Genomic DNA, 57,671 nt, shown 5'->3' with positions numbered 1-57,671 from the left:
TGAATTTTCTGTAAACTGTTCTGCAAATTCTGCTGCAGAAATTCTTTTTACTTCATCGGTTTCCTGTCCTCCGTTTTTCCAGGCTTCAAAACCGCCTTTTAAATATCCTAAAACATGATCAAAACCAACTCTGCTTAATCTTGTGATGGCTTCTTCTTCTGTTCCTTCATCAACAATTAATAATAACGGATGCTTTACATCAACGATTAAAGTCCCAACCCAAGGAGCAAAATCACCTTTTAGACCAATATTTACAGAATTCGGAACAAATCCTTTGTAAAATTCTCCCGGACTTCTTGTGTCTAAAATCAATGCACCTGTTTCTTCTGCATAAGCTTCAAAATCTTCAACAGAAATTGGTGTTAAACCTTTATTCATAACTGTGTCAAGACTTTCGTAGCCACCTTTGTTCATGGCTACATTCATCCCGAAATATTTTGGGGGAGCTGTCAATCCGTCCAGAACTTCTCTTATAAACGATTCTTTATCCGGTTGATTCAGTGCGTAATTTGTTTTCTTTTGATTTCCTAAAATATCAACCGTCTCTTTCTGCATATTTTTTCCGCAAGCCGAGCCTGCACCATGAGCTGGATAAACTGTAATGCTGTCATCCAACGGTAAGATTTTCGTGTGTAAACTATCATAAAGAATTCCAGCGAGATCTTCCTGAGTGATACTTCCTGCTTTTTGAGCAAGATCGGGTCTTCCCACATCTCCTAAAAATAAAGTGTCACCTGTGAAAATTGCAGTTTCAACCCCGTTTTCATCGATCAAAAGATAAGTTGTGCTTTCCATGGTATGACCGGGGGTGTGCAGAGCTTTTATTTTTACCCTTCCGATTTCGAAAATCTGATTGTCTTCTGCAATGATAGCTTCAAATTCCGGTTGTGCAGTTGGTCCGTAAACAATGGGTGCGCCTGTTTTTTTGCTTAGATCCAGATGTCCTGAGACGAAATCTGCGTGGAAGTGTGTTTCAAAAATATATTTTAGAGCTACATTGTCCTTTTCCAAACGATCCAGATAAGGTTTTACTTCTCTGAGAGGATCGATAATCGCTGCTTCATTTTCCGATACGATGTAATACGCACCCTGAGCCAGACATCCTGTATATATTTGTTCGACTTTCATTATGTGATTGTAACCGTTTTAATGTTTTAATTGAAATACAAAAATCGGCTTTATTTTTTTAAATCAAAGAAAAATTAAGAATCTATACTGATAGAATAAATCTATAAAGATTTTATTTGTTCTAATTTAGATCAGTAATCTTCGGAAATTCAAAAATTTCAGGTACTAAATAGGTGTTTTTTATATTTTGTGTAGAAATTAAATCATGATTAATCTTCAATACTTCAATATTCCTTCAAAAAATTTTATATTTATCAGTTAAAAAATATCAAATGGCAGACAAGGCACAATTTATCGAAGAACTTAATGCAAGGTATATTCCGAAAGGAGAACATATTATATTAGGAAAAGGAATGTTGGATGGGGAGGTTGTTCCTGAAATCAATGTTACCATTCCTTTAAAGACAATTAACCGACACGGACTTATTTCAGGGGCGACGGGAACAGGAAAAACGAAAACATTACAGGTTTTTGCAGAACAGCTTTCTCATCAGGGAATTCCGTCTTTAGTTTTGGATATTAAAGGAGATTTTTCAGGAATTGCAGAAGCAGGAACAAAAAATCCGGCAATCGAAGAACGATATGTAAAAACGCAGCTTCCTTACAATCCGCAATCATTTCCCGTAGAATTGATGACAATTTCCGGAGAGAGGGGGGTGAAATTAAGAGCTACAGTTACGGAATTCGGACCTGTTTTATTAAGTAAAATTTTAGAATTAAATGATACTCAGCAAAGTATCATGTCAATTGTTTTTAAATATTGTGATGATAAAGGTTTGCCTTTAATTGATCTGAATGACCTGAAAAAAGTTCTTCAATATGTCACAGAAAATCCAGAGGGAAAAGCAGAGCTTTCTTCTAATTACGGTTCTATTGCTTCGGCTTCTTTGGGGGCTATTTTAAGATCGATCGTTGCTTTGGAACAGCAGGGAGCTTCAAGTTTCTTTGGAGAACTGAGTTTTGATGTTCATGATTTGCTTGAAACAAGAGACGGAAAAGGGGTTGTAAATATTTTACGAGTTGCTGATATTCAAAGTAAACCACAGCTGTTCTCAACTTTTATGCTTTCACTTTTTGCGGAAATTTACATGACTTTTCCGGAAGAAGGAGACAGCGGAAAACCGAAACTGGTTTTATTTATCGATGAAGCACACTTGATTTTTGATGAATCTTCAAAAGCTTTGGTATCCCAAATCGAAACAATGGTAAAGTTGATCCGTTCAAAGGGTGTCGGGATTTATTTTATTACACAAATTCCGGGTGATGTGCCGGAAGCGGTACTTTCCCAATTAGGACTAAAAATCCAGCATGCATTAAGAGGTTTCACTGCAAAGGATAAGAAAGAAATTTCTAAAGCTGTAGAAAATTATCCTACAACAGAATTTTATGATGCTTCCACTTTAATTCAAAATTTAGGAATAGGAGAAGCGTTTGTGACGGCTTTAGATGAAAAGGGAATTCCGACGCCGTTGGTTCATACCTATTTAATTTCTCCGGAATCAAGAATGGATGTTCTAAACGATGCAGAAATTTCAGATTTGACAAATAAATCGGCTTTAGTTGCTAAATATGAGAAAGTTATAGACAACGAATCTGCCTACGAAATACTGGTAAAAAGAATGGAAGAGGCTGCACAGACAGCTTCGCCAAATCAAAAAACCAAACCGGTAAAAGAAGAACCGGGAGTGTTTGAACAGGTGTTGCAAAGCAAGGCAGGGCGAACTTTTACAAGTACTTTGATGCGTGAAGGAGCGAAAGCAATTCTGGGAATGCTTGGTTTAGGAGGAAGGAGACGATAGGATTTATATAAAAATTTATTATTTTAGCAGGATTGGCTAAATTCAGGAGAATGTATTGGCATAAGTTATGTACTAAGTTTACAAATTAAGCTTATGCCTTTTAAAGAAGCAATAGTATAATCTAAAAGAAATTTGTATAAAAATTAATGTATTCAATAATTGACATAGAGAGTAATGGTGCAGGTTACAGAAAAGAATGCATTATTGATATTGCTATTTACAGGTATGACGGTCAGAAGATTGTTGACCAGTTTATTTCTTTAGTGAATCCCGAAAGTGATATTACCCCTTTTGTACAGAAACTGACCAATATTACACCAAAAATGGTGAAAACAGCACCAAAATTTCACGAAATAGCCAAAAGAATTGTTGAAATTACAGCAAATACAACATTGGTTGGGCATAATATTGATTTTGATTACAGAATGCTGCGTCAGTCTTTTCAAAGGCTTGGTTATGATTTTAAAATCAATTCTTTAGATACGATTCCATTGGCGAAAAAACTGATTCCGGATGAAGTAAGCTATTCTCTTGGAAAATTGGTGAAATCGCTCGGAATTCCCTTGACAAATCATCACAGAGCGGAAGGAGACGCTCGTGCAACGTTGGAGCTCTTCAAGCTTTTAGTGTCAAAAGATACCGAAAATGAGATTATTCAAAAGCAGCATGATGAAACGAATTCAAAGACTTACATCAATAAAATCAAAGTTTTAACGCAGGATCTGCCAAACGAAAAAGGATTTGTTTATTTTCAGAATGAGGCAGGGAAAATTATTTTTTCCGATCATGTTCAGGATATTAATAAGTTTTCAAAGAAAATTTTTAACTCTAAATCTAAAAAATGGGAAGCCATTCAGCAGGATGTTGAACAGATCAATTACGAACCTACAGGAACGGATATTATTGCTAAATTGATCTTAAATTCGAAAGGAATCAGAAAAAGAGATACTCTTGCTTTTGGTCTTTATCACAGGAATAATAAATATATCGTTGAAAAAAACAAACTGAATAAAGTTGACAAGCCTATCCTTAAATTCAGGTCTTTCACACAGGGTTCAAAAGCGGTTGAGTTCATTGGAAAACTTGAAGAATATAATGATATTGAAGTTTTCAAAAATAAAATTGAATTCAAAAAACGGAGTGAGCTTTGGTTGGGACAAGGAAGAAAATTAGGCGAAAAATTATTCCTGATTATAGAAAACGGAAGGGTAATTTCGTATGGTTTCTATGAGCTTTTCACTCAGATTCAGACATTAAGTAAGCTTTCAAAATTAAAAATAGATCTTCAATATCAATCAACAGACCTGAATAACGATTTGCAATTGGCTTTGCTGCGCGGTGATTTTGAAACGCTGCCCCTGCCAAAATAACCCGATATACAATAAATTTTGACCATGGATAATTTCAATAAAAAATCTTCTCCCTGGAAATTGGGTATTTTCTATTATAATAAGGACGACAAAAGATTATTTCCACCAAAAAGATTAGGATTGGGCTGGACGGTTAACTTCGCAAATCCGCTGTCTGTCATTGCATTTTTGCTAATCTTAGTTATAATTATTTCAATCGGGAACTGGTTGAAAAAGTAAGATAAAATACTTTCTAAATTTTTCAAAAAAGTTTTTTATTCTGTAAAAACGGATTTATAAGAATAACGTTCTATGTGATTGATTTTAAAATATAAACAATTTCTCACTACATTTGCACTTTCTTAATAATAATAAAAAGAAGTTTTACTTAATTAATTATGAATTCAAAAGAATTACTAAAGATTGCCAATGAGTTTGGCACACCGGTGTATGTTTACGATGCTGAATCCATCAAAACTCAATATGAAAAACTTACATCTTCTTTTTTAAAACACACAAAGTTCTTCTATGCAGCGAAGGCGTTGACAAACATCAACATCCTTAAGTATGTCAAGAACCTGGGTGCTTCTTTGGATTGTGTATCGATTAATGAGGTGAAACTTGGATTAAAAGCTGGATTTCCTAAAGAAAAAATATTGTTTACTCCCAATTGTGTAGACTTGGCTGAAATCGAGGAAGCAATGACGTTCGGAGTGCATATTAATATTGACAACATCTCTATTCTTGAGCAATTCGGGAATAAATACGGAAATACATATCCAATTTTAGTAAGAATCAACCCGCATATTTTTGCAGGTGGAAACTATAAAATTTCCACAGGTCATATCGACAGCAAATTCGGCATTTCCATTCATCAGGTTCGTCACATTGAAAGAGTGATGAAAAGTACCAACCTTAATGTGGAAGGTCTTCACATGCACACCGGAAGCGAAATCAAAGATCCTGAAGTTTTCTTGCAGGCTTTGGATATCATGCTTGAACTTTCTGAGCATTTCCCGAATCTGAAATATCTGGATATGGGAAGCGGCTTCAAAATTCCTTATCAGGATACGGAAGAAGAAACAGACGTAAGAACGCTGGGTAAAAAAGTAGAAAGAGTAATTTCTGAATTTTCAAAATCTACTGGTAAAAAATTCGAACTTTGGTTTGAGCCGGGGAAATTTTTGGTTGGGAAAAGCGGTTATTTATTGGTTAAAGCTAATGTAATCAAGCAAACTACAGCTACGGTTTTCGTTGGAGTAAACTCAGGATTCAATCACTTGATTCGCCCAATGTTCTATGATTCTTACCACGTTATCGAAAATTTATCTAATCCAAAAGGAGCAGAAAGAATTTATACCGTAGTCGGAAATATTTGTGAAACAGATACTTTCGCATGGGACAGAAAACTGAATGAAGTAAGAGAAGGTGATATTTTGGCGTTCCATAATGCAGGAGCTTACGGTTTTGAAATGAGTTCAAATTTTAATTCAAGATTAAAACCTGCTGAAGTTCTTTTCTTAGACGGAAAAGCTCATTTGATCAGAAAAAGAGATGAATTTGAAGATCTTTTGAGAAATCAGATTGAAGTATTGTAGATTTATTCTTATGATAACAGAGTGAATTTTGCTTCATCTAAAAGATAATTAATTTTTAATAAAATAATAAGAGACTTTGCAATCCTGCAGAGTCTTTTTTTTGATTATAAGTAAATTTTAATATTCAGGAATCTTTAAAATATTTATTATTCCCTAAATTTGATAGAGACATATTTCTAAATAAGAAAAAGCCTCTGATCGATATTCCACAATCTTTTTTAAATAACCAACAAAATATTAATTATGGCTAAAAACGTAGCTGAGCAAATCGTTGAAATGCTCGAAAATGCAAATGTAAAAAGAATTTATGCAGTAACGGGCGACAGCCTTAATCATTTAAATATTGCTGTTAAAAAAAGCAGCATCGAATGGATTCACGTAAGACACGAAGAAGTCGGAGCATATGCTGCTGCTGCAGAAGCGGAACTTGACGGTTTTGCCGTTTGTGCAGGAAGTTGCGGTCCGGGACACGTTCATTTGATTAACGGAGTTTACGAGGCGCATCGTTCTCACGTTCCGATGTTGGTGATTGCTTCTACGATTCCCAGTGAAGAAATGGGAATGGATTATTTCCAGGAAACCAATACGATAAAATTATTTGACGATTGCAGTCATTACAATCAAATGATTACAAGACCGGAACAGGTTCAAAGAACTTTGCAGGCGGCAATTCAGCATGCGATTTCTAAAAAAGGAGTTGCTGTAATTGGTCTTCCGGGTGATGTTTCAGAATTGGATGCGGAAGAAGCAGCAACTTCCAATAAAATATTTAAAACCAATCCGATTATTCGCCCGTCTGATGAGGAGTTGAATCAATTGGCAGGTTTAATTAATGAAAGTAAAAAAGTGACGATCTACTGTGGGATTGGTGCAGAAAAAGCCAATGCTGAGGTTGTAGAATTATCAAACTATTTAAAATCTCCTGTTGGATATTCTTTCCGAGGGAAAATGGCGATTCAGCCAAATAATCCGAATGAAGTGGGTTTAACCGGACTTTTGGGACTTCCTTCCGCTTATCACGCGATGCACGAGGCGGATTTGTTGATTCTTCTGGGGACAGATTTTCCTTATCAGAAATTCATGCCTGTTAAAAATAAAATCGTTCAGATTGATGAAAGTCCCGAAAGATTGGGTAGAAGAGCCAAGGTAGAATTAGGTTTAGCGGGCGATGTGAAAGAAACCATTAAAGCTTTATTACCTTTATTAAAAGAAAAAACGGATGTTCATTTCCTCAATCAGCAATTGGAATTTTACGAAAAAGTAAAAGAAACACAATTGACTTATGTGAAAGATTTCGGTACAGAAAATGCTATTCAGCCAGAGTTTGTGGCGCATACTTTAGATAAATTAGCTAAAAAAGACGCGATTTTCACTGTGGATACGGGAATGTGCTGTGTTTGGGGAGCAAGATATATTACCGGAACCGGCGAACGAAAAATGTTAGGTTCATTTAACCATGGTTCGATGGCAAATGCAATGCCAATGGCGATTGGGGCTTCTCTTGCGCATCCCGATAAACAAGTCATTGCGATGTGTGGAGACGGAGGTTTATCGATGTTATTGGGAGATATGGCTACCATTTTTCAATATAAATTACCTGTAAAACTGATTGTCTTTAACAACAGAGCCTTGGGAATGGTAAAACTGGAAATGGAAGTCGGCGGAATGCCCGATAATGAAACCGATATGATTAACCCTGATTTTGGAATGATTGCTCAGGCAATGGGCTATCCGGGAAAGAATGTTCATAAACCCGAAGAAGTTGAAGCTGCAATTAAAGGATGTCTGGATTATGATGGGCCTTATTTACTCAATATTTTCACGAATCCAAATGCATTGGCTTTACCTCCAAAAATTGAATTTGACCAAGTGATAGGAATGACAAAATCTATGGCGCAACTCATGCTTGGCGGAAAAATGGAAGAAGCTTTAGATACCGTAAAAACAAACTATAAACATATCAAAGGATTGCTATAATGAATGCTTCTATGAAGAAATAATTTTCGGATAAAAATATATAAGAAACTTTGCTGTGAGGTGAGGTTTCTTTGTTTTTTTGGTTGTAATTTTGCTGTATCAACTTCAAATAATTTCGCTTATGAAAACATTCGCATTGTTTATGGGACTTCTGTTATCAAATTTTGCCTCTGCACAAGTCGATGTTGAAGAAAGAGATGATAATTTCATTACAGAAAACAATAAAAATATTTTAAAGATAGACATCAAAGAACCTTTGCTTCAGGTTGCTGTAAAAAACTGTAATGATTTTAAAACAGCAAGTTTTGAGGGTGGTATTCCGGCTTACAAAGAAACATTGAGAAAATATATGTATGATTATCTGAATACAGAATTTTATGTTCTTAATGGAGATTTTACATTTACTCTTACGATAGATCAAAATGGAAAAGTTACCAATATTGAAGGTACTCCGAAAGTTTCAAACAGTCAGGTTTTCTTTGATGATATGAAGTATGTGGTAAGAAGAATTAAGAAAGGCTGGATTCCTGCAACTTGTAACGGACAACCTGTAACATCACAAGTGAAAATCAAAATGAATTTATCTTCAATTGCTACAGACGTATAAAAAACGACTTTTATTAACCATGAAAAAATATCTTTTAATTCTCTCTTTATTGCTGTCAGGTAGTAAAGTATTTTCGCAGGAAACCACAATTCAGACTCAGCAAACATCAACAAATTATCAAAAAGCAGAATTTCCGGGTGGCGATAAAGCTTTCCAAAAAGAATTCATGAATATGGTTCATGCCTACATTGATATTGCTTTATATGCAATTCAAGGCAAGGTTACCTTTATTTTTAATATTGATACGAAAGGAAAGATCAACAGAATTGATGTTCTTCCAAAGTTCAAAGACAATGAAATGTTCATTGATGATATGAAATACGCAGTGAAAAAAGTAAAAGGAAAATGGAGTCCTGCGATACAAAACGGAGTTCCAGTGGATTCTAAGTTTGTGATGAAAGTTAATTTTAGTCATGATGTGTATGATGTTGATTAGAAGGTTTTTATTTTGCTTTTCGTTGATTGCTTTTTCTTTTATTAAGGCACAGGTTTTGGACGAATATCCTAAAAACCAGGAATTTTATGAAGGTGGGCTTATCAATTTCTATAAAGAAGCTCATGATTATCTAATTAATAATAATCTTAAAGAATGTGATGCGAAAGAAATCTATCAGCCAAGATTTTTAGTTACAAAAGATGCGCTTATAAAGTTGGTGAAGGATTCTGATACAGCAAACATTTCAAAAAATAAATGTGCTTATAATATTTCTTTGGAGATTTTTAAAAATCTTAAAAACTGGAAGCCGGCAGAGGTAAAAGGAGGAAAATTAGGAGCATTGGCTGAAGTTATTATTTACCCAAAAGATATAATGAGTAATTATAAAGAAAGTTATAATGCAAATAATTTTATAAAATCGGCTCAGTATCCAAAAGGATATGAATATTTCACAAAAGATTTTCATGATGAGTTTATGAGTCTTTTTTCTGATTATCATATTAATGGAAGCATCAATTTAGAATTTTATGTTGATAAAGATGGTCATGCTTTAAATCCTAGAATTTATCCCGAAATTAGAGATCAGAAATTTAATATAGATTTTTTTAGAACCTTTTCAAGATTAAAAAAAACTTGGAAACCTGCATTATATTTGAATATACCAATTAAAGAAAAGATTGTCTATCCTATGAATTTTTCTACAAATTTCTATGAAAGATAATCCTGCCATTCTGTCACAAGATTTTGTATCTTTGCAAATTAATTCAAAAGTTCAAAGTTTAAAAAATCAAAGTCGGAAAACCTTGAGCTTTAAATTTTAAACCTTAAACAGACCATTGTGCAAGAAAAATATATAGACGAAACAAAGCAGGGAGAAGCTTTTGCGATTGCAGAAAGAGACGGTAACTCAAAGAAATTATTCTTGGAGAGTTATGGCTGTCAGATGAATTTTTCTGATTCTGAGATTGTTGCATCAATTCTTAATGAACAAGGTTATAACACGACCTTGAAGGTAGAAGAAGCAGATCTTATTCTTTTAAATACATGTTCAATCCGTGAAAAAGCTGAGCAAACGGTAAGAATGCGCCTTGCACAGTTTAAAAATCTTAAAAAAGAAAGACCAAGCATGACGGTTGGTGTTCTTGGATGTATGGCAGAAAGATTGAAAACCAAATTCTTGGAAGAAGAACAATTGGTTGATCTTGTCGTTGGTCCCGATGCATACAGAGATTTACCAAACCTTTTAAAAGAAACCGAAGACGGGAGAGACGCCATCAACGTAATCCTTTCAAAAGAGGAAACGTACGCAGATATTAATCCGGTTCGTTTAGGTGGAAATGGTGTTACGGCTTTTGTTACCATTACCAGAGGCTGTGATAATATGTGTACTTTTTGTGTAGTTCCGTTTACGAGAGGTAGAGAAAGAAGCCGAGATCCGCATTCTATTTTAGAAGAATGTAAAAGCCTTTGGGAAAATGGTTACAAAGAAATTACCTTGTTAGGACAAAATGTTGATTCTTACCTTTGGTACGGAGGCGGTCCTAAAAAAGATTTTGCGAAAGCTTCAGAAATGCAGAAAGCAACAGCAGTTAATTTTGCACAATTGCTTGATTCGGTGGCTAAAGCTCTTCCTGAAATGAGAATCAGATTCTCAACGTCCAATCCTCAGGATATGAGTCTGGATGTGTTTAGAATGATCGCTAAACATGATAATATCTGCAAATATGTTCATCTACCTGTTCAAAGTGGAAGCAATAAGATGCTGGAGGCAATGAACAGACAGCATACGCGTGAAGAATATTTAGATTTAATTAAAAAAGCAAAAGAAATCGTCCCGGATATTTCTTTTTCACAGGATATGATTATCGGTTTTTGTAATGAAACTGAAGAAGATCACCAAGATACGTTGAGTTTAATGAGAGAAGTAGAATTTGACTACGGTTATATGTTTGCTTATTCAGAAAGACCAGGAACTCCTGCTCACAAAAAAATGGAAGACAACATTCCTGCTGATGTCAAACAAAGACGTTTGGCGGAAGTAATTGCTTTACAGGGCGAACTTTCAAGGAAAAGAATGGCGGGTTATGTCGGAAGGGTACACGAAGTTTTAATTGAAGGAATTTCCAAGAAGAATAAAAACCAGTGGAAAGGAAGAAACTCTCAAAACGCAGTTTGTGTATTTGATATGCAGGAAGGTCAGAAAATGGGTGACATTGTGAACGTTTTTGTTTTCGACAACACGCAGGGCACACTTTTAGGGGAAACTGTGAAATAGTAAATTAGCCTAAAATTTAGAATTAAATAAAATTATTATCAATATTAACTCAATAAACTAGACAATGGAAAAATTTCAGAAATATTGCCTCAGTGTTTTATTGGTAATAATTTGTAGCAATATCTCGGCGCAGGCAAGCAATGGAACCATTAAAAGTGAAGATTGCAAACAGCTGTATGATATTTATAGCCGAATTTTAGGTCATGAATGTGAAATTTCACAAGAGTTTTGTTTAAAAGATGAACCGATTCGCAATTTCGCAATTGGTCATAAGCAAAATGCCCTTGATCTTATTGAGAAATTCTTTTCAGGAAAGCAAAAATACAATTCTTATAAAAATAAACCGGAAGCAGATTTTTCTGAAAAAGAAAAACACAGTCAGCTTCTGAAAAACTTCGAGAAAAACAGTAAAGAAAATCTCTTTGCTGATATTTTATATTTTAAAACAAAAGTTTCAAAAGTCAGAAATAAAGATTATTTAAATGTAATCAGTTAATTATTATAAAGATAAAATTAAAATCATTCTTAACAAATTAACTCATTTTCTACAGATAAAAATTAAAGCTGTAGAAAAATAATCTAAAATTGACCTATGAGCAGCGAGCTACAAAATATAAAAAACCGTTTCGGAATTATTGGAAATTTTCCAGCCTTAAACCGAGCTTTAGAAAAATCGATTCAGGTTGCACCGACAGATATTTCAGTCCTTGTAATCGGAGAAAGTGGTGTTGGAAAAGAATTTATTCCGAAAATCATTCATTCAGAATCAAAAAGAAAACATCAACCGTACATTGTTGTAAACTGTGGTGCAATTCCGGAAGGAACGATCGATTCCGAGCTTTTCGGGCACGAAAAAGGAGCTTTTACAGGAGCAACAGCAACGAGAAAAGGATATTTTGAAGTCGCAGATGGCGGAACAATTTTCCTTGATGAGGTGGGTGAATTGCCTTTACAGACGCAGGTGCGTTTACTGAGAGTTCTGGAAAGCGGCGAATTCATGAAAGTAGGTTCTTCACAGGTTCAGAAAACAAATGTGAGAATCGTGGCGGCAACGAATGTAAATATGATGAAGGCTATTCATGACGGAAGATTCCGTGAAGATTTGTTTTATCGTCTGAATACGGTGCAGATTGATATGCCGGCTTTAAGAGAAAGAAAAGGGGATATTCATTTGTTGTTCAGAAAATTTGCGATTGATTTTGCCGAAAAATACAGAATGCCGGAACTGGAATTGGAACCAAGCGCAGTTCATTATATAGAAAACTATGCTTTTCCCGGAAATGTTCGTCAATTGAGAAATTTGGTTGAACAAATGACTGTTGTTGAGAGAAACAGACACGTTACCGTAGAAAAGTTAGCAGAATATATTCCCATGGAAACCCATCTTCCAATGGTGGTAAATACTCCAAATTCTCAAAAACAAAGCGATTTTGGCAGCGAAAGAGAAATCATGTACAAAATTCTCTTTGACATGCGAAACGATATTAATGATTTAAAATCCTTAACTTCGGAATTGATAAAGAATCGCGGGAATTCTGATTTGAGTAATCAGGAGAAAAATTTAATTAACAGAATTTATACTCCGGAACCTCAGCAGAATACAGCCCCGAGTTCTTTACTATATTTTGAAGATAATAGTAATCCGACGGTTCAGACTCCAACGATTATTTCAAGTCCGGAAGACAGCTATGAAGATTTTGAAGACATTGAAATTGAAGAAAACAGACCGGAATCTTTATCCCTTCAAAACAATGAAAAAGACCTGATTATCAAAGCGCTGGAAAAGCACAAAGGAAGAAGGAATAAAGCGGCAGACGAATTGGGAATTTCACAAAGAACATTGTACAGAAAAATAAAACAATATAACTTAGAAGAATAAACTAAAAAAATTAAATTATGATGAAAATTAACGCGAAACCGGTCAATTTTAAACTTGGTGAATATATCAGCAACGGGTACGAGTTTCTAAAAAGTAATTTCGGAAATCTATTTGGAGCATTTTTACTTACCATGTTGATGTCAATTATTCCTTTCTGTGGTTTGTTGGCTATCGGGAATTTTTACAAATATTGTAGAGATTTAAGAGCTGGAAAACAAGTAAGTGCAGGAGATATTTTCAATTTTGACGATTTTATGCCTTATTTCATCTTACAATTAATTTTAATCGGAGGGATTATGCTAATTTATATCCCGATGATTTTCGTGTTGCCATCTATGGCGGATAGAGATCCTTCTGCGGGACCGCCGGCGTTTTTCATGGTTTATATATTTGTTATTTATATTGCTATTTTAATCGTTTGCTTAAAAGGATTTTACATGCCTGCATTAATTTCTTTGGGAAGAGTTACAGACGTCAAAACAGCATGGAATATGTCTTTGATAATGGGAAAAGGTAATTTATTATCAATATTCTTATACTCACTTGTAATTGGGATTTTAGCACAATTGGGAATTATAGCTTGTTTTATTGGGCTTATTTTTACTTTACCATTACTGTATGTATCTCACTATTTTGCTTATGAAGATGCAATGCAGCAGATTACGCACGACGAAATACAAGAAATCGGAACTAAAAATGAATTTTAAAATTAAAAATATCAACATCAAACAGCCAAAATTTTGGCTTTTAATCCTATGTTTGGGAGTTTTGAACTCTTGTTACAGTTTTACAGGATCATCTCTTACAGATGAAAAAACGATACAGATCAACGAATTTCCAAACAATGCTGCTTTGGTGAACCCTACTTTGTCACAGCAGTTTTCAACAGATATTCAGAACCGTTTCTTGCAGAGAACAACTTTGAAAGGGACAAAAGAAAATCCTGATATTTTGGTAGAAGGTGAGATTACGGATTATTCTATAACACCTACAACGATTGGTTCTAATACGGTAACGAATCAGAATACGGGAGGTATTGTAAACGAATCTCAAAATAAACTGACAATCACGGTGAAGGTGCATTACGAAAATAAAATTCATCCGGATTCCAGTTTCGACAGATCATATTCTGACGAGGCTGTATTCAACAGTAATCTTTCACAATCTGAGATCGAAACTTCTCAGGTGAAAATTGCAACGGACAGAATTATAAACAAGATATTTAACGATATTGTAGCGAATTGGTAAGATGAATCATAGAGTTTTAGAATTATTAAAGACCCCAAAAAACATTCAATCAGAGGATATCGATCTTCTGAAAGAGGAAATTAATTCTTTTCCCTATATTCAGAATATCAGAGCTTTATACTTGTACGGAGTACATTTGTATGATAAAGAAAATTATCAGAAAGTGCTTTCTACAACAGCTGCTTATACAACGGATAAGAAGATTTTATACCAATTAATTAACGGTAAAATCCAACAGCGACCAAAACAGGAAATAAAGCCTGAAATTGTAAAGGAAAAGATTATTCCTGCAGAAAACCCGCTTTCACTTTTACAAAAATCAAAAATTTCAAGCTTTCCGATTAAAAGAGAAGAAGCTCCTATTGTTGAGGTTCAGCCGGAAATTTTGGAAGAACCCAAAGAGGAAAGTGTCGAGAAAAAAGAAAAGAAGTATATTCTTCCGGCTCCGAAAAAAGAAATTAAGCATCTTTTTGTGGATGGAGAGCGCAACAGAATCTTGTTTGAAGGTGAAGAAAATTTCCTTGATAATGAGAATATAGAAAGAATTGATCTTGAATCAACATTAGAATCCGGTTCTATCGTTACTCAAAAAAATGAGCAAAAAGATGAGTCGATTAATGTAGAAAAAAATATTCAGGAAGAAGAAATTTCACCTGAAAATAAAGATGCAGAAGTTGTTGAAGAAATTGAAGAATTCACTCCTGAAACAATTATTGAAGAAGAAAAGATCACTTCTGAATCTGAAAAAGAAGAAATTTTAAATGAATCAGAGACAAGTTTCCATGAAACGGAATCTTTGGATTCTCAAGTTGAAAATTCAGAAGATGAAGTTCAAGAAGAAGTCGTAGAATCTGAAGCTGTTGGTAATGAATATGAAAATCTAGATTTAAATAAAACTGAAGAAGCAGCAGAATTCACTCCTGAAACAATTATTGAAGAAGAAAAAATAACTTCTGAATCTGAAAAAGAAGAAATTCTAAACGAATCAGAGGTAAGTTTCCATGAAACGGAATCTTTGGATTCTCAAATTGAAAATTCAGAAACTGAAAATCAGGAAAGAGCTGAAACTGTTATTAATGAAACTGAAAATTCAGATTTAAATAAAATAAAAGAAACTGCAGAATTTACTCCTGAAAAAATCATTAATGAAGACAAGATTTCATCCGAAAAAGAAGAAAAAGCGGTTCAAAATGAAGCAGAATTAAGCTTTCACGGAATGGAATCCTTCTTACCGGGAGTGAAAATACAGTCGATTAATTCGGAAGAAGCAGTAACTGGAACACCTCAATTAAACATCAACAAACACGAAGATGAAATGCGTCGTTTGATCGAGGAGGTTGAGAAAAAAATGAAAGAAAAGGCTGTTTCAGAAAAAACTAAAGAAGAAGAGCCTGAAAATACGGGGCATGACATTAGTTTTGCAGAAACTCAAAGTTTTGAAGTAACGCCAGTTGAACCAGAAATAAAGGCAGGGATTAAGCAAGAAAAGCCCACTGAAGAATTTCAAATTAAAACAGTTGAAGAACCAAAAACAGAGATTCCTGAGCAAAAATCTGAAAAGATTACAGAAGAGCCAGCAGAAGTAAAATCTGCTTGGAAACCAATGTCTCTAGAATCAAATCTACCTGATTCATTACTTAATAAGCCTGTGGAAATTCCTCAGCCAAAAGTTGAGGCTAAAGCTCAGGAAATAGAAGTTTCTCAAGCAGAAACTCAAAAAGAAGAAGAGGTTTTAGATGAAATAAAAGACGTTCCTGAGTTAGCAGAAGAACAAATTGATGAACTTCAAATCGATGAAGAAACGCTAAAACCTGTCGAAGAAAATAAAGAAGATGTTCCTGTAATGAATGTTTCTTTCTTTGGATCAGATATTTTAAAATGGAATGTAGCAGAGTCGAAAAAAGAAGAGGAAAAAGTGGAAGTTAAGGAAGAGATTAAAGAAAATCCGGTTGAAAAAACAATTTCAAATCCTGTTAATAGTAATATTCCGGGATTTATCAATACATGGCAAAGCTGGCTGAAAATCGACAGAACTGAAGATGTTGAGGAAGTAGAAGAAGTTCAGAAGGAAAAAATTGAGTTAAAGAATAAAGTTATTGAAACCTTTATTGAAACCAATCCCAGAATCAGTCAGTTAAAAGATGAAGTTTCCTTTGTGGTGAAAGAGAAAAACGATGATATTTCACACTTAATGACAGAAACCTTGGCGAATCTTTATTTCGAACAGAAATTATATACAAAGGCTATTAAAGCATTCGAAATCCTGATCAGGAAAACTCCCGAAAAGAAAGAGTATTTCGAAGGTAGAATCCAGGAAATAAAAGACTTCAGAACTAAAGGGTAAAGCATAATAATTATGAACATATTGTCAATTTCAGCTTTTCAAATACTGTTTGCAGCCATTGCAATTATTGTCTTATATATTTCGGCAATTGCGGTTTTAGTTAAAACAAAATCAGGTATTTTACCTTATGCTGCATTAATTCTTTTTCCGATACTTGGTCCGTTGGGAATCGTTTTTGGAAACTTTACGAAGAAAATAAAATAAAAAACGGCGGAAATTTTTTCCGCCGTTTCTATTTAAGTATGATTGATCACATCTTTATTTTTTCTGAATTTCCGCCATATTTTTCGACCGAAGAAGATCATCAAAATGACAATACCAATGGCACAAATGGCGGCAATAAGAGGTGCGACCATTGCTAAAACCGCCATAATTCCTGCTCCGGCTGTTTCGGCTGTTCCGACCACAGAATTTCCCAATCCGCCGGTAGTTGCTGTGGAAGCCGCCCGAATTCCTGCAAATCCAGAACTTATCGTTGCTGCAGTTCCGCCACCTGCAATCAAAGCCAAAGCCCATTGCGGAAATGTTCCTAAATCAGCAAACTGACTCGCAAATAAAACAGAACCGGCAACCGTTGCCATCGGAACCGAAATAGTGTCGAGTAAATGGTCGACAAAAGGCAGATAATAGGCTAAAATTTCTACGATCGTTGCAATTCCTGTAGTGATGAGTGTAGGAAGCCCGGCAAGCCATTCAAAGTCATCATTCATGGGAATCCAATGAAGATATGATGCCAAACTCACGGCAAACATCGGGAGAAATACTCTGAAACCGGTTGCAGCAGCCAACCCGATACCAATAAAAGCACTCAGAACATAGGGTAAATAGGGAATATTTTCTAACATCTTAATTTTCAGATTTATTGTTTTGCTTAAAGTTACAAAAAATTATATTCCCAGAAATTCCATCAATTTCTTTAAAAAATATTTTCAAACATTTGTGCAAATCAGTGTAATCCGTGGGAGAAAATTAGTCAACAAACATTAACCACAGATGTTGCATCTTAATTTATAGGTTTTATGAATCGAAAAAAGAAAACTAAGGTTTTTTCTGAGCCTGACAAAATTTAATGAATTGTGTTTCCACATCTTGGAATTTTTGTGGCATTTCAGGAGAAGCCCAAAAAAGCATTGCCATTGTTTTGTCTCCAAAAGCTTCTTTAAATAAGTCTTTATTCAAACGATAACATTCGCGCAAAAGCCTTTTGATACGATTTCTGTGAACCGCTTTTTTGAAATGTTTTTTAGAAACTGCAACGGCGAATTTAGTGTTTTCAACCGGAGTTGCAGGCTTATTTTTAAGGATGATAATTCTCAAATTCCCACTTGTTCTCCATTTACCTTTTTCGAAAAGTAAAGAGATCTCTGTGTTTTTCTTGAGTTTTTCGGCTCTGGGATATTTGAAATTTGTCATTTACGGGCGTAAATATAAGATATATTTTGTTTGTTTGAGAGGCTTCGACAAGGTCGGCATGACACTTTGCAAATATAGTACTAAAATAAAAACGATTAGTATTAGAAATGTCATGCTGAATCCATCGAAATATCTTTAAATATTGTTGCAGGGTTTTTAATCCTTTTTCAGTAAATGATTGATAACTTCTGAAGCCGTATACAATCCGAAAATTGCTGGCATATAGCTTATTGTTCCGTAGAAAGATCTTTTATAATTGCTCCCGTCAGTCATTTTCAGGCTTTCTTCATCCTGAATATCATTGGCAAAAACACAACGAACACCTTTATCGATTTTCTCTTTTTTCAGCCTTTTTCTTACCTGTCTTGCAAGGTGGCAATGTTCAGTTTTACTGATGTCTCTTACCATCACTTTGCTTGGATCTGTTTTTCCGCCGGCTCCCATTGAACTTACGATTTTTATTCTCCTTCTTTTAGCGGCAATAATTAAACAAAGTTTTGGAGTTACACTGTCAATACAATCCAAAACATAATCGAATTTTGCAGAATCCAGAACTTCATCCATTCTTTCAGGGTTTAGAAACTCATTGATTTTGGTTAAATTAAGATCCGGATTAATATCTAAAAGTCTTTCGGCAACAACTTCTACTTTATGTTTTCCAACGGTAGAGCGTAAGGCGGGTAACTGTCTGTTAATGTTGGTGATATCAACAGTGTCTCCGTCTACGATGGTCATGCTTCCTACTCCGGCTCTTGCCAGAAATTCGGCTGCAAAAGAACCGACTCCACCCAAACCAACAACCAAAACAGTAGCTTTATTCAATTTTTCCAGCCCTTCTTCTTTTACCAGAAGTTGCGTTCTTTCCAACCAGTACTTATCCATTTTTTATAGTCTCTAAATTTTCTACAATTTGCTTATTTAAATTTTCCAGAGAAATTTCCTTTATTTCCGAAACTTTCCGATACAATTCTTCAATATTGAAATCTTCATTGTCCGTTTCTAAAAATATCTTGTCTAAAGGAGTAATTCTCAAAGTATTTTGCAAAGATAAATTATACAAAACCGCTTTTCCAAAACTCAGATAAAAATTATTTTTAAGCAAATCTTTTGCAATACTTTCTTTTTTATTAAAACCATGAATAATCATCGGCTGTTCCGTATGTTTTTTGAAAGAAATCACCTCGTAAAATTTTCTTACACAATGAACGATCACAGGTTTTTTTATATCATTAGCTAGTTTAATCTGTCTTAAAAAAACATCTTCCTGAATCTTCTGATCGGCTTCAGTAAAAGAATCTAAACCACATTCTCCGATTGCAAAACAGTTGTCCGTAATATTCGATTCCAGCCAATTGAATTGATCTTCAATATTATTAATATCAATATCTTTCGGATGGATCCCAATTGAATATGGTGAATCTGTCGGATTGTTTTCCAAATCAAGATTATAAATTCCATACGGGATGTTTTTTTTATGGTGATGAAAATCAAAAAATTCCATTTTCAAAAATACTATTAATTTATATTTAACGTAAATTTCTTAAACAAACGTTTATAAATCTGTTAAAAATTTCTTAACTTTACTCAAAGTCACTACATGAAGAAAAAATTTACAGAAAAACAAATCCACATTTTAGACATTGCCGAAGAGCTGATTGCAAAAAAAGGCTACGAAGGTACATCGGTGAGAGACATCTGTTCCAAGGCTAATATCAACGTCGCGATGATCTCTTATTATTTTGGTTCCAAAGAAAAAATGATGTCGTATCTGTATCAATACAGAGTTTTAAAAACCAGAGAAAATTTTTCAGAATTTGCTGATACCATTAAAGATGGTAAACCTGAAATGCAGTTGAAAGAAATTATTAAATATATTGTTGCCCAATTATTTAAATATAATTATTTCCACGGGTTTGTCACTCAGGAACTTCGCCACACAGAAAATTTAAAAGATGAACTGCTGGATTTTTATCAGCTATTTGTCAAAAAATTGGACGATGTTATTAAAAAAGGAGTGGCTTCCGGAGTTTTTACATTTACTCCAAAACCTGAAGATATTCTGACAACAATTATTGGTTCTACATTATTTGTAATCCGCAACAGAAATTTTTATGAATTGTATGTTCCTAACAAAAGTGAAGAAACGTATTCCAAAGAAGCGGAAAAAAAGGTAAGAATGAATCTTTTAATGAGCATTTTTGCAATTTTAGGATATGCTGCAGACTAAAATTACGTTAAATAATCATAAAAAAAAATCTATTGACAAAAAAGTTATATTTTTGCAAATTAGTAAATCGGCTGTGTAATCCGAAAACTGTTGAATTTTTTATATGAAAAAATATATTTTAGGTATTTTTGCTGTAGCAGTAGTAGCATCGTGCGTAAGTAAGCAGGAAAGGGCAATGAAAAGTGCAGATAAGAATCTCATTTTAAAAACTGCCAATGAAAATTTTGCTAAAAAGAAATGGAAAAATGCTTTGGCACTTTATGACAGGCTTCCGAATCTTGTTGCAGGAACAGATGATGCTCCGAATGTAGTTTTCAATTCTGCATATGCGAATTATTATGACAAAAATTTTAGATTAGCAGGAAATCAGTTTAAAAATTTTGCAATAAGTTTTCCGCAGGATAAAAGAAAAGAAGAGGCTTCATATATGTCTGCGTTATGTTATTACGAAGGATCTATGGATTATAACCTTGATCAGTCTACCACACAGTCCGCAATCAACGAGCTTCAGGATTTCCTGAATAATTATCCGAATTCGGAAAGATCTAAAAATATCAATACCTTAGTTGATGAATTGTCTTATAAACTAGAGTTTAAAGCTTATGAAAATGCGAGACAATATTTCAAGATGGGTGAGTACAAGGCTGCAAATACAGCTTTGGAAAACGTATTAGATGATTTCCCAAGTACGAAACTTCGTCCGCAGATCTATGATTATATCGTAAAATCCCGTTACGAATTGGCAACAAAGTCTGTTTACGATCTTAAAGATGAGCGTATTGAAAATGCTTTGGCATTTACAAGACAGGTCGAAAAAGAAATGCCAAATACTGACGTTGCAAAAACAGCTTTAGATATCAGACAAAAACTTGAAAAAGAAAAGAAAGATTTTGTTGTCGTTAAAAAAGATACGGAAGCAAGAATTGCAGTTTTAACTGAAAGACAGAAAAAGCAGGTTGCATTAGCCGCAGAAAAGAACAAAACGGAGCAGCAGGTGAAAGATCAGATCGATGCTGAGAAGAAAGCAGTGCAGATCCAGAGGGACAGTGCGGCAATTAATACACCTCCGCCGGCGGCGACTTTCAAGATTCAAAGATAATTCGTAAATTTGCGAACTTAAATAAAATTAATATTCTCAAAATGAGTGTAAAAGATACAAAAGCAGAAGTAAATACCATTACTTACGATAAGGATAAGATTGAAGACAAAGTAGGTTCAATCTACGAAGCGATTGTTATCATGGGGAAAAGAGCAGAGCAGATCAATGCAGAAATTCGTACAGAATTGCACAATAAGCTTGATGAATTCGCTGTTCACAATTCTACATTAGAAGAAGTTTTCGAAAACAGAGAACAAATTGAAATCTCTAAGCATTACGAAAAACTTCCAAAACCAACTTCTATTGCTATCGAAGAATGGTTAAACGGAGACGTATACTTCAGAAAAACTGAAGAAAGAAAATAAAAACCATTAGCGTTTTTTATATATGAGGGTCATAAAGGAAATCTTTTCTTTATGACCTTTGTTGTTTAAACGGTTTGTGAGAAAAAATAAGTAATTTAGTATTCTTAAAAATTAAAACTAAATGAGTCTTTCCGGGAAAAAAATTCTCATTGCGATTTCTGGAGGAATTGCAGCTTACAAAGTACATTTTCTGATCAGGGATTTTGTGAAAAAAGGAGCAGAAGTTCAGGTGATTATGACTCCTGATGCAGAACATTTTGTAACCAAACTGAGTATTTCTACTTTATCTAAAAAACCTGTGTATACAGAATTTTATAGTGACAACGGAACCTGGAACAGTCATGTGGAAATGGCTTTATGGGCAGATATAATGGTTGTTGCGCCTTGTACGGCGAATACTTTATCGAAAATGGTTCACGGGATGTGTGATAACCTGGTCATTGCGACTTATATGTCGGCGAAATGTCCTGTGTTCATTGCCCCCGCAATGGATTTGGATATGTATGTACATCCTTCCACTAAGAAAAACTTAGAACTGGCAGAAAGCTTCGGACACATTATCATTCCTGCCGAAAAAGGAGAGCTGGCAAGTGGATTGATCGGTCAGGGTAGAATGTCTGAACCGGAAACAATTACCAAAACAATTGAAGAATTTTTTAATTCAAATAATAAAAGAACATTAGAAGGGAAAACAGTTTTAATTACGGCCGGACCTACTTATGAAGCACTTGATCCCGTAAGATTTATTGGGAATCATTCTTCAGGAAAGATGGGGTTTTCTCTGGCGGAAGAGGCTTCAAAAAGAGGAGCGAAAGTTATTTTGATTTCCGGACCGAGTTCTCAGGTTATTGAAGATAAAAACGTTACTTTACATAAAGTGACTTCTGCAAAAGAAATGCTGGCAAAAGTTTTCGAATTTTATGATACAGTAGACATCGGAATTGCAAGTGCAGCCGTTGCAGATTACGCTCCGAAGGAAGTTGCCAAAGAAAAAATCAAAAAGAATGAGGATAATTTAACGATTGAATTGGTTAAAAATCCGGATATTCTTAAAACAATGGGCGAAAAGAAAACCCATCAGTTTTTAGTAGGTTTTGCTTTGGAAACTCAGAATGAGGAGGAAAATGCAAAAGGAAAATTAGCAAAGAAAAACCTTGATATGATTGTTTTAAACTCGCTTCGTGACGAAGGGGCTGGTTTTAAAAATGATACCAATAAAATAAAAATATTTACCAAAACTGAAAAAAAGGAATTCAACCTGAAATCTAAAGATGATGTCGCAAAAGATATCTTGGATTTCGTTGAGTCTCAACTTTTAAAATAATTTTAATAAATTTCCGTTCTCAATCTTTAATAGAAAATGAAAAAATTTTTAAGCATATTTTTACTTCTGTTTGTATTCAATCTAAGTTTTTCTCAGGAGTTATTAGCAACGGTTCAGGTGAATTCCCAGCAATTGGGAGGAAGTAACCAGTCTGCATATAAAGCATTGGAGAAAAGTCTCAGAGATTTTATCAACAATACAAGCTGGACAGGAAAAAGACTTCAGAATTTCGAAAAAATAAAATCGAATTTCGCAATTGTAATTGCAGCGAGAGAAGGAAACAGATTTACGGGAAGTATTGTCATTCAGGCAGTTCGTCCGGTTTTTAATACAACTTATGAATCTCCGCTGATCAATCTTCAGGATCAAAGATTTTCTTTTGATTATGTTGAAAATGAGAATCTTATATTTAATGAAAGACAGTTTTCCGGTAAAAACCTGATCGATGTGATTAGTTTTTATGTGTATGTAATTCTAGGGTATGATGCAGATAGTTTCCAGTCAATGGCGGGAACACAATGGTTTCAAAAGGCTCAACAGATTGCACAAAACGGGGAATCCCAGAATACTTACGACGGTTGGAAGCAGATCAACGAGCCAAGAAGCCGCTCAATTTTAATCAAAGAGATCATGAGTCCGAACTGGACACAGTTGCGTGCAACGATGTATTCGTATCATAGAGCGGGGTTGGATAATTTATTTAATCAGGATCAGACTGCGGCAAAAAAAGTTATTTTTGACGCCTTAATGCAGCTAAAGCAATACGAAAACTCTTTCCAGCAGGCATATTTCTTTAACCTTTTTATGGATGCCAAAGCGGATGAAATATTTAACATTTTTAATTCCGGAAATAATGGTGGAATTGTTTTAGGAGACTTAAAACAGGAAATGACGATCCTTTCTCCGAAAAACACGGATGCTAAATGGAGTAAGTGGAAACAGTAATGTTAACTTGAATTCTGAAATCTAAAGTTCTATATTTGCAATAGCTAAATAATCGCTATTATCAATGCTGTCGAGAATTTATATTAAAAACTTTGCCCTGATTGATACACTTGAAGTATCGCTGCACAATGGTTTACAAGTAATCACTGGGGAAACCGGTGCGGGAAAATCTATTATTTTGGGTGCTTTGCGACTGATCTTGGGCGAAAGAGCAGATGTAAAATCTATTTCGAAAGCAGAAGAAAAAAGTATTGTAGAAACAGAGTTTTCTTTAAATAATCAGTTCAAAAAATTCTTTATCGAAAATGATCTTGATTACGAACATCAGACGATCATTCGCAGGGAAATTTTACCTTCCGGAAAATCGAGGGCGTTTATCAATGACGTACCGGTGACTTTGGATATTTTGAAAGAACTATCTTCAAAATTAATTGATATTCATTCTCAGTTCGAAACTTCCAATCTTTTTACTTCGGAATATCAGTTTAAAATTATTGACGGACTTTCTGAGAATAAAAAACTTATTGAAGATTATCAAAATGAGTTTTCAGATTTCCAGAGTTTAAAAATTCAGCTTAAAAAACTTCAGACTCAGCTTTCAGAAAGTAAAAAAGAGGGTGATTACAAAGAATTCTTACTGAATGAGCTGGAAGAGCTGAAACTGGATGATGTCAATTATGAAGAACTGCAAAATCAGCTTTCTGTTCAGGAAAATGCTGAAATGATTTCTGAGAATCTTGCACAGGTTTTGTCGAGATTTCATCAGGAGGAAATCGGGATTTTGTCTTTTTTTAATGAAGCTAAAAATAAATTGTCAAAAATCGCAGAAGTTTCAAACGGCTTTTCAGAACTTGATGAAAGGTTGGAAACTTCTTTTGTGGAAATAAAAGACATTATTTCAGAGCTTGAAAATGAAGCCGAAAAAATTGAAATTAATCCTGAAAATTTAGCATTATTAATTGAATTAAATAACAGAATCAATAATCTGTTTGTTAAGCATAACGTTTCTGATATTAATGAATTAAAAGAAATCAGGGATCAATTATCTGGCGATCAGAAGGGCGCTTCCGAACTGGAAGAAAAAATTGCTGAAATTGAAGAAAAAATTTCTAAAAAAGAAAAAACACTTCAGTCTCTTGCTGAAAAACTTTCAAAAAACAGAAAGAAAAGCATTCCTATTTTTATTAAAAAGGCGGAAGAATTACTTAAAAAATTAGGGTTAGAAAAAGCCAAAGTTGATATTGAATTACAGGATTCTGCAGATTTCAATCCATTCGGAAAAGAAAATATTCAGCTTTTATTTCAGGCAAATTCGGGTTTTCCTTTGAAACCAATTCAGACCGCTATTTCCGGTGGTGAAAGATCCAGAGTGATGTTGGCGGTAAAGAAAATTATTGCTGAAAGTGACGAACTTCCGACATTAATTTTAGACGAAATCGATACCGGAGTTTCAGGAAAAGTTGCCGAAGAAATCGGAAATCTGATGCGCGAAATGTCAACAGATATGCAGCTTATTGTAATTTCTCACTTAGCACAGGTTGCCGCAAAAGGAAACAATAATTATAAGGTTGTAAAGCAGGATGTAGCCGGAAGAACTCAGTCAACCATTGTTGCTTTAAGTGATGAAGAAAAACTCAACGAAATTGCACAATTGCTTTCGGGAAGTAAGATTACGGATGCGGCTATGGCGCAGGCAAAAGAATTGATAGGATAAAACTGTAACATATTTTGCATTATATTTACTAATGTAAAAAAGTAAACTATGTTTTTAAAATTCCTGAGATTAGAGTTCAAAAGTTTTTTTCGTGGCAGTTCTTTGGGGATTAATCTTGCGATGAAGATTCTCCGTTTTATCGGTATTCTTTATTTTATGCTTTGTTTGGCAGGAGGTGCATTTGCTGCATTTTACTACGTTCAGGAAGAAATGCACCAGGATCCTTTAAAAATTGTTTCTAAATTCTTAATTGCAGTTTGGGCGATTGATTTGATCCTCAAATATATGTGGCAGGAAATGCCGACTCAGAATATCAAACCTTTTCTTACCTTAAACATTCCTAAAAAAACGTTGGTCAATTATATGCTGAGTAAGACTTTTCTGTCGGCTTTCAGTTGGCTGAATTCTATATTTTTCATTACATTTTCCGGAATTGCACTATTCAACGGATATGGTTTTATCAATATTTTAAGTTGGTTTATTGGGGTTTCCTTGTTGTTTTATCTTAATAATTTTATTAATATACTTTTTAACGATAAAGAAACAGTTGCGATTGTTGTCGGATGTGTTTTTGCAGCAGTTGCAGGGTTAACGTATTACAATATTTTACCAATACTATCATATTCGGAAGCATTCTTCTATGGTTTCTTTGAAAAACCTTACTTGGCTTTAATTTCAATTGTTTTATTTTCAGGCTTATGGTGGATCTGTTTTAAACATATTCATAAGGTGTTTTATCTTGATGAAGGTCTGGAAGCGAAAAAAACAGTCGGAAAGACCGAAAATATCGCTTTCTTAAATAAATACGGAGCCATCGGAACGTTCATCAACAATGATATTAAAATGCTGAGAAGAAATAAAGTGACCAAAGGCATTTTACTGGGAAGCTTCATGTTTCTTTTTTACGGGATGCTGATGTTTACTTCGTCGATCTATAAAACACCGGCAATGATCATGTTTATGGGATTGTTTGTGACAGGAGGATTTCAGTTTATGTTTGGGCAAAGGGTTCCGGCTTTCGACAGTTCTTATTATCCTTTAATGATGACACTGAATGTTCCATACAAAGAATATCTAAAGGCAAAATGGTGGCTGATGAATATTGTGACAGCGGCTTCCATGATTATAGCGGCTTGCTATGCCTATTTCGGATGGGAAATGTATGTGACTTTCTTGGCGGCAGGAATTTATAATATCGGGGTTAATTCGCAATTCACGCTTTGGTCGGGAGCTTTCAATAAGACGCAGATTGATCTTAATGCAAAGGAAAAAAGATTCGGACAGAAAAATAGCTTTAATATGAAATCATTACTGTTATTAATTCCGAAAATGTTTTTACCAATGGTAGTTTTTGCGACGATGCAGTATTCTTTCGGGATTACGGCAGGAGTGATAAGCATAGCGATTTTAGGGCTGATCGGGTTTTTATTAAGAGAAAAGATCTTCGACATCATCGTAAAGCATTACAAAGTAGAAAAATATAGTACATTAGAAGCATTCAAAAACAAAGATTAATAATATGATCACGATTAATAATTTATCAAAAACATACGGACAGGCAACCGTTTTAAATATAGAAAATCTTGAAATTCCCAACGGTGAAACTTTTGGTCTTGTCGGAAACAACGGGGCCGGAAAAACAACACTTTTTAGCTTAATGCTGGATTTGATTCAGGCGACAACAGGATTTGTAAGCATCGATGGAATTAAAGTAAACGAATCTGAAGCCTGGAAAAACAAAGTTTCTGCCTTTGTAGACGATTCTTTTTTAATTGGATACCTTACTCCTGAAGAATATTTTTATTTCATCGGAGAATTAAGAGGGCAGAACAAAGCTTCTGTTGACGAGTTTTTGAAACAGTTTCACGACCTTTTTAACGGAGAAATTTTAAACTCCGGAAAATACGTTCGTGATTTATCAAAAGGAAATCAGAAAAAAGTAGGAATTATCGGTGCCATTATCGGAAATCCTGAAATCATTATTCTGGACGAACCTTTTGCAAATCTGGATCCTTCCACACAGATTAAACTGAAAAATTTAATCAAAGAATTATCAAAACAAGACGGAGTGACTTTTCTTATTTCGAGTCACGATCTTTCGCATACGACGGAAGTTTGTAACAGAATTGTGGTGGTAAATAAAGGACAGTTGGTAAAGGATATTCAGACAAATCCTGAAACATTGAAAGATTTGGAACAATATTTCGCCGATCAGGTTTCGCAACCGATTGAAGCAGTTTAACTCAAATTAAAATTAATAATGATGAATATTGAATCTCAAAATGTGACCGACTATCCAAACAGCAATACGATTTTCATGGTTTGGAGATTGGTCGGCGATCCGAAACTGAAAGAAACTTTCCAACAATTGTGTGCCTTGGTTTTGAATCTTAATAATTCCGTTTTCAACAGATTCCCAGACAGCAGAGCGAGTTGCGTGATGGGAATCGGTTACAATGCGTGGAATATTTTAAATCTTCCAACTCCGCTTCCGAAAGAATTGGTGAATTTTGAAGAAATAAAAGGAGAAAAACATACCGCAGTTTCCACACCTGGAGATTTGCATTTTCATTTGAGAGCAGATGATAAAAGCATTATTTTTGATATGGCGATTGAGATCTCAAAATTATTAACGCCAGTTGGAGAAGGAATTCTGGAGATTCATGGGTTTAAATATTGGGATGATCGCTCAATTCTCGGTTTTGTAGACGGAACGGAAAATCCGCACAATGAAGACAGAGATTTTTTCGCTAAAATCGGCGATGAAGATTTGCAATATAAAGGTGGAAGCTATCTTTTTACTCAAAAATATCTTCACAATATGAACGCGTGGAGAAGTCTTTCCACAGAAGATCAGGAAAAAGTTATCGGAAGATCGAAAGAAAATGATATCGAAATGTCGGATGATGTGAAACCTGCAAATTCGCACATCGCCTTAGCCAATATCGGTGATGATTTAAAAATTGTAAGAGATAATATGCCATTCGGAAATCCTTCTATGGGCGAATTCGGGACTTACTTTATTTCTTACGCCAATAGCTTTTCTACCACTAAAAAAATGCTGACCAATATGTTTGTCGGCGATCCTGTAGGAAATTATGATAGAATTCTGGATTTCAGTACAGCCGTTACAGGAACGCTTTTCTTTGTCCCTACGAGAAATATGCTGGATGATTTTTCGGGATAAGCGTTTTTAATCATCAATAATAGATATTAACGATACGTCAAATTTGAAAATCTGTGATTACTATTTGGAGAACATCTGCTAATTTTGTTCGGTCAAAATTTAATCTATGGAATTAATTGAAAAATTGAACTGGAGATTTGCTACCAAAGCAATGAACGGTCAAAAAGTACCACAGGAAAAAGTGGATAAAATATTAGAAGCGGCAAGATTAGCACCAACTTCAAGCGGTCTTCAGCCTTTCGAAATCATCGTCATCACAAATCAGGAAATCAAGGAACAAATCAAACCTCACGCTTGGAATCAGCCGCAGGTTACAGATTGTTCGCACCTTTTGGTTTTTGCAGCTTGGGATAACTATACGGAAGAAAGAATCAACAATATGTTTGATCTGACGAATGAAATCAGAGGTTTCAAAAACGAAGGCTGGGAAAATTACAGACAAATGTTATTAAGTACTTATCCTCAGAGATCAGCGGAAGAAAATGCTATACATGCGGCAAAACAGGCTTATATTTCTTTCGGGGCAGCAATTATTGCGGCGGCATTCGAAGAAGTGGATTCGACGCCAATGGAAGGTTTTGTTCCGGAGGAAGTTGATAAGATTTTAAATTTAAAAGAAAAAGGTCTGAAAAGTGTTTTATTGTTGCCAATCGGTTACAGAGACTCTTCGAACGACTGGTTGGTAAACCTTACGAAAGTAAGAAAGCCGAAAGAGGATTTTATTACTGAAGTCAACTAGTTATTAATTATTTTACTCATAGAAACAGCCTTTCAGAATTTGAAAGGCTGTTTTATTTTATAAATCAAATCTTATAGGTTTTAAAAACCTATAAGGCTTCTTTAAGATTTATTAAAACCGATAATTAGAACTGAGTACTCGGTTTCCAATCTACCACGGCTCTGATAAAGGCTTCCGCATTTTCCAAAGGAATATTTGGTAAAATCCCATGTCCTAAGTTCGCGATATATCGGTCTTTTCCGAAACGGTTAATCATTTCAGTCACCATTTTTTTAATTGTTTCAGGCGTAGAATGTAATCTCGCAGGATCGAAGTTGCCTTGAAGCGTCATGGTGTGATTCGTCAATGTTCTTGCAAATTCCGGCTTAATCGTCCAGTCAACGCCTAAGGCTGAAACCGGAGACTGTACCATATCTTCCAACGCAAACCAACATCCTTTTCCGAAAACGACAACATGCGTCAACGGACTTAAAGCTTCAACAATTTGATTAATATATTTCCATGAGAATTCCTGATAATCTGCAGGCGAAAGCATTCCGCCCCAGGAATCGAAAACCTGAACCGCAGAAACCCCTTTTTCAACTTTTCTCTTCAAATAAGCAATCGTTGTATCTGTAATTTTCTGAAGTAGTAAATGAGCTGCTTCCGGTTGTTGGAAACAGAAAGATTTAGCAATATCAAAAGCCTTGCTTCCTTTTCCTTCCACGCAATAGCAAAGAATCGTCCAAGGCGAACCCGCAAAACCGATCAATGGAATTTCGTTGTCCAATTTTAATAAAGTCAGTTCAATCGCATCAAAAACGTATCCCAACGTATCATTTACATCCGGAACGATCACATTCTGCACATCTTCCATCGTTCTGATCGGATTGTCTAACCAAGGACCAACATTCTCCTTCATTTTAAAATCAATTCCCATTGCCTGTGGAACTACCAAAATATCTGAAAATAAAATCGCTGCATCCAAAGGATATCTTCTGATAGGCTGTACAGTGATTTCAGAAGCCAATTCCGGAGTCTGACATCTTGTGAAGAAATCATATTTGTCACGTAGCGCAATGAATTCCGGCAAATATCTTCCGGCCTGTCTCATCATCCAAACTGGCGGTCTTTCTACGGTTTCTCCGCGAAGTGCTTTTAAATATAGGTCGTTCTTAATCATAATTTTTAGTTGATAGTTGTTGGTTTTTAGTTGATGGTTTAAGGATTATCATCCTTTACGATATCTCTAATTACTGACAACAGGTTTGCTAAAGTATTTTTTTTACTTGTAAAAATATCAGATTTTGTATATTTTCTTATCTCATTTGATGTAGTTTCGCCGATCGAAAAAAGCATCATATCCTGAAAAGAATTTTGCTTTGCAAAACTACGAACTCCGCTCGGACTAAAAAATACGGCAGCATGATATTTTTCAGTTATCACAGGATTGATTTCCGAAGTGCTGTAAACCGTAATTTTTTCATACTTAATATTTTGTAACGGAAGTTCATTGTCAAGAACGCTGATGGCTAAATTTCCGCAAAAGTGTAGAAATTTTTCATGCTGGCAATGATTGGTGATGAATTTTGAAAGGGTTTCAGCATTTTTTAATACTTTAAAAGTTCCGAAACCATTTTTTCTTAATTCACGTTTTGTTTTTTCGCCGACGCAATAGATTTTGTTATAATTTTTTGCGGTAAAATCTTCATTAGGCTTAAAACCGTTTTTAAAAAAAGAAGTCACTCCATTCACGCTTGTAAAAATCAAGGAATAATTTTTCAGGTCAAATGGATGCATTGTTATAGAATTTATTTTTATTACCTCAACACAATCAACCAAAATATCCTCTCCTAATTCTTTGGATATAATCTTTGGATCTATGTTTTTGGTAAATAAAATCTTCATTAAGGTTTATCTTTTAAATGTAAATCGGCAACCTGAATTCTCACTTTGCTCATGAAATCCTTTCCGGGATCTTCTTTTCCTGTGAAATAATTCGGATCAGATTCCTTCCAAAGCTTAGAATTTCTGAAAACTCCATATTCCGAGTGACCGATGAGATATTCTATTTTATATTTCTGGGTTAAATATCTTACCAATTGCGCGTTGGCTGCAACTTGTTTTTCGGTAAGCAGTTCTTTTTTGCTGCCGATATTTTCAATTCCGATCGCACAATAATTCAATCCGATTGTGTGTCTTGCAAATTGAGTAGGCTCCATTAATTGATAAATCGTTCCGTCTCTGTCTATGATAAACTGTGAAGAAACATTTAATGTACTTTGCTTTTTTAAGGTGTTTCTTGCGCTTTCAAGATTTGTTTTATTAAAATATTTAAAATTACTTTCTACATTTCCGCCCGCAGTGTAATGCAGAACAATCATTTTTGGAACAATCGTTGGAGTTTTTTGAACTAAACCATGATGTTCTTTTAAATATTCTAGACTTAAACGAATTCTTTCCTCAGAAAAACTGATAGGTTTATTAATAATTTTCGGTTCGTTTTTCTGTCCTGCCACAAAACCTATCATTAATACAAACAAAAAGCAAATAATATTCTTCATACGCTTTACTTTTGATATTGATAATGTCCTGTAATGGTAAATTTGAACAGACAATCTTCGATAACCTGTCCTCCTCCTATATTATGTACAATTAAATATCTTTTTCCGTCTGAAGATTTTTTGTTGACAACGATTCCGATGTGTGTTAAATTTCCGGGAAGAAGCCAGGTGACAATGTCTCCGGGAGCATACAATTCCGGTTTAGTATCAATCGATTTGGATTTTCCGAATTTTGCAAAGAAAACCCTAAGGTTTGGAACTCTGCGATGATCAATATTTGTATCAGGCTTTTTTAATCCCCAGGTTTTCGGATATTTTGAAAAATTTTTCGCCATATCTTCATGTACTTCTTTCTGAAGATCAATTCCTAATTTTCTGTATGCTCTTATCACAACATCGGTACAAACGCCTTTGTCTGAAGGAACATCTCCGTTTGGATATTTTAATGTAAAATAAGCAGGATCGTAAGTTACTTTGTCTTTTGTCAGACTTAAAGCAGCATCAGATAATTTTTGAGCAAACTGATTTTGTGCTTTTGACGTAAAAACACAAAATATAATGATAAGGATGGATAAATACTTTTTCATTGCCCTGAAATTTAGAATCAAATTAGATTTGGCTCTTAATTTCCGCCATCAATTCTTTTCCGCCGTTTTCCAGAACAATTTTTGCGAATTTTTTTCCAAAGTTTTCTTCTTTATTATATACAAAACTTTCATCGGTAGCGATACAGTTTTTACCGTCTAATGAACAAAGAGCAGCTTTGAAACGGATCTGATCTTCAAAAATCTCAGCAAAAGCACCGATTGGTGCTGTACAGCCGCCTTCTAATGTATTCAGGAAATTTCTTTCCATTTCTACACAGATCTGCGTTTTTGTATGATTGGTAAGTTGTTTTAAAATTTCGTTGATCTCAGTTTTTTCGGAATGTCCGGCAATGGCAATTACGCCTTGCGACGGAGCTGGAATTAAAAATGGCAGCATTTCATAATCAATGTCCATTTTCATTCTTTTGATTCCGGCTAAAGATAGAATAGTGGCATCAAAATCACCTTCTTCCAGTTTTTGGAGACGGGTTTGAATATTTCCACGAATATCAGAGAATTCAGCATGAGGGAAATTCTTCAGCCAAAATGCTCTTCTTCTCAAACTGCTTGTTGCCAGTTTCAGTTCGTGAAGTTCTTTATTTTTTGCAGATTCTTTTCGGATCAGAACATCTTGTGGAAAATCTCTTTCCATATAAGAAATGATCTCAAGATTTTCCGGAAGTTTTGTCGGAACATCTTTTAAAGAATGCACCGCAATGTCGATCTCGTCATTTAATAATGCAACATCAAGATCTCTTGTGAAAACTCCTGTGATTCCTAAAGAATAAAGGGGTTGAGTAAGGTTTTTATCGCCTGAAGAAACGATAGGAACTATTTCCGTTAAATAATTGTTGTTTTGAAGATGCCTCGCAACTTCTCTCGCCTGCCAAAGTGCCAATGCAGAATTTCTGGTTCCGATTCTAATGCTTTTCATTGAATTCGTTGTTTGGTTGTTCAACTAATATTTCGTGCATTAATTTACTAATTTCTTCGGCTTTTAAAGGATTATCAATGATATATTTTGCAAAACGGTTGGTAATTTTCTGAATCATTTTATCGGAAAGTTCCATGTCCGTGATGTTTATGTACTTGTTTTTTTTGTAAAAATTGTGCATTTCATTACGTTCCATATTCTTTAAAACTGCTTTGAAATGGTGAATATTTGGAGCTAATTTTCTCTTTTTTTCCCATTCAAGGAAGTCTTTTGTCATTTCCTTGATGATTTTTTCAGCCTTCGGAATTTCCTTTTCTCTCTGCTGAATGGTTTCCTGAATCTGTTTTGAAAGTTCATCAACATCGATCAGTGTCACATTTTCATTTTCCGTAACATTTTTTTCAACGTTATGAGGAATCGAAAGGTCGATAACCAGGGTTTCCTTTCCGTTCGGAAAATGAGATTTGTTGACAATCGGGTGTTTTGCTCCGGTCGCCACGATCAAGATATCAGTATTGCTTAATTCCTTATCAAAATCAGAATAATCGATATGAGGAATATTATATTTTTCAGAAATTTTTGCTGCCGTTTCCTGAGTTCGATTGGCAATTTTAATTTTTGGCTGAAAAACATGTTTTACCAAATTCTCAACAGTATTTTGTCCGATTTCACCAACGCCCAGCAAAAGAATATTTTTTTCGGCAATTCTTTTTTGATTGTTTAAAATATAATGAACTGCAGCATAAGAAACAGAAGCTGCTCCGTTGGAAATTCCCGTCTCGTTTTTAATTCTTTTTGAAATCTGGATTGCAGAATTAATTGATCTCTCCAGATAAGGATTAGAATTCTGTCTTTCTTTTTTGAAACGTGCGTATGCTTTTTTTATCTGACCGATAATTTCAAAATCTCCGATAATCTGGCTTTCCAAACCTGCTGCGACTCTGAAAAGATGTATTAAAGCTTCTTCCTTTGTCAAAATATTGGCAAACTGAAGAAAATCCATCAGATTTACTCCAATTGTTTTGCAGTATTCTTCGGCAACTAAAAGATAATTGGGAGAGGTCGTGTAGATTTCGGTTCTGTTACAGGTAGAAACCACGAATGCATCCCCTAAATCTTCATCATGAATTCGGGTAACAAAGTTTTTGATATTTTCATCAAAAAATGCAAATTTACCCCTCGTTTCTACATCAGCTTTTTCAAAGCTTACAGAAAGTACGGCAAAATTCGACGTTTGATGTATGTTGGAATACTGTAACATAAGCGGGGCAAATTTACGTTTTTTTTGCTGAATCGGTTTCTGATAATGTATATGATAATTATCGTAAAAAACTATTTTGGGTTTGTTCTAAATAAGAGGTGAGCTGATTGCAGAATGTGAAATTTTTAATTTAATGTTAAAGTTTTTAAGACTTAGCGGTTGATTTTAAATTCACTTATCTGCTGTTTTTTTTAATTGTAAAACTTTGATGTTCTATCTTAAGGCTTCAAACCTGTAAAAATCTTAAATCTGGTTGAAATCAAGGTCTGTAAATGCTTAATGTGAAACTTAATAAGCTATTATAAAATTTAATAAAATTTTAACCAAATTATATGCTCGTGAAATTTCTTGGGTGGTCTTAAATTTATATCTTTGTAACTCTTTAAAAAATCAGAAGTAAAAAAAGTATGAGTTTATTCGATATGTTTACGCAAGAGATTGCGATAGACCTTGGTACTGCCAACACGCTTATCATCCATAATAATAAAATTGTTATAGATCAGCCGTCAATTGTTGCGATTGAACGTTCTACGGGTAGACCGATTGCCGTAGGTGAGCAGGCAAAGCATATGCAGGGTAAAACTCACGAGGATATTAAAACGATTCGTCCGTTGAAAGATGGGGTAATTGCTGATTTCCATGCTTCTGAGCATATGATTAAAGAATTTATCAAATTAATTCCCGGAATTAAAGGTAAATTTATTCAACCTGCTTTAAGAATTGTGATCTGTATTCCTTCCGGAATTACAGAGGTTGAAAAAAGAGCGGTAAGAGATTCTGCTCAGAAAGTAAACGCTAAAGAGGTTCGATTGATTTACGAACCAATGGCTGCTGCAATCGGGGTTGGAATTGATGTACAAAAACCTGAAGGTAACATGATCATCGATATAGGTGGTGGTACTACTGAAATTGCTGTGGTTGCTTTGGGGGGCATTGTTTGTGATAAATCTGTAAAAATTGCGGGTGATGTATTTACAAACGATATTGCTTATTTCTTAAGAACTCACCACAATCTTTACATTGGAGAAAGAACTGCTGAGAGAATTAAAATCGAAGTGGGTTCTGCAGTTGAAGATCTTGACGTTGATATTGAAGATATTCCGGTACAGGGTAGAGACCTTATTACGGGTAAGCCAAAAGAAATCATGGTTGGATACAAAGAGATTGCCCGTGCATTAGACAAATCTATCATTAGAATTGAAGATGCCGTAATGGAAACTCTTTCTCTTACTCCTCCGGAATTGGCTGCTGATATTTACAAAACAGGTATTTATCTTGCTGGTGGTGGCGCATTATTGAGAGGTCTTGCAGACAGATTACACAAGAAAACCGGTCTTCCTGTATTCGTTGCAGAAGATCCGTTGAGAGCTGTAGTTCGCGGAACGGGTATCGCACTTAAGAATATGGATAAATTCAATTTCTTAATTAAATAATTTTAACTTTTTACGACTTTATATCTGAATGGGATTTTTGCTGAGATTATTTTCGAAGAACGCACTTTTTGTCTTCTTTATATTCCTGCAAATTATTGCTCTGGTTTTGATATTCTCTAAGAATGCCATGCAGAAATCGTGGATCGCAGGTCAGTCGGCTGCAGTGAATTCATGGGTTTCCGGATATATTGATGAAGGGGTTTCGTATCTTAAGCTAAAGCAGATCAATGAAGATCTTGTGACTCAAAACAAGGCTTTGATGGTTGAGCTTTATGGAAAACAAGGTGCAGCAAATCCTAAATTCAGAAAAGTTCATGATACGTTGGGAGGCGGACAAATCTATACCTTTGTAGATGGAGAGATCGTTTTCAACAGTATCAACAGAAGAAACAACTATTTTACAATAAACAGAGGTAGAAGAGACGGTGTGTTTCCGCAAATGGGAGTTATGGCTCCGAAAGGTATTGCGGGAATCGTGATCAATTCTACGGATAGTTATGCGTTGGTTCAGTCGGTTTTAAGTGTAAACAGAATCAGAATCAATGCAGCCCTTAAAAACTCAGGATATTTCGGAACATTAACGTGGAATGGAGATAATTCCAGAGTAATGCATTTGGCAGATATTCCTAAATATGTTGCTTTGAAAATCGGAGATACCGTTGTTACAGATGGTAAATCGGCGATTTTCCCTAAAGGTGTTCAGATTGGTACCATTGCGGGTTACTCAGTTGATAATAAAACAGGATTCTGGGATATCTCGGTAGAATTAAGTGAAAAAATGGGAGCTTTAAGTAAAGTTTTCGTAGTTAAAAATCTTAAAAAAGCTGAGGTTCAAAAGATTCAAGATACAATGCAAGCTGTAATAAAAAAGGAAAATGATTAGCAGGACTTTATTTACGGATATATTAATCATGATTTTTCTGGTTGCATTACAAATTTTTGTACTGAACAGGATTACTATTTTTGGTAAGTATACTCCGGTATTGTATCCTGTATTTGTAATGTTTTATCCTTTTTTCAGAAATAAATTTCAGTTTTTAGCTTTAAGTTTTCTGATCGGTTTATCGGTTGACGCGTTCCTCTTTTCATGGGGAATCAATGCTTTTGCAACAACCCTTATTGCCTATTTCAGAACCTTAATTTTCAGAACTTCTACAGATACTTCCACAGATTTTTTCTCTTTTCAGTCCCTTCAATGGGCGCAGTTTTTGCTGTTTTTATTCTCGAGTATCTTTCTACATCAGCTTTTAGTACAATATATAGAGTTCTTTAAGTTTAGTAGATTTTTTGAAATATTAGTTAATGTATTGGTAACTAGTGTAATTTCATTTATATTTATAGTTATTTACGCATTAATATTTAAAATCAAACAAAAAGTTTGAACACACGTTATTTAAAAATCTTTTCCGTTCTTGTAGTTATCGCCTTGATTTTCGTGGCGAGACTTTCTTATTTACAGTTGTTTACAGATCGTTATGCTTTAAATGCAGCCAATACTTCCATTAAAATTGAATACGTTATTCCACAAAGAGGAGTCATTTTCGATAGAAATGGAAAAATTATGGTAGGAAACCAGCCTGCTTACGAAATTTCTTTCACTCAGGCGCTGATGAAACCGGATTTTGATACGCTGGCTTTCTGTAATTTAATGAAAATCTCTAAGGCAGACTTAATTAAAAGAATCAATATTATTAAAAAAGAAAAATATTATTCTAAGCTTACTCCAATGACTTTTATGAAGGATCTGAGCAGGGAAGATATTGCAAGAGTTCAGGAGATTATATTTAAATATCCAGCATTCAGTATTGTTTCAAGACCGCAGCGTCAGTATGAAGTTTCTACTTCCGGAAACCTTTTGGGATACACGAGTGAGGTTAATGAAAGAGAGATTAAAAAAGATTCAATCTATTATTTGCCCGGAGATTTCATCGGCAAAACCGGAATTGAAAAAGCGTATGAAAAAGAACTTCGCGGGATAAAAGGAATGAAATACATTCAAAAAGATATTAAACTCCGAAATGTTGGATCTTACAAAAATGGAACGTTAGATAAAGATGTCATTACCGGAAAGGATATTACACTAACGATTGATTATGATCTTCAGAGAATGGCTGAAGAAATGATGGTGAATAAGCATGGTGCAATTGTAGCTTTAGATCCTAATAACGGAGAGGTTTTGGTTGCGGCAACAGGACCGGATATCGATCCAAACCTTTTTACAGGACCTTATAAATCTAAGAATTTATACGCTTTATCAAAAGATACTATTTACGAAAATAAACCTACTTTCGACCGTTCTTTACAGGCAGCTTATCCTCCCGGATCAACTTTTAAATTACTTACTGCTTTGTCTGCAATGCAGATGGGCGTGATGGATGAAAATACGATTTTCCCTTGTGGCGGCGGATTTAATTATAGAGGATTGAGAATTAAAGGACACGGTGGAGCAGATCCGCTGATTCCTGCGATTCAGATTTCAAGTAACTGTTATTTTTCTTATGCGTATTTAGCAATCTTGAATAAGTATCCAGGAAATCCTTCAAAAGGAGTCGATGAATGGAAAGCGATCTTGAGCAGTTTCGGTGTAGGAGAATTTTTGAATAATGACTTTGCGGTAGGAGCTAAAGGTAGAATTCCTTCAGGAGAGTTTTATGAAAAAAGAATGAAGTCTATTCTTAAAGCAAGCGGTTCAAAAAAAGATTATAAAAACTGGGATCCTTTGGCTACCGGTGCCGTATTCAACGGAATGGGGCAGGGTGACGTTATGGTTACTCCTCTTCAGTTGGCAAATTATGTCGGAGCCATTGCAAATAAAGGATGGTATTACACGCCACATATCGTAAAAGCTATCGACGGAAAACCAAATCCGGATAAAAGATTTAAAGTAAAACATAAAACTTTAGTAGATCCTAAGCATTTTGAACCTGTATTGAAGGGAATGGAAGCTGTAGTTTTGCGGGGTACTGCTCACAGTTTAAAATCAAACGATTTTACGATGTTGGCAAAAACTGGTACGGCACAGGTTCCGCAAGGAAAGGATAATTCAATTTTTGTATTGATTGCTCCTGCTGATAAACCGAAAATTGTAGTAGTTGCTGTAATGGAGCATGCCGGATTCGGTGCAACCTGGGCAGGACCTGCTGCTACCGTGATTGCTGAAAAATATATTACAGGAGATCTTAAACGTGAAAATCTTTACAAAAAAATGACGGGAGCAAGCTTTATGCCTGAATATAAAAGACAATGGATCGCAGATTTGAAGCGTAAAGGTCTTTATAAAGATCCTGCATTAGATTCCGTGAAACAAAAAAGAATTCTGGACAGCCTGAATTTCATTAAGGAACAGAAAGTAAAATTGCAGAAGCAGATAGACTTAGAAACGGAAAAAAATAAAACTACTAAACCTGTGAAGAAATGAAATGGGCAGAAGGAATAGATAAATTAGGTCTTGGACTGTATTTCATGCTTTGCGTTTTCGCAATTGCAAATATTTACAGTGTGGATCAAAAACTGGGAGAAAAGCAATTGATTTTCTTCTGTATTTCCTTATTTGTCGGACTTATTATTTTTGTAGGAAGAAGTAAGTTTTTCGAAAATATGTCGGGAATAATTTACATCGGTGGTGTGTTGCTTCTTATCGGGCTTTTCCCCTTTGGTAAAGAGATTCTAGGGCAAAAAAACTGGTATAAAGTCGGAAGTTTCACCATGCAGCCCGTGGAATTTGCCAAAATCGGAACTGCTCTGATGCTTTCCAACTATGTTTCCGGACCAGAATTTAATTTAAAAAATAAAAAATCACTTTATACAACATTAGCTATTGTAGGAATTCCTGCGGTGGTAGTTTTAGCGATTCCCGATGTGGGCTCGATGTTGGTTTTTATTGCATTTTTCATTGCTTTATATCGTGAAGGTCTAAATGGACTGTTGTTCGGTGTAGGATTCCTTTTTGCAGGGGTTTTCCTGATTTCTTTAGCCGTAAATCCTATCTATGTTGCGGGTACAATTGTTTTAATTGTCGGAGGGTGGATTGCTATGAATTATTATAAAATGTCCTGGAATGTCATTTCAATTTCAAGTATTATAGGTTCTGTGGTACTTTTGTGCGGATTGGCTTTCGGCTCACCCTATATTTTAGAAAAGCTGCCAAAACACCAGAGAGAAAGAATTGAGGTTCTTTATAAAGGTGAAAAAGCGTTCAGAGATACTTCCGGATACAATTTGTTATATTCGAAAACAGCGATCGGTTCTGGTGGACTTTTGGGTAAAGGATATCGTGAAGGTTCAGTTACACAGGGGAAATTTGTTCCGGAGCAGGAAACGGACTATATTTTTTGTACCGTAGGTGAAGAATGGGGATTTGTTGGAAGTGCTGTTTTAATTTTTTCTTACATGGTTTTTATCGGAAGGATTTATTATCTCGCAGAAAAGCAGAAAAGCAGCTTTAACCGTGTTTTCGGGTATTGTTTTGCCTCAATCCTTTTAATGCACTTTACGATCAATTTAGGAATGGTTATGGGGCTTTTCCCGACTGTTGGTATTCCGTTGCCATTCTTTAGTTATGGAGGAAGTTCGTTACTTGCCTTTTCTATGATGACTTTTATTTTCTTTAAATTGAATTATTCTGATAAGAACAGTTTAGTCTAAAATTATTCATTTCTTAATTGAAAATCTGCTCAATCAGCAGGAAGATATTTTATTAAATCATAAAAACTTTATGGAAGAAGCATACATTCTGGATCGGACTTTTGAAAACACAGGTTTTTCTCAATTCCAGAAAGGAGAGTACGAAAACTGTACTTTCCGGAATTGTAATTTTGAATATGCAGACCTTTCTTTTTTTAACTTTAATGATTGTGAGTTCATCGGATGCAATTTGACTATGGTAAAACTTCTTTCAACAGCTTTTCGTGATGTGGTTTTTACAGAATGCAAAATGTTCGGGCTTCATTTTAACGATTGCAATGAGTTTGGGGTGTCTTTCAGATTTGAGGCATGCTCACTCAACAATTCTATTTTTTATAAAACAAAAATTAAGAAAACATTATTTAAAAATTCAAAACTAATTGATGTTGATTTTGCAGAATGTGATTTATCAAATGCAGTATTCACAGGTTGCGATTTATCCGGAGCTATTTTTGAGAATACAAATCTTGAAAAAACAGATTTTAGAACGGCATTCAATTATTCTATCAATGCTTCTTTAAACAGGCTTAAAAAAGCGAAATTTTCGCTTTCTGAAGTTCATGGTCTTCTTCGTAATTTCGATATTGAAATTGATAAGAACAGCTAGCTAATTATAGAAGTTAGAGATAAGAAACTAAATCTTGGTACATATAAAAATAAAAAAACCATCAAAAATTTTGATGGTTTCATTATTTAAATCAATTATTTAAAATTAAAAACTTGTCTCGTTTGACGACGCTGGAGTCGTTGTTGCAAGGTTATTATATGCTTCTCCGTTTTCATTGATGATTCTTTTCCCAAATCTGTATTTAGGTCCCCAGTAAGAGTCATTAAGCGAAGAAATCATTACTCCTTTCGACGTCGCGGCATGGATGAATTTTACTTCACCGTCTTCAGTTACACTTTCTACGATACCTACGTGAGAAATTCTGCTACCGTGAGAGAAAAAGATCAAATCTCCTTTCTGAAGGTTTTCTTTTTCGATTCTTTCTCCTTCCTGAGACTGAGAAGCTGCTACTCTTGGTAAGCTAAGACCTGCTGCAGCACCGAAAACTGAAAGAACAAAAGCTGAACAGTCGATACCGTTTCTTGTCATTCCTCCGTATCTGTAAGGAGTTCCAAGGTATGTTTCTGCCTCAGTTAAGATACCGTCGATAGTTTTATTATGTCTGATTGATTTTGCAATCTCAGAATTTTTGATTGAATTTTTTGCATTGACTAAAGTAGCCGCCTTTTCAGCAAGAAATGAGTTGATTAATTTCTGCTTATCCTGCTCCATTTTGTTTGTTTCTAGTGAAGCTAGTTTGGCATCTGTTTTGTATTCTTTAGCGTAAGTTGCTGGTTTTGAAACTACGTAATTGGTAACACACGATTGTAACGATACAGTAGAAACAAAGGCAACTAAATAAAACAAAACTCTTTTCTTCATATATATTTGATTATCGTGTTAAATAAATAGGATAGTATTTTTCAAAAGCATTACAAAAATATGTATTCCGAGTAAAAGAGCCCCGATATGATAATTGTCAGGTTCTTTATTTAACACATTTTAACATATTATTTAAGTATGTTAAAGAAAAACAAACCGCAGCTGCCTGTTTTAGGTAAGTCTGCGGTTTTTTTTATTAAGATTCTTTAACATAATAATTATAGATTATTCCAATCAAAGGAATTTTGCAAATATTAGAGAAAGAAAATGAGTGGTAAATTTTGTTAATAAAATAATGATTCTGAGCTTATTTCAGTAGTTTAACTCTAATATTTTGCCCGTCCCGTATTTCTTCCGAAGCGTTTTTAACAATTACATCATTTATTGAAACTTGTCCGATGATAGTTGTAGTGTCTCCATTTGAAATTCCTGATGTTACAGGAACCCAATGCGCAGTATTTTTTTCAACTTTTATGACGAAAACTCCCAGTGTAGAATTTAATACGGCTGAATTTGGAACTGATAATGCTTTATTATTGTCACTTAAAGGTAAGATGACATTGGCAACCATTCCTGGTAAAAGCTTTTTATCTTTGTTATAAACGTCCATTTCCACCCATTGAGAACGAAGTTTGTTATCTAAAGCGCCTGCAAATCTTGCAACTTTAGCCGTAAAAGTCTCTCCCGGAATGGATTGAATAGAGAATTTAATATCACCGTTTTTATTTAATAATCCCGTGTAAGATTCCGGAACATTCACCACCAAACGTAATCTGTCCTGCTGAACTAAGCTGAACATCGGAAGGTCTGATCCCTTTCCTGACGGACCAACATACGCTCCCGCACTCACATTTCTCGTTGCAATATTTCCACTGAACGGTGCTCTGATCTGCAAATAATTTTTAACATCAGCTACTTCACGGTAGGATGCTTTTGCAGCTTCCAATTGAGCAAGATCTGATCTTTGCGCCGCCAAAGCCTGTTCCAGATCAAGGGCAGAAATGGTTCCGGGTGTTTTGCTGGTTTCTTTTAAACGGGCGTATTTTGCTTTGCTCGCAATGTATAATGCTTCTTTTGATTTTAAAGCTGATGAAGCGGCACTTTGCTGAGAATTTATTTCCGGAGCTTCCAATGTTGCCAGTAATTGTCCGGCTTTTACTTCATTTCCAACATCTACATATAATTTTTTAACAAAGCTGCTGACTTTAGCATACACATCAACTTTCTGGTAAGGCTGTAATTCCCCCGGAATTTTTGTTGATGATGCAAAATCTTCCTGTTTAGGATTTACCGCTTCAATGTCAGGGGAAGAAGGTTCTGATTTTTTTGCTTCCTTTTTTTCCTCGTGTCCGCAACTTTGTAAGCTGAAAACCAGTATCGTCGGAATTAGATATTTATATAATTGATTCATATTTTATTTTTAATAGCTTAAGGTTATTTATTTTACAATTTCAGGCATAAAGTGAATACTTTCTTCGTCTTCAGGATCTAGAGAAACACTTTGAGTAGTCGCTTTTCCTTGTCCCCAAGCAAATGCTAATGGAAGAATGAAAAGTGCTGCGAATGTAGAAGCAACCAATCCTCCGATTACCGCTCTTCCCAATGGTGAAACCTGATCTCCTGCTTCTCCCAATCCCAATGCCATAGGAACCATTCCCACAACCATCGCCAAAGCGGTCATTACGATCGGTCTTAACCTCAATGCTGCCGCTTCTCTGGCGGAAAGTAGTGCATTTCCGTTATGTTTTCTTAACTGTTCAGCATTCGTGATCAACAATACTGCATTAGAAATCGAAACTCCGACCGACATGATGATTCCCATGTAAGATTGAAGGTTAAGTGTTGATCCAGTAGCAATTAATAATGCTAAAGATCCGACTAAAACTGCAGGCGCTGTTGCCAAAACAACTGCAGAAACTTTGAAAGACTGGAAGTTGGCAGCCAACATCAAGAAAATCACGACAATGGCAATAACCAAACTGCTTTGTAAACTGCTTAATGTTTCATTTAAAGTCTGGCTTAAACCAATTAATTGTACATTCAAACCTCTTGGAAGTTCTCCAATATTGTCAATGACTTTTTGTACATCTGCTGAAGCGGTTCCCAAATCGGTATGATTAAGATTTGCGGTAACCGTCAAAGTCGGCATTGCTCCCAGGTTGTCGGTTTCTCCGTATGTGAAACTGTTTTTAATTGTCGCAACATCACCCAAATTCGGTCTGTTGGAGTTTTTCTGCAACGGAATTCCTGCAATTTCTTCCCTGCTGTTCATTTTATTTTCAGGAATCTGAACCTGAACGTTGTAGCTGTAACCTCCTTTTTCATCTGTCCAGATATTTTTTTCCGTAAATCTTGAAGATGATGTTGAGGCGACCAACGAACGCGAAATATCAGATACATCAACTCCCAATTGAGCCGCACGAACACGATCAATATTAATATCAAGTGAAGGATATTTAATGGACTGACCGATCTGAACGTCTCTCAAATAAGGAATCTTCTTCAGCTCTTCTTCGATTTTTTTAGCATAAGTTTCATTTACGCTTTTATCTCTTCCCGATAATCTTATTTCAATCGGAGTGGGAGAACCCTGGCTGAGAATTTTTTCCGTTAATTCTATAGGTTCGAAAGATAACTTCATTTCAGGATTAATGCTTTTTGCTTTTTCCCTGATTTTATCTTTCAGATCATCCATGTTGGTATGATAATCTTCATTTAGACCAACCTGCAAAACCGTTTCATGTGAACCAGCCATCCAAAGGTAAATCGGACTTACTGAGAAAAGAGTCGGGTGTGTTCCCACATACGCAGATGTGATGGAAACATTGTCTTTTCCGACGATTTCTTTAATTCCATCTAATAATTTTAAGGTTTCAAGCTCTGTTTTTTCAATTCTTGTTCCATCCGGAATCCTCATTCTTACCTGAAACTGACTTCCGTTAACCTGTGGTAAAACATCCCGTCCGATACTGTTTAAAAACAAAGCAACCATCCCCATCATCAATAAAATATAAGCTGAAACCAATATTTTTCGATAGGGCATAATTCTGTCTAAAAATTTCAGATACCTGAATCGTATTTTCTCAAATAAACTTACTTTTCCGTCGCGGTTGCTGTCTTCATTTTTAAGTAAAATTTCTTTTTGGCTCCAGGTATCGTTTTCATTACTTAATCCTGCTGCTTGTAATTCTTCAGAGTCTGTTAAAGTATGTCCGTCTTTTGCTTTGTGATGCTTCACTTTCATGATCCAGTTTGCCATTACCGGAACAAAAGTCTGAGCAAGAAAATAAGAAACAATCATACTAAAACCAATTGCCAAAGCTAGTGGTAAGAATAATGAGCCCGGAATTCCTCCCATTGTAAATGCCGGTGCAAAAACTGCCAAAATACAGAATAGAATCAATAATTTCGGGAAAGCAATTTCTTTACAGGCATCCCAGACGGCGAGGGATTTGGGTTTGCCCATATCCAGATGCTGGTGAATATTTTCTATGGTAACGGTACTTTCGTCGACGAGAATCCCGATGGCGAGGGCAAGCCCGCTCAACGTCATGATATTAATGGTCTGCCCGAAAAGGTTTAAAAATAAAACTGCTGAAATAATGGAAGTAGGAATCGTGAGAATTACAATCAACGCTCCTCTGATGTCTCCAAGGAATAAAATCACCATCAATCCTGTGAGTATCGCTCCGATAGTTCCTTCACTCAATAAACTTTTAACGGAGTTAATTACATAAGTTGACTGGTCAAATTCAAAACTCACTTTCACATCATCCGGAAGATTGGATTGAATTTGAGGTAACTGTTTTTTCAAATTCTGAACCACATCCCAGGTCGAAGCATCGGCACTTTTAGCAATACTCAAATAAACCGAACGACGACCGTTGACCAAAGCATACCCCGAAGTCATATCGGCTCCGTCGGTTACCGTCGCGACATCTCTTAAATAAAGATTCTGAACACTGCCTTTAAACAAAGGAATATTTTCAAAATCTTTCACATTTTTAATCATCGTATTGGTTGGAGTGATGTAATATTTATCTCCGATTCGTACATTTCCGGAAGGTGCAGTCTGGTTATTCAAACGTAAAGCTTCTACGAGCTGATCGGGTGTCATATTATGCTGACGGAGCAAGTCCGGATTGGCATTGATAACAACCGTACGAATATTTCCACCAAAAGGCGGCGAAGAAACAATCCCGGGAATTGATGTAAATGTCGATCGCACATACACATTCGCGAGATCGAGCAATTCGTTGTTTGATCTTTTATCACTGCTTAAAACAAGCTGACCAACCGGAAGGGTAGAAGCATCGAAACGGATGATAAAAGGAGGATTGGAACCCGGCGGAAAAGCAGCCTGAATTCTGGTCGAGAATGAGTTAAGTTCTGCGGCGGCTTGTGCCATATTGGTCCCGGGATAGAAATTAATTTTCATTAACGTCAGTCCCTGAATATTTTTGGTTTCAATACTTTTAATTCCGTTTACGAAAAGGAAAATATTGATGTATTGTTTGGCGAAAAATGCTTCCATCTGTTGCGGTGTATATCCGCTGAAAGGGTGGGAAACATAGATCACCGGTAAATCCAGCTTTGGGAAAATATCGACTTTAATAGAGTTCATAGACCGTATTCCGAAGAAAAAAAGTCCCGCAACAAGTACTAAAATCGTAATGGGTTTTCTTAATGCAAATCTTATTAAGTTCATTGAGATAATATTGATTATAGTTTATACTAATCTTACAATTCGTTTTCAAAAACAGTAAAATCACCTGTCGCTGCAGCTTTTAACAATAAAGCATTCCAGACGTTGCTGATGGCGATGTCTCTGTCGGTTTCGGCTCTTACCAAAGCGTAAATGGCTTGTGATAAATCCACCAAATCCGTCAAGCCGTTTTTGTATAAAACCGATCTTTGGATGTAGGCGTCATTGGCAGATTTCAACTGAACAGGAACCTGATCATAAACAGTAATAGCATTTTTCCATTTGTTTTCGGATAAATCCAATTGGGCTTTTAATTGCTGTTCGGCAAGATCATATTCATGTTTCAAACCTTGGCTTACATAATCCTGAGCGCTGATTTCTTTTGATAATCGATAGGTTTGGGTAAAATTCCATGAAACGCCAAGTCCCACCAGATAATTGCTTCTTGTCGGGTGAATTCCGTCCCAGTAAGACGTTGAAAAATCACTTTGATTCTGTGCGTAACCGTTTCCAAAACCCGAACCTCTCGTTTGGAAAATACCAACCATCGAAAATGATGGATAATATTGCGTTTTCAGAAATTGTTTTTCCTGTTCGCTTACATTGATTCTGCTTTTGTATAAAGCCAATAAAGGGTGACTTTCCAAAGAAGAATTTGCTTCAGTCGGAAAATCTGTAGGAATTCTTTTCAATAAAGCACTGTCGAGTACAAATTCCTGAGATGGAATTCCTAATAACTGAGCCAATTTATTTTCCTGTTCCTGTTCGTTGTCTTTTGCTTTGGTATAAGTGATCATTGCATTGGCATAATCGGCTTTTGCAAGAGATAAATCCACTCCGGGAACAATGCCGTTTCTTTCTTTTACCTCAACAATCCTTCTGATCGTATCAGTTCTTCCGAGGTTTCTGGCGTAAGAAAGCTTTAATTTTTTAGCAGCTAAAACATTAAGATAAGCGGCAGCAACTTTCACTTTGTGCTGGAAAATCTCATCAGACAAGTCTTTTGTATCTCTCAGATTTTTAGATTCTGCGACTTTTACCCTTTGTCTGGCTTTTCCGAAAGAGAAAAATTCCCAGTTGACATTGGCTAAATACAGAGCCCCAAAAGAAGCATTCCAGTTTTGATCGGGAAGAGGAAGTCCCGAAGAAGCAACTCCGTAGCCTCCAAATCCGTACAAAGGACCGTTTTGTCCGTTCACCGTTCCGTAATCCTGTTGCAGACTGATGTTGAGGTTGGGCAGATATTGCCGTTTTGCCAGTTCTATCGATTCCTGTGAAGATAATCGGTAAGATTCTTTGGCTTTAATGGTTCCGTAATTTTGAACAGCAGTTTCCAGTGCAGATTGCAGGGTGAGAACTTCCTGAGCTTTCGCTGTGTTGACAAAAAAAACGGATGATAAGGCGAGAATAAAAATTCTTGAAAGCATCTAACGTATTTTTCTTTTTTCAAAGTAAAAAATACATTTTGAAGCAAATTTGAAGTTAAAAATAATAATGTAATTTGCTTTTAATCAACAAAATTTACGAATTGTTCTACGCTTTCGAATTCAATATTTTTTTCCTTTGAAGCCTTTTCAGAAAATGTTGGTTCGTGAACCTCATCATTATCAAAATAGATCGTAATACTATGCCATCCATCCGCAAAATCGTAATGCACGGCAAACTCATTGACTTCGCAGATTTGTTTCACGATGGAAAGCCCAAGCCCGATACTTTCGTGGGACTGATTACTTTTTTTAAATCTTTTAAACAATTCCTGTGTCGGAACATCAGGCGGTAATCCGGTGTTGCTGATCTGGAAATAATTTTGCTTTAAATTAATTTCAATTTTTCCGCCTTCCAGATTATGTCGGATGGCATTTGAAAGAAGATTACTCAATAAAATTTCAGCTAAAGCAGGATGAATTTTAACAAAAACATTTTTTTCGCAATTTCTGTTTAAAGTAATATTTTTTAAAGCCAAATGATCGGCATACATACATAATGCTTCCTTTTCGACGGTACAGAATTTCAGGTCTTTATTAGTCAGAAATTCATTGTTATTTAATTTAGTTAAAAGAATTAAAGAACGGTTGATCCGGCTTAATTTATCAATGGAATTTTGAATGTCTGTTAATAAAATCGCTTGATTTTCATTGATTTCAGTTTCTGCTAACAATTCAATTTTACTTTGAATAATCGCTAAAGGAGTTTGAACTTCGTGCGAAGCATTTTCTGTAAATTCTTTCACAGAAGCGTAATCTTCTAAAGCTTTATCGGTTGTTATTTTTAGGAATTCATTTAATTTTTTGAACTCTTTTGTACTTGTTGGCAATAGCTGCAGTCTTTCTTTTTTCTGGATACTGAATTGTTGAAGTGAATCAATTGCGTGATTAAAAGGTTTTAATATAAATTTAGATAAAATTCTTGCCGTGATAAAAACGATGGTGGTAATTAATAATAATTTCCAGAAAAGAGCAATCAGCATTCCGCCCATAATTTGCTGTGTGGCGGTGACGTAATTATATGAAGAAATTTTGTAGACTTTATTATTTACAGTCGCAAAAGAATTGATCTGGATTTTGCATTCATTCTTTGAAATACCTTTGTCTTCAAGGCAGGTATGAATGATTTCCGGTTCTGCAGGAGCATTTTTTCCATTAAATAAACTTACGGAAATAGGTAATCCCTGAGATGTTTTTGCTGGAGTTTCTCCTTTTTTTATTTGAGAAATGACGTAATTGTTGACAGACTTCAGTCTTTCAATTTCTACATTATCAAGCCTTTTTTTGATGCTTGTGTATGAAATGTACATACTTACAGGAGTGACGAGCAATACAATGGCAATAAACCAGACTGATATTTTATTCAATAAATTCATGAACCACTATATTTTAAAGCATTAAACTTGTAGCCCAATCCGTAGATCGTTTCGATGTAGTCATTTCCTTGGGCGGCTCCGATTTTTTTTCTGAGATTTTTAACGTGTTGATAAACAAAATCAAAATTAGCCAAATTATCTGTATAATCACCCCAAAGATGGTTGGCGATAGACTGTTTCGATAATACACGGTTTTTATTCACCAGAAAATAAAGCATTAATTCAAATTCTTTTTGGGTGACTTCCAATCTTGTTTCGTGGATGACGACTTCATAAGTGTCAGTATTTAAAATAATTTCATTGAATTTCACTTCGCTGTAGCCATCCATTTTTTTTCTTCGGTAAACGGCTCTCAATCTGGCATGTAATTCCGGTAAATGAAAAGGTTTTGTAATGTAATCGTCGGCGCCTTTTTCAAGCCCGTTGATTTTATCATCTAAGGCATTTTTAGCAGAAATAATGAGAATTCCGCTGTTGATTTTTTCGGTTTTAATATAATTTAAAATATTCAATCCGTTTCCGTCGGGCAACATAATATCAAGCAGAATACAGTCGTAAGAATTGAAATTCAATCTTTCCAGAGCTTCATTGTATGTAAAGACACATTCGCATATATAGTTCTCGCCTTCAAGGTAATATTCCATACTTTGAGCGAGCTCTTTATTGTCTTCTATGATCAGGATTTTCATAATTAGAGCAAAAATAAAATTAAATTTTGTATCAATTTTGAAGTTGTGGAAGTCTTTGTCTATTAATATTTTAAGTAAAATAAAAAACTCCCCGATAAATCGAGGAGTTTCACTAATATGGAACTTTACAAAATGTTACTTTGTAAATAACATTTCTCTGTATTTCGTCAATGGCCAAAGTTCATCATCAACCATCATTTCCAGGTCATCAGAAGCTTCTCTGATGGCATCAAATAATGGGATTACCTTGGTGCAGTAGTCTTCTGCCTGCGTTTGACTTTCTGTTACTGCTTTTGCAGCTTCTCTTGCTTTGATAAGATCTTCAACGCCTAATTTAATTTTAGATACATTTTCAGAAATATTAGTGATTAAGCTCATTTGCTCTTTCGCTAATGTTTTGAATTCTTTTTCTCCGAAAATATCTTTAAGACCTCTTACGTTTTCTATCAGTCTGTTCTGATAATTTAAAGCGGAAGGAATAATGTGGTTTCTTGCGATATCACTTAAAACTCTTGCTTCAATGTCAATAACCGTAGAATATTTTTCTAATTTGATTTCGTTTCTAGCTTCAACTTCTCTGTGAGTGAAAATTCCCATTTCTTCATAAAGAGCTAAGAATTTCTCATCCATTTCCTGCTTAAGAGCTTCAGGAGTTGTTTTTAGATTATTTAAACCTCTTTTTTCAGCTTCTAAAGCCCAGTCATCAGAATATCCGTCTCCTTCAAACATGATGTTTTTACACTGCTTGATGTATTCTCTCAATACATTGAAGATTGCTTCATCTTTCTTAAGACCTGTTTCAATTAAAGCATCAACTTCTTTTTTGAAATCACCCAACTGTTTTGCAGCAATCGTGTTCATTACCGTCATAGATTCTGCACAGTTTGCAGAAGATCCAACCGCTCTGATCTCAAATTTATTTCCTGTAAATGCAAACGGAGAAGTTCTGTTTCTGTCAGTGTTGTCCAACAAAATTTCAGGGATTTTTCCAACTACATTTAATTTTAAATCTGTTTTTTCGTCCGGTGAAAGTTTTCCTTCCGTTACTTTTTCCAATTCTTCCAACACTCTGAACAACTGACTTCCGATAAATACAGAAATAATTGCTGGCGGAGCTTCGTTTGCACCTAATCTGTGGTCGTTGCTTGCAGATGCAATACTTGCTCTTAAAAGGTCAGCATATTCATGAACTGCTTTAATAGTGTTAACAAAGAATGTTAGGAACTGTAAGTTTTTCTTAGGGTTTTTTCCCGGGCTTAATAAGTTTTCGCCTGTATCTGTTGCTAAAGACCAGTTGTTGTGCTTTCCGCTTCCATTTACTCCTGCGAATGGTTTTTCGTGGAATAAAATATGGAAATGGTGTCTGTGAGCGATTCTTGCCATAACGTCCATCAACAAAGAGTTGTGATCTACCGCAACGTTTACTTCTTCAAACATCGGAGCAAGCTCGAATTGGTTTGGAGCCACCTCGTTGTGTCTTGTTGTTACAGGAATTCCCAGTTTCATACATTCAACTTCCAACTCTTTCATGAAGTTCATGACTCTTGTAGGAATTGAACCGAAATAGTGGTCATCCAATTGTTGTCCTTTTGCAGGAGAATGTCCTAATAAAGTTTTACCTGTTAAAACTAAATCCGGACGAGATTGATACAATGCAGAATCAACCAAGAAATATTCTTGCTCCCAACCTAAAGTAGGAGTTACTTTTGTTACATTTTTGTCAAAATACTGCATTACGTTTGTTGCAGCTTCGTCTACGGCGTTCAAAGCTCTTAAAAGAGGTGCTTTATAATCTAAAGTTTCCCCTGTATAAGAGATGAAAATAGAAGGAATACACAATGTAGTTCCCATAATGAATGCCGGAGAAGTAGGATCCCAAGCTGTATAGCCTCTAGCTTCGAAAGTGTTTCTGATACCACCGTTCGGGAAAGAAGATGCGTCCGGCTCTTGCTGAATCAATAAGTTTCCGCTGAATCTTTCAATTGCTCTTCCTCCTTCGATTGGAGTGAAAAAAGAATCGTGTTTTTCTGCAGTGCTCCCTGTTAAAGGCTGAAACCAGTGTGTGTAGTGAGTCACTCCTTTGCTCATTGCCCAGTCTTTCATTGCGACAGCTACCTGATCTGCAATGTGTCTTTGGATTTTAGTTCCTTTTTTCATCGCATCCAAAATAGATTGGAATGCTTCTTTCGTTAAATATTCTCTCATTGTTTCTTCTGAGAAAACATTTTGACAGAATAATTCTGATAATTTTACAGGAACTTCAACCGAGTTATCTCTTCTAAAGTCCTTGAATGGTAAAGTTTCTAACGCTTTGAATCTTAAAGTTGACATATTAGGTTTAATTTTACGGTGCAAATTTACAAAAAAAATGAATCAAAAATATTTTTACCCTAAAAATTTAAGGGGTAGTTTTTATTTTAAATAAATTTTAAACAATGATTTGAATTTTTAGAGGGGTGTTTTGATTTAATGATTGAAAATATAGGTCTAATATTATCTAAATATTAAATCAGGAACACATTTTACAGAGGTTAATTTACGAATTTAAATATTATGTTAAATTACTTGTTAAAAGATACTTAAAATAAGTTGAGCGGAGATTTTGTATATTTGTGTGAAATTTATTTTATGACAAATTCTAGAGCAAGAGAAACAACGGAAGCAATTGAAAGATTGTATATTTCTATGAGACACCTCTTTTACAGAGGTTTTTTTAAACCTGCCGGTGTTTCTGGAGAGAGTATCAGAAGTTTGTTGAAGACGATCAATCCGGAGATTTATGGAACGATGAATATTCCAAGCAAATTGGAATTGGATGGTTTGATGTATGTTTTAGACAGGCTTCCGGAGGGAATTGAAGAATGCGCTTTTATTCATCTTACATCGGATGAGGGTTTTGATAAAGGAAGTTTCGAACCAATTGTACCTAAAAAGAGAAGAAGAAACTGTTACAGAATCGATGAACACCAGATGAATATTGAAGTTCTTTTGGGACGTTCGGAAATTTATGATATTCTTACTCACCTTACATTTTTATTTATAGAAGCAGATAAAGTTAGAAATCTGGCTTTCATCCAGGATGAAAACTGGAAACCAACGCGTGCTTTTAAAATCATTGAAGAAGTAGTAAAAGGTGAAAAAAAATTCAGCAGAAAAGAAAAAGAAGTTGCTTTGATTCATTTATCTTCTTTAATAGGAAGAACTTTTGAAGAAACATTGAATGCTTACAATACTTTCGGAGACGATAACAATCCTGACCGTTTATTTAAAATCATCTACAACTTAGGGAAAGTAAGTCTTGAAGATGCAAAACAGACGAGAGAAAGAGAAATTCATTTCAGTGCTATATTAAAGGAAAGAGTAGGACATCACTATTTTGGTGAAAAGTGGGCAAACAAAGTGAAAGAAGTTTTATTTGAAAATGATCTTCACATGCGTCCGTTGCATATTATTTCTGCCAATATGCACTCAGTGAAAAATATGCTGTACGCGAATGACGCTTTAAAGAAAAAAGATCCTAAAGAAGTAGATTACAAATTATACGGAGATATTTCTGATAAAAAAGAACTTCGTGACAAGGTTTCTAAATACGCGCTTGAAGAAGGACTGATCTATATTAATGATAAAAGCGGAAGTAATATTGATGTTCAGATCATTGATTTAAGCAAAACCAATCTTAAAAATACACCTTTCGGGCATCTGAAATATGACGGAGACGATGTTATCATGGTCTTTGATTATGCTTTCGGTGAACAGGCTTATGAAGTAATGGATGAATTGCTGAGACCTTTTGAACAGAAAGAAGAGGTATACATGATGAAAGTGAAATCTGTTTCTATTATGGGTAAAGCAGGAATTCTTGCAGGAGGAAAAGGAGACATTATGATTCCTACCGCCCATATTTTTGAAGGTACAGCTGATAATTATCCTTTTGAAAATGCTTTGAAACTGGATGATTTTATAGATGATGAATTAAGAGCTTTCGAAGGACCGATGATTACGGTGTTGGGAACTTCGCTTCAAAACAGAGATATTCTTTCTTATTTTATGAACACTTCATGGAAAGCAATAGGACTGGAAATGGAAGGTGCACATTACCAAAAAGCTATTCAGGTGGCATCTAAAATCAGACATCATATTGCACCGGATTTATTTGTTTGTTATGCATATTATGCTTCAGATAATCCGCTTGAAACGGGAAGTACGCTTTCCTCAGGAGGTTTAGGTCTTACAGGGGTTAAACCAACCTATCTGATAACGTTGAGAATTCTTGAAAAGATTTTACAAAGCGGTAAAAAAGAAGTTTCTTCTAAAAAATAATTTTTTTAATTGTAATTAAGAGTTTAATCCTTCAAGGTTTCTGAAACCCTGAAGGATTTTTTATTTTCTGCTAAATCTGTAAAATCCATTGGAAAAATTCAAAATATCGGTGAGAATAAAAATAATTATCTTTAAAATCATAAAAAATTAAAAACAATGAGTTCAGTTTTACAATTAACAAAAAGATTCAAGGAAGTTTTGCTTGACGGGCTTTGGATTGCCAATACCAATTTTAAAGATCAGCTTAAAGATGTTACTTTCGAACAGGCTACAACAAAAGTGGGTTCCTTGAATACTATTGCTATGCTTACTTTCCATATTGATTATTATATTGCGGGATTAATAAACGTTTTTAAAGGCGGCAATTTGGAAATCAGAGACAAATACAGTTTCGACCTTCCTCCAATTGAATATCAGGAACAATGGGACGAACTTTTAAACAAACTTTGGAATGATGCTGAAAAATTTGCAATCTTATTAGAACAAATGCCCGATTCAAAAATGAACGAAGTTTTTGTAGATGAAAAATATGGAACTTATCTGAGGAATATTGATGGAATGATCGAACATTCTTATTATCATTTGGGGCAGATTACTTTGATTAAAAAACTGTTGATGAAGTAAATTCATGCAGATTAAGCAAATTTCGAATATGTTTAAATTTAAAAATCTATGTAATCTGTGAGGAAAAATTTAACAATCAAAATAATTTTAATCTAAAACTATTATAAACAAAACCTCATCAAACCTTCACAATTTGAGGCTTTTATTTTAATTACTTATCTTTAAAAAAATAAAATTTTAAATGAAAAAATCGGTTGCAATCCTATTTGCATTTATCATTTCTCAGTTTCAGGCTCAGCAAGGAGCTTATTATCAGCAGAGTGCTAAGTACAAAATGGACATTGATGTGAATGCAGAAAAATTTACTTACCAGGGAAATCAGACGTTAGAATACACCAATAATTCACCAGACGAACTGAACGTTGTCTATTTTCATTTGTATTGGAATGCTTTTAAACCCAATTCCATGATGGATCAAAGGGTTGCCGGACAAGGAAAAAATGGTGATTCAAGATTGCAGAAAGACGGAGTTTCAAGATTGGCTTCGATTCCGAAAGATGAAGAAGGAGCACAAAATATTCACTGGATCAAACAAAATGGCAAGACTTTAAAGTTTGAAGTTCAGGAAACTGTTATGAAGGTATATCTAGCGGAGCCAATTAAACCAAACTCAACAACAACTTTTACAATGGATTGGGATGCTGTAATACCTCAGCAAATCAGAAGAAGTGGTAGAAACAACAGGGAAGGTGTTGATATGACGATGACACAATGGTATCCGAAAATTGCAGAATACGATTATGACGGTTGGGCAACTTTCGACTATATCGGAAGAGAATTTCATGCACCATTCTCAGATTTTGATGTTACCATTAAAATCAATAAAGATTATGTGATTGGAGCGGGAGGAATTCTTGAAAATCCAACAGAAGTAAAAGGTTATGATACCAATGCAAAAATTAAAGCCGAAAAAAATAAAGCAACATGGAGATGGACTGCAAAAAACATTTTGGATTTTGCGTGGGCAGCCGACAGAGATTATATTGTAAAAAGCTTTGATGTTCCGGAAGGTCCGAAAGTTTTCTTGGTGTATCAGAATAATGACAAAACGAAAGTTTGGGAGCAGGCTCAACCTTATGTTACAAAATACTATCAGTTGATGAATGCCCATTTCGGGAAGTATGTTTATCCGACTTATGCTTTTATTCAAGGTGGAGACGGCGGAATGGAATACGGAATGTGCACCATGATTTTAGGAGAAGCTAAAAATATTGAAGGTTTAATGGGTTTAATGGCTCACGAAGGCGCTCATTCATGGTATCAGCAAATGTTGGCAACAAATGAACCGATGCGTCCGTGGATGGATGAAGGATTCACAAGTTATGCCGAAGGATATGTCATGAATCAGCTGTTTCCTCCAAAACAGGAACTGCCAAATCCGTTTGCAAACTCTGTAAATGCTTATAGAAATTTCGTTAAAAAAGGAATTGAAGAACCTGCAATCTGGTTAGGAGATCATCACGACAACGGAACTTCTTACACCTATGCTTCTTATGTAAAAGGAGAATTGTACTTAGTTGAATTAGGTTACATCATGGGAGAGCAAAATTTAGCCGAAACCTTGAAACAATATTATGATCAATGGAGTATGAAGCATCCATCTGACAGGGATTTCCTGCATATTGCTCAAAAAGTTTCGGGGATGGATCTGAAATGGTTCCAGAATTACTGGATCAATACTACAAAAATGATCGATTACGCAATTAAAGATGTGAAATATGATGCAAAATCTACAACCATCACATTGATGAATAACGGACAGGTTCCGATGCCGATTGATTTTAGTGTAATTACTAAGGATAAAAAAATAGTAAATTATCAGATTCCGATGAATATGACCCATACATGGAAAGAAAAAGATGCGTATGGTGATTTTAAAACAATGCCTTACTGGCCTTGGACTCAAAAAGAATATACAATTACGGTTCCTTATAAAAAAGATCAGTTGTC

52 protein-coding genes (1 of these 52 cut by a window edge) are annotated in these 57,671 nt (G+C 35.1%); 34 read left to right on the top strand and 18 right to left on the bottom strand.

The window, feature by feature from the left end; translation table 11 throughout:
- Positions 1–1,128, bottom strand: the 5' portion of a protein-coding gene (locus ABD745_RS16985; RefSeq protein ID WP_344832812.1) for an MBL fold metallo-hydrolase. Its footprint begins 282 nt before the window's first position; the window shows 1,128 of its 1,410 coding nt (coding positions 1–1,128); it begins with the start codon at positions 1,126–1,128; the stop codon falls past the left edge of the window.
- Between the two features lie 272 nt (positions 1,129–1,400).
- On the opposite strand from ABD745_RS16985, the gene ABD745_RS16980 reads away from it, so the two are divergent.
- The 15 genes from ABD745_RS16980 (at position 1,401) to ABD745_RS16910 (ending at position 16,844) form a co-directional block, all read left to right on the top strand.
- Positions 1,401–2,927, top strand: a complete 1,527-nt coding sequence (locus tag ABD745_RS16980; protein ID WP_344832807.1) for a helicase HerA-like domain-containing protein — start codon at positions 1,401–1,403, stop codon at positions 2,925–2,927.
- Positions 2,928–3,073: 146 nt separating this feature from the next.
- Entirely contained in the window at positions 3,074–4,297 is a 1,224-nt protein-coding gene (locus ABD745_RS16975; RefSeq protein ID WP_344832800.1) for a 3'-5' exonuclease, read from the top strand.
- 24 nt (positions 4,298–4,321) lie between these two features.
- Positions 4,322–4,516 carry a DUF5808 domain-containing protein gene (locus ABD745_RS16970; RefSeq protein WP_344832795.1) on the top strand — a complete coding sequence of 65 codons (195 nt, stop codon included), beginning with the start codon at positions 4,322–4,324 and terminating at the stop codon, positions 4,514–4,516.
- A 158-nt stretch (positions 4,517–4,674) separates the two neighbouring features.
- The gene (gene lysA / locus ABD745_RS16965; RefSeq protein WP_344832790.1) at positions 4,675–5,874 is read left to right on the top strand and encodes a diaminopimelate decarboxylase; all 1,200 of its coding nucleotides are present in this window, start codon (positions 4,675–4,677) and stop codon (positions 5,872–5,874) included.
- A gap of 243 nt (positions 5,875–6,117) precedes the next feature.
- The gene (locus ABD745_RS16960; RefSeq protein WP_344832786.1) at positions 6,118–7,851 is read left to right on the top strand and encodes a thiamine pyrophosphate-dependent enzyme; all 1,734 of its coding nucleotides are present in this window, start codon (positions 6,118–6,120) and stop codon (positions 7,849–7,851) included.
- A 121-nt stretch (positions 7,852–7,972) separates the two neighbouring features.
- A complete protein-coding gene (locus ABD745_RS16955; protein WP_344832783.1) occupies positions 7,973–8,458 on the top strand; it encodes an energy transducer TonB in 486 nt (161 codons plus the stop codon).
- A gap of 19 nt (positions 8,459–8,477) precedes the next feature.
- The gene (locus ABD745_RS16950; protein ID WP_344832778.1) at positions 8,478–8,894 is read left to right on the top strand and encodes an energy transducer TonB; all 417 of its coding nucleotides are present in this window, start codon (positions 8,478–8,480) and stop codon (positions 8,892–8,894) included.
- Positions 8,881–9,615 (top strand): hypothetical protein, encoded by a 735-nt coding sequence (locus tag ABD745_RS16945; RefSeq protein ID WP_344832775.1) that lies wholly within the window; start codon positions 8,881–8,883, stop codon positions 9,613–9,615. The genes ABD745_RS16950 and ABD745_RS16945 overlap by 14 nt, the downstream gene beginning before the upstream one ends.
- 117 nt (positions 9,616–9,732) lie before the next feature.
- Positions 9,733–11,169, top strand: a complete 1,437-nt coding sequence (gene miaB, locus ABD745_RS16940) for a tRNA (N6-isopentenyl adenosine(37)-C2)-methylthiotransferase MiaB (protein WP_344832771.1) — start codon at positions 9,733–9,735, stop codon at positions 11,167–11,169.
- 64 nt (positions 11,170–11,233) lie between these two features.
- Positions 11,234–11,665, top strand: coding sequence for a hypothetical protein (locus ABD745_RS16935; protein ID WP_344832768.1), 432 nt, complete (start codon positions 11,234–11,236; stop codon positions 11,663–11,665).
- 96 nt (positions 11,666–11,761) lie between these two features.
- A complete protein-coding gene (locus ABD745_RS16930) occupies positions 11,762–13,048 on the top strand; it encodes a sigma-54 interaction domain-containing protein (protein ID WP_344832765.1) in 1,287 nt (428 codons plus the stop codon).
- A gap of 17 nt (positions 13,049–13,065) precedes the next feature.
- The gene (locus ABD745_RS16925; protein ID WP_344832760.1) at positions 13,066–13,755 is read left to right on the top strand and encodes a DUF2189 domain-containing protein; all 690 of its coding nucleotides are present in this window, start codon (positions 13,066–13,068) and stop codon (positions 13,753–13,755) included.
- Positions 13,745–14,296, top strand: a complete 552-nt coding sequence (locus tag ABD745_RS16920; protein ID WP_344832756.1) for an LptE family protein — start codon at positions 13,745–13,747, stop codon at positions 14,294–14,296. The genes ABD745_RS16925 and ABD745_RS16920 overlap by 11 nt, the downstream gene beginning before the upstream one ends.
- A 1-nt stretch (position 14,297) precedes the next feature.
- Positions 14,298–16,640 carry a hypothetical protein gene (locus ABD745_RS16915; protein WP_344832752.1) on the top strand — a complete coding sequence of 781 codons (2,343 nt, stop codon included), beginning with the start codon at positions 14,298–14,300 and terminating at the stop codon, positions 16,638–16,640.
- Between the two features lie 12 nt (positions 16,641–16,652).
- Positions 16,653–16,844: a hypothetical protein gene (locus tag ABD745_RS16910; protein WP_344832750.1), complete on the top strand. Its 192-nt coding sequence runs from the start codon at positions 16,653–16,655 to the stop codon at positions 16,842–16,844.
- Positions 16,845–16,876: 32 nt separating this feature from the next.
- Here the strand turns inward: ABD745_RS16910 and ABD745_RS16905 are convergent, their stop codons facing one another.
- The 4 genes from ABD745_RS16905 to ABD745_RS16890 all read right to left on the bottom strand — a co-directional run bounded on the left by ABD745_RS16905 (position 16,877) and on the right by ABD745_RS16890 (position 19,554).
- Entirely contained in the window at positions 16,877–17,485 is a 609-nt protein-coding gene (locus ABD745_RS16905) for a DUF4126 domain-containing protein (protein ID WP_344832747.1), read from the bottom strand.
- Positions 17,486–17,678: 193 nt separating this feature from the next.
- Entirely contained in the window at positions 17,679–18,053 is a 375-nt protein-coding gene (gene rnpA, locus ABD745_RS16900) for a ribonuclease P protein component (protein WP_047399107.1), read from the bottom strand.
- Between the two features lie 156 nt (positions 18,054–18,209).
- The gene (locus tag ABD745_RS16895; protein ID WP_344832742.1) at positions 18,210–18,935 is read right to left on the bottom strand and encodes a tRNA threonylcarbamoyladenosine dehydratase; all 726 of its coding nucleotides are present in this window, start codon (positions 18,933–18,935) and stop codon (positions 18,210–18,212) included.
- Complete coding sequence (locus tag ABD745_RS16890; protein ID WP_344832737.1) at positions 18,928–19,554, bottom strand: TatD family hydrolase; 627 nt, start codon at positions 19,552–19,554, stop codon at positions 18,928–18,930. The genes ABD745_RS16895 and ABD745_RS16890 overlap by 8 nt, the downstream gene beginning before the upstream one ends.
- A gap of 96 nt (positions 19,555–19,650) precedes the next feature.
- Here ABD745_RS16890 and ABD745_RS16885 point away from each other — a divergent pair, with 96 nt between their 5' ends.
- From ABD745_RS16885 to ABD745_RS16840, 10 genes are all read left to right on the top strand, one after another.
- The gene (locus ABD745_RS16885; protein WP_344832734.1) at positions 19,651–20,280 is read left to right on the top strand and encodes a TetR/AcrR family transcriptional regulator; all 630 of its coding nucleotides are present in this window, start codon (positions 19,651–19,653) and stop codon (positions 20,278–20,280) included.
- Between the two features lie 103 nt (positions 20,281–20,383).
- Positions 20,384–21,379, top strand: coding sequence for an outer membrane protein assembly factor BamD (locus ABD745_RS16880; protein ID WP_344832732.1), 996 nt, complete (start codon positions 20,384–20,386; stop codon positions 21,377–21,379).
- Between the two features lie 41 nt (positions 21,380–21,420).
- Positions 21,421–21,744 (top strand): DNA-directed RNA polymerase subunit omega, encoded by a 324-nt coding sequence (locus ABD745_RS16875; RefSeq protein ID WP_029298198.1) that lies wholly within the window; start codon positions 21,421–21,423, stop codon positions 21,742–21,744.
- 121 nt (positions 21,745–21,865) lie between these two features.
- Positions 21,866–23,068, top strand: coding sequence for a bifunctional phosphopantothenoylcysteine decarboxylase/phosphopantothenate--cysteine ligase CoaBC (coaBC, locus tag ABD745_RS16870; protein WP_344832729.1), 1,203 nt, complete (start codon positions 21,866–21,868; stop codon positions 23,066–23,068).
- Between the two features lie 36 nt (positions 23,069–23,104).
- The gene (gene porD, locus ABD745_RS16865; RefSeq protein ID WP_344832727.1) at positions 23,105–24,013 is read left to right on the top strand and encodes a type IX secretion system protein PorD; all 909 of its coding nucleotides are present in this window, start codon (positions 23,105–23,107) and stop codon (positions 24,011–24,013) included.
- A gap of 64 nt (positions 24,014–24,077) precedes the next feature.
- Positions 24,078–25,727, top strand: a complete 1,650-nt coding sequence (locus ABD745_RS16860) for a DNA repair protein RecN (protein ID WP_344832724.1) — start codon at positions 24,078–24,080, stop codon at positions 25,725–25,727.
- Between the two features lie 48 nt (positions 25,728–25,775).
- Positions 25,776–27,242, top strand: coding sequence for a DUF5687 family protein (locus ABD745_RS16855; protein WP_344832721.1), 1,467 nt, complete (start codon positions 25,776–25,778; stop codon positions 27,240–27,242).
- A 4-nt stretch (positions 27,243–27,246) separates the two neighbouring features.
- Positions 27,247–27,969: an ABC transporter ATP-binding protein gene (locus ABD745_RS16850; RefSeq protein ID WP_344832718.1), complete on the top strand. Its 723-nt coding sequence runs from the start codon at positions 27,247–27,249 to the stop codon at positions 27,967–27,969.
- A 21-nt stretch (positions 27,970–27,990) separates the two neighbouring features.
- Positions 27,991–28,914: a Dyp-type peroxidase gene (locus tag ABD745_RS16845; protein WP_344834040.1), complete on the top strand. Its 924-nt coding sequence runs from the start codon at positions 27,991–27,993 to the stop codon at positions 28,912–28,914.
- 106 nt (positions 28,915–29,020) lie between these two features.
- Positions 29,021–29,653 carry an NAD(P)H-dependent oxidoreductase gene (locus ABD745_RS16840; protein WP_344832715.1) on the top strand — a complete coding sequence of 211 codons (633 nt, stop codon included), beginning with the start codon at positions 29,021–29,023 and terminating at the stop codon, positions 29,651–29,653.
- Between the two features lie 124 nt (positions 29,654–29,777).
- Here the strand turns inward: ABD745_RS16840 and hemE are convergent, their stop codons facing one another.
- From hemE to hemA, 6 genes are read right to left on the bottom strand one after another with little or no spacing between them, the layout of a single operon-like run.
- The gene (hemE, locus tag ABD745_RS16835) at positions 29,778–30,815 is read right to left on the bottom strand and encodes a uroporphyrinogen decarboxylase (protein WP_344832712.1); all 1,038 of its coding nucleotides are present in this window, start codon (positions 30,813–30,815) and stop codon (positions 29,778–29,780) included.
- Positions 30,816–30,853: 38 nt separating this feature from the next.
- A complete protein-coding gene (locus ABD745_RS16830; protein WP_344832709.1) occupies positions 30,854–31,540 on the bottom strand; it encodes a uroporphyrinogen-III synthase in 687 nt (228 codons plus the stop codon).
- Entirely contained in the window at positions 31,540–32,196 is a 657-nt protein-coding gene (locus tag ABD745_RS16825; RefSeq protein WP_344832706.1) for a peptidoglycan recognition protein family protein, read from the bottom strand. Before ABD745_RS16825 ends, ABD745_RS16830 begins: the two co-directional genes overlap by 1 nt.
- A gap of 5 nt (positions 32,197–32,201) precedes the next feature.
- Positions 32,202–32,783 carry a DUF1287 domain-containing protein gene (locus ABD745_RS16820; protein WP_344832703.1) on the bottom strand — a complete coding sequence of 194 codons (582 nt, stop codon included), beginning with the start codon at positions 32,781–32,783 and terminating at the stop codon, positions 32,202–32,204.
- 22 nt (positions 32,784–32,805) lie between these two features.
- Entirely contained in the window at positions 32,806–33,717 is a 912-nt protein-coding gene (hemC, locus tag ABD745_RS16815) for a hydroxymethylbilane synthase (protein ID WP_344832701.1), read from the bottom strand.
- The gene (gene hemA, locus ABD745_RS16810) at positions 33,704–34,978 is read right to left on the bottom strand and encodes a glutamyl-tRNA reductase (protein WP_047399128.1); all 1,275 of its coding nucleotides are present in this window, start codon (positions 34,976–34,978) and stop codon (positions 33,704–33,706) included. The genes hemC and hemA overlap by 14 nt, the downstream gene beginning before the upstream one ends.
- Before the next feature lie 407 nt (positions 34,979–35,385).
- Here hemA and ABD745_RS16805 point away from each other — a divergent pair, with 407 nt between their 5' ends.
- The 6 genes from ABD745_RS16805 (at position 35,386) to ABD745_RS16780 (ending at position 41,701) form a co-directional block, all read left to right on the top strand.
- On the top strand, positions 35,386–36,411 hold the full coding sequence (locus tag ABD745_RS16805; RefSeq protein ID WP_047399129.1) for a rod shape-determining protein: 1,026 nt from the start codon (positions 35,386–35,388) through the stop codon (positions 36,409–36,411).
- Between the two features lie 28 nt (positions 36,412–36,439).
- Entirely contained in the window at positions 36,440–37,294 is an 855-nt protein-coding gene (gene mreC / locus ABD745_RS16800; RefSeq protein ID WP_047399132.1) for a rod shape-determining protein MreC, read from the top strand.
- Complete coding sequence (locus ABD745_RS16795; RefSeq protein WP_047399133.1) at positions 37,287–37,793, top strand: hypothetical protein; 507 nt, start codon at positions 37,287–37,289, stop codon at positions 37,791–37,793. The genes mreC and ABD745_RS16795 overlap by 8 nt, the downstream gene beginning before the upstream one ends.
- Positions 37,790–39,829, top strand: a complete 2,040-nt coding sequence (locus tag ABD745_RS16790; protein ID WP_344832694.1) for a peptidoglycan D,D-transpeptidase FtsI family protein — start codon at positions 37,790–37,792, stop codon at positions 39,827–39,829. Before ABD745_RS16795 ends, ABD745_RS16790 begins: the two co-directional genes overlap by 4 nt.
- Positions 39,826–41,055: a rod shape-determining protein RodA gene (gene rodA, locus ABD745_RS16785; protein WP_344832691.1), complete on the top strand. Its 1,230-nt coding sequence runs from the start codon at positions 39,826–39,828 to the stop codon at positions 41,053–41,055. The genes ABD745_RS16790 and rodA overlap by 4 nt, the downstream gene beginning before the upstream one ends.
- Before the next feature lie 70 nt (positions 41,056–41,125).
- Positions 41,126–41,701, top strand: coding sequence for a pentapeptide repeat-containing protein (locus ABD745_RS16780; RefSeq protein WP_344832688.1), 576 nt, complete (start codon positions 41,126–41,128; stop codon positions 41,699–41,701).
- Between the two features lie 105 nt (positions 41,702–41,806).
- Here ABD745_RS16780 and ABD745_RS16775 read toward each other — a convergent pair whose 3' ends face one another.
- The 7 genes from ABD745_RS16775 to ABD745_RS16745 form a co-directional block, all read right to left on the bottom strand.
- On the bottom strand, positions 41,807–42,523 hold the full coding sequence (locus ABD745_RS16775) for a C40 family peptidase (protein WP_344832686.1): 717 nt from the start codon (positions 42,521–42,523) through the stop codon (positions 41,807–41,809).
- Between the two features lie 307 nt (positions 42,524–42,830).
- Positions 42,831–43,934: an efflux RND transporter periplasmic adaptor subunit gene (locus tag ABD745_RS16770; protein WP_344832682.1), complete on the bottom strand. Its 1,104-nt coding sequence runs from the start codon at positions 43,932–43,934 to the stop codon at positions 42,831–42,833.
- Between the two features lie 27 nt (positions 43,935–43,961).
- Positions 43,962–47,231 (bottom strand): efflux RND transporter permease subunit, encoded by a 3,270-nt coding sequence (locus ABD745_RS16765; protein ID WP_344832678.1) that lies wholly within the window; start codon positions 47,229–47,231, stop codon positions 43,962–43,964.
- Positions 47,232–47,263: 32 nt separating this feature from the next.
- Entirely contained in the window at positions 47,264–48,655 is a 1,392-nt protein-coding gene (locus ABD745_RS16760) for a TolC family protein (protein WP_344832673.1), read from the bottom strand.
- A gap of 80 nt (positions 48,656–48,735) precedes the next feature.
- Positions 48,736–50,088: a sensor histidine kinase gene (locus ABD745_RS16755; RefSeq protein WP_344832670.1), complete on the bottom strand. Its 1,353-nt coding sequence runs from the start codon at positions 50,086–50,088 to the stop codon at positions 48,736–48,738.
- On the bottom strand, positions 50,085–50,777 hold the full coding sequence (locus ABD745_RS16750; protein ID WP_344832667.1) for a response regulator transcription factor: 693 nt from the start codon (positions 50,775–50,777) through the stop codon (positions 50,085–50,087). The genes ABD745_RS16755 and ABD745_RS16750 overlap by 4 nt, the downstream gene beginning before the upstream one ends.
- Positions 50,778–50,912: 135 nt before the next feature.
- A complete protein-coding gene (locus ABD745_RS16745) occupies positions 50,913–53,108 on the bottom strand; it encodes a glutamine synthetase III family protein (protein WP_344832662.1) in 2,196 nt (731 codons plus the stop codon).
- A 297-nt stretch (positions 53,109–53,405) separates the two neighbouring features.
- Between ABD745_RS16745 and ABD745_RS16740 the strand changes: the two genes are divergently transcribed.
- The 3 genes from ABD745_RS16740 to ABD745_RS16730 form a co-directional block, all read left to right on the top strand.
- Positions 53,406–55,097 carry a DUF6909 family protein gene (locus ABD745_RS16740; protein ID WP_344832659.1) on the top strand — a complete coding sequence of 564 codons (1,692 nt, stop codon included), beginning with the start codon at positions 53,406–53,408 and terminating at the stop codon, positions 55,095–55,097.
- Positions 55,098–55,253: 156 nt separating this feature from the next.
- Complete coding sequence (locus tag ABD745_RS16735) at positions 55,254–55,721, top strand: DUF1572 domain-containing protein (RefSeq protein ID WP_344832656.1); 468 nt, start codon at positions 55,254–55,256, stop codon at positions 55,719–55,721.
- A 181-nt stretch (positions 55,722–55,902) separates the two neighbouring features.
- Positions 55,903–57,671 (top strand): M1 family metallopeptidase (locus ABD745_RS16730; protein WP_344832653.1); only part of this gene is annotated, 1,769 nt, incomplete at its 3' end.

The sequence above is a fragment of the Chryseobacterium ginsenosidimutans genome, from assembly GCF_039536845.1.
GTDB lineage: Bacteria > Bacteroidota > Bacteroidia > Flavobacteriales > Weeksellaceae > Chryseobacterium > Chryseobacterium ginsenosidimutans_B.
The sequence above is the reverse complement of the archived record's forward strand: the minus strand, read 5'-3'. Positions and strand labels throughout refer to the sequence as shown.

What these genes read in the sequence shown, in the direction of transcription:
- ABD745_RS16980 (WP_344832807.1), top strand. Translation starts at nt 1,401, where the DNA reads ATGGCAGACAAGGCACAATTTATCGAAGAACTTAATGCAAGGTATATT.
- ABD745_RS16975 (WP_344832800.1), top strand. Translation starts at nt 3,074, where the DNA reads ATGTATTCAATAATTGACATAGAGAGTAATGGTGCAGGTTACAGAAAA.
- ABD745_RS16970 (WP_344832795.1), top strand. Translation starts at nt 4,322, where the DNA reads ATGGATAATTTCAATAAAAAATCTTCTCCCTGGAAATTGGGTATTTTC.
- lysA (WP_344832790.1), top strand. Translation starts at nt 4,675, where the DNA reads ATGAATTCAAAAGAATTACTAAAGATTGCCAATGAGTTTGGCACACCG.
- ABD745_RS16960 (WP_344832786.1), top strand. Translation starts at nt 6,118, where the DNA reads ATGGCTAAAAACGTAGCTGAGCAAATCGTTGAAATGCTCGAAAATGCA.
- ABD745_RS16955 (WP_344832783.1), top strand. Translation starts at nt 7,973, where the DNA reads ATGAAAACATTCGCATTGTTTATGGGACTTCTGTTATCAAATTTTGCC.
- ABD745_RS16950 (WP_344832778.1), top strand. Translation starts at nt 8,478, where the DNA reads ATGAAAAAATATCTTTTAATTCTCTCTTTATTGCTGTCAGGTAGTAAA.
- ABD745_RS16945 (WP_344832775.1), top strand. Translation starts at nt 8,881, where the DNA reads ATGATGTTGATTAGAAGGTTTTTATTTTGCTTTTCGTTGATTGCTTTT.
- ABD745_RS16935 (WP_344832768.1), top strand. Translation starts at nt 11,234, where the DNA reads ATGGAAAAATTTCAGAAATATTGCCTCAGTGTTTTATTGGTAATAATT.
- ABD745_RS16930 (WP_344832765.1), top strand. Translation starts at nt 11,762, where the DNA reads ATGAGCAGCGAGCTACAAAATATAAAAAACCGTTTCGGAATTATTGGA.
- ABD745_RS16925 (WP_344832760.1), top strand. Translation starts at nt 13,066, where the DNA reads ATGATGAAAATTAACGCGAAACCGGTCAATTTTAAACTTGGTGAATAT.
- ABD745_RS16920 (WP_344832756.1), top strand. Translation starts at nt 13,745, where the DNA reads ATGAATTTTAAAATTAAAAATATCAACATCAAACAGCCAAAATTTTGG.
- ABD745_RS16915 (WP_344832752.1), top strand. Translation starts at nt 14,298, where the DNA reads ATGAATCATAGAGTTTTAGAATTATTAAAGACCCCAAAAAACATTCAA.
- ABD745_RS16910 (WP_344832750.1), top strand. Translation starts at nt 16,653, where the DNA reads ATGAACATATTGTCAATTTCAGCTTTTCAAATACTGTTTGCAGCCATT.
- ABD745_RS16905 (WP_344832747.1), bottom strand. Translation starts at nt 17,485, where the DNA reads ATGTTAGAAAATATTCCCTATTTACCCTATGTTCTGAGTGCTTTTATT.
- rnpA (WP_047399107.1), bottom strand. Translation starts at nt 18,053, where the DNA reads ATGACAAATTTCAAATATCCCAGAGCCGAAAAACTCAAGAAAAACACA.
- ABD745_RS16895 (WP_344832742.1), bottom strand. Translation starts at nt 18,935, where the DNA reads ATGGATAAGTACTGGTTGGAAAGAACGCAACTTCTGGTAAAAGAAGAA.
- ABD745_RS16890 (WP_344832737.1), bottom strand. Translation starts at nt 19,554, where the DNA reads ATGGAATTTTTTGATTTTCATCACCATAAAAAAAACATCCCGTATGGA.
- ABD745_RS16885 (WP_344832734.1), top strand. Translation starts at nt 19,651, where the DNA reads ATGAAGAAAAAATTTACAGAAAAACAAATCCACATTTTAGACATTGCC.
- ABD745_RS16880 (WP_344832732.1), top strand. Translation starts at nt 20,384, where the DNA reads ATGAAAAAATATATTTTAGGTATTTTTGCTGTAGCAGTAGTAGCATCG.
- ABD745_RS16875 (WP_029298198.1), top strand. Translation starts at nt 21,421, where the DNA reads ATGAGTGTAAAAGATACAAAAGCAGAAGTAAATACCATTACTTACGAT.
- coaBC (WP_344832729.1), top strand. Translation starts at nt 21,866, where the DNA reads ATGAGTCTTTCCGGGAAAAAAATTCTCATTGCGATTTCTGGAGGAATT.
- porD (WP_344832727.1), top strand. Translation starts at nt 23,105, where the DNA reads ATGAAAAAATTTTTAAGCATATTTTTACTTCTGTTTGTATTCAATCTA.
- ABD745_RS16860 (WP_344832724.1), top strand. Translation starts at nt 24,078, where the DNA reads ATGCTGTCGAGAATTTATATTAAAAACTTTGCCCTGATTGATACACTT.
- ABD745_RS16855 (WP_344832721.1), top strand. Translation starts at nt 25,776, where the DNA reads ATGTTTTTAAAATTCCTGAGATTAGAGTTCAAAAGTTTTTTTCGTGGC.
- ABD745_RS16850 (WP_344832718.1), top strand. Translation starts at nt 27,247, where the DNA reads ATGATCACGATTAATAATTTATCAAAAACATACGGACAGGCAACCGTT.
- ABD745_RS16845 (WP_344834040.1), top strand. Translation starts at nt 27,991, where the DNA reads ATGAATATTGAATCTCAAAATGTGACCGACTATCCAAACAGCAATACG.
- ABD745_RS16840 (WP_344832715.1), top strand. Translation starts at nt 29,021, where the DNA reads ATGGAATTAATTGAAAAATTGAACTGGAGATTTGCTACCAAAGCAATG.
- hemE (WP_344832712.1), bottom strand. Translation starts at nt 30,815, where the DNA reads ATGATTAAGAACGACCTATATTTAAAAGCACTTCGCGGAGAAACCGTA.
- ABD745_RS16830 (WP_344832709.1), bottom strand. Translation starts at nt 31,540, where the DNA reads ATGAAGATTTTATTTACCAAAAACATAGATCCAAAGATTATATCCAAA.
- ABD745_RS16825 (WP_344832706.1), bottom strand. Translation starts at nt 32,196, where the DNA reads ATGAAGAATATTATTTGCTTTTTGTTTGTATTAATGATAGGTTTTGTG.
- ABD745_RS16820 (WP_344832703.1), bottom strand. Translation starts at nt 32,783, where the DNA reads ATGAAAAAGTATTTATCCATCCTTATCATTATATTTTGTGTTTTTACG.
- hemC (WP_344832701.1), bottom strand. Translation starts at nt 33,717, where the DNA reads ATGAAAAGCATTAGAATCGGAACCAGAAATTCTGCATTGGCACTTTGG.
- hemA (WP_047399128.1), bottom strand. Translation starts at nt 34,978, where the DNA reads ATGTTACAGTATTCCAACATACATCAAACGTCGAATTTTGCCGTACTT.
- ABD745_RS16805 (WP_047399129.1), top strand. Translation starts at nt 35,386, where the DNA reads ATGAGTTTATTCGATATGTTTACGCAAGAGATTGCGATAGACCTTGGT.
- mreC (WP_047399132.1), top strand. Translation starts at nt 36,440, where the DNA reads ATGGGATTTTTGCTGAGATTATTTTCGAAGAACGCACTTTTTGTCTTC.
- ABD745_RS16795 (WP_047399133.1), top strand. Translation starts at nt 37,287, where the DNA reads ATGATTAGCAGGACTTTATTTACGGATATATTAATCATGATTTTTCTG.
- rodA (WP_344832691.1), top strand. Translation starts at nt 39,826, where the DNA reads ATGAAATGGGCAGAAGGAATAGATAAATTAGGTCTTGGACTGTATTTC.
- ABD745_RS16780 (WP_344832688.1), top strand. Translation starts at nt 41,126, where the DNA reads ATGGAAGAAGCATACATTCTGGATCGGACTTTTGAAAACACAGGTTTT.
- ABD745_RS16775 (WP_344832686.1), bottom strand. Translation starts at nt 42,523, where the DNA reads ATGAAGAAAAGAGTTTTGTTTTATTTAGTTGCCTTTGTTTCTACTGTA.
- ABD745_RS16770 (WP_344832682.1), bottom strand. Translation starts at nt 43,934, where the DNA reads ATGAATCAATTATATAAATATCTAATTCCGACGATACTGGTTTTCAGC.
- ABD745_RS16765 (WP_344832678.1), bottom strand. Translation starts at nt 47,231, where the DNA reads ATGAACTTAATAAGATTTGCATTAAGAAAACCCATTACGATTTTAGTA.
- ABD745_RS16760 (WP_344832673.1), bottom strand. Translation starts at nt 48,655, where the DNA reads ATGCTTTCAAGAATTTTTATTCTCGCCTTATCATCCGTTTTTTTTGTC.
- ABD745_RS16755 (WP_344832670.1), bottom strand. Translation starts at nt 50,088, where the DNA reads ATGAATTTATTGAATAAAATATCAGTCTGGTTTATTGCCATTGTATTG.
- ABD745_RS16750 (WP_344832667.1), bottom strand. Translation starts at nt 50,777, where the DNA reads ATGAAAATCCTGATCATAGAAGACAATAAAGAGCTCGCTCAAAGTATG.
- ABD745_RS16745 (WP_344832662.1), bottom strand. Translation starts at nt 53,108, where the DNA reads ATGTCAACTTTAAGATTCAAAGCGTTAGAAACTTTACCATTCAAGGAC.
- ABD745_RS16740 (WP_344832659.1), top strand. Translation starts at nt 53,406, where the DNA reads ATGACAAATTCTAGAGCAAGAGAAACAACGGAAGCAATTGAAAGATTG.
- ABD745_RS16735 (WP_344832656.1), top strand. Translation starts at nt 55,254, where the DNA reads ATGAGTTCAGTTTTACAATTAACAAAAAGATTCAAGGAAGTTTTGCTT.